This is a genomic window from Synechococcus sp. CCAP 1479/9 (assembly GCF_019038535.1).
Lineage (GTDB): Bacteria > Cyanobacteriota > Cyanobacteriia > PCC-6307 > Cyanobiaceae > Cyanobium.
The window spans coordinates 53,350-101,025 of sequence record NZ_JAFKRK010000041.1 but is presented as its reverse complement, the minus strand read 5'-3'; the positions used below and the strand labels follow the sequence as shown (position 1 = coordinate 101,025).

The following is a 47,676-nucleotide window of genomic DNA, read 5'->3' as shown; positions in this document are numbered from 1 at the left end:
ACATCGACTACGCCATCAGCGCTCTCGTCTGAGCTCTCGCGGCCATCGTTGTTTCCGGGTCCCCTTCGGGGGGCCCTTTTTTCTGGCCGGATCCCGCCGGCCCCGGGGATGGCAGCATTCCCCGAGCCCCCTCGCACGTGCGCAGAGCCATGGCCGGTGACGGCGAACCGATCAGCGAAGCCGAGGCCCTGGAGCAGCTTCGCCAGACCGACGACCAATCCCGTCAGTACTACGCGGCCTGGTGGCTGGGGCGCATGCGCAGCCGGCACCCGGAGGCCGTTCCCCTGCTGCTCGCCGCCCTCACCCAGCGCCAGCCCCGGGATCCGGGTGCCGGTGTCGAGCACAACGCCGTGGCCCGCAATGCGGCCCGGGCCCTGGGCAAGATCGCCGACGCCCGGGCCGTGCCCGAGCTGCTGGCGGTGCTCGACGATGCCGACGACGGCCTGCGGGAGGCCGCGGCCCGCTCCCTCGGCGAGCTTGGGGCGACGGCAGCGGTGCCCCTGCTGATCCGCCGGCTGGCCAGCGGCCCCGCCGTCGCCGGCGCCTGCCGCAGCGACAGCCCCCGGCTGCAGGAACCCTGCGAAGCGATGCTGGAGGCCCTGGGGGCGATCGGTGAGGCGCAGGCGGAGGTGCTGGACGTGATCCGCCCCTTCACCGCCCACGACCGGCCCCTGGTCCGCAGCGCCGCCTGTCGCGCCCTGCTGCAGCTCACCGGGGAGACGGTCTGGGCGGATGAACTGCTCCAGCTGCTGCAGCATCCCCAGCTGCAGGTGCGCCGCGCGGCCCTGATGGATCTGGGGGCGGTGGGATGGCGGCCCGCCCTGGAGCCGATCCGACGCACCTTCGCCGAGAACAGCCTCAAGCTGATCGCCCTGCGGGGGCTGGTCGAGCATGGCCGCGGCTCCGGCAGCGGCAGCGAGGCTGACAGCGATGATGAGGCCCTCCTGATGGCGATGGACGCCCTGCTGTGATGACGGCCGGAAGCGGAGATTCCCAGGGCGCGGCCGATCGGATCCGGGCCTTCGAGCGGGCCGGCAGCGCCGAGGAGCTGGTGGCGGCCACCCGCCGGCTGACCGACTGCGACGACCCCCTGGCCACCGTGCCCCAACTGGTGCAGGTGCTGGGGTTCAACAATCCCGGTGCCGCCGTCGCCGCCGTGGACGGCCTGATCGCGATCGGCCCGGCGGCCGTCGGGCCCCTGCTGGCCAATCTGGATGCCCATAACTACGGCGCCAGGGCCTGGGCCGTCCGGGCCCTGGCGGGCATCGGCGACCCGCGTGGGCTGGACGTGCTCGAGGACGCCCTGGCCACCGACGTCGGGCCCAGCGTGCGCCGGGCCGCCGCCAGTGGCCTGGGGGCCCTGCGGCTGGAGAGCCTCGCCGAGCAGGAGCGGGAAGGGATCCGCCTGCGCTGCCTGGAGGCCCTCGAAGCGGGCCGCAGCGACGGCGAATGGGTCGTGCGCTATGCGGTGGCCGTGGGGTTCGAGGGCCTGGCCCTGCCCCTGTCCCCGCCCCATCCCCACCGCCAGCGGGCCGTGGCGGGCCTCAGCCAGCTCCTGCAGCCGGAGCAGGAGGAGACTCTGGTGGTGCGCCTGCGGGCCGGTGTGGCCCTGAAGCGACTGGACAAAACCGATGACCTCCCCTGATCCGACCGCCGGGACGAGCCGCTCCGAAGACGGCCGCCCCACCGGCATCCTGTTCGTCTGCCTCGGCAACATCTGCCGCTCCCCGGCCGCCGAAGGGGTCTTCCTGCACCTGATCGCCCGCCAGGGGCTGGAGCAGGCCTTCACGGTGGACTCCGCCGGCACCGGTGACTGGCACGTGGGCCGCCCCGCCGACGCCCGCATGCGCAGCGCCGCCGCCCGCCGGGGCATCGTTCTGCCCAGCCGGGCGCGCCAGATCACGACGGACGACCTGGGCCGCTTCGACCACGTGCTGACGATGGACCGGCAGAACCTGGAGGCGGTGCGGGGCCTGGCCGGGCGGGGGGAGGCCGCCGCCCGCATCGGCCCGCTCACCCGTTACTGCCGCCGCTACAGCGTTGAGGAGGTGCCCGATCCCTACTACGGCGGCGAAGAGGGCTTCGATCGGGTGCTGGACCTGCTGGAGGACGCCTGTGGGGGCCTGCTGGAGGCCCTGAAGGCCGATCGGGCGACCAGCTAGGGCTCTGTCCCCTCCAGCGGGGAGGGGCCCCGCCAGGCGTCCTCCGGCACCCGTTCGCGGAACAGGTCAACCAGGCGCTGGATCACGGCGTCGATGGCCAGCCCGTCGGTGACCAGCTCCACCGCGTCGTCCGCCTGGCGCAGGGGAGCTTCGGCACGGGTGGAATCGCGGTGATCCCGCTCGGCGATCTGGGCCTCCAGTTCCGCCAGGGCCGGCACGTCGAAGCCACGCTGGGCCAGATCCGCCGCCCGTCGACGGGCCCGCTCCGCCACTGTGGCCGTGAGGAACACCTTGCATTCGGCCTCCGGGAAGACGGCGGTGCCGATGTCGCGGCCCTCCGCCACCAGGCCGCCCCGCCGGCCCATGGCCTGCTGCTGACGGGTGAGGGCCGCCCGCACACAGGCGTGGGCGGCCACGGTGGAGACCTGGGCGGTGACCTCCGGGCCACGGATCGCCTCGCTCACCTCATGGCCGTTGACCCGCACCCGCTGCTCCCCGGCGGCGTCGCTCTCCAGCCGCAGGTCCAGGTCGTCGAGAAGGGGGGCGATGGCGTCGGCATCGGCCGGGTCCACACCCCGGTGCAGCACCCACCAGGTGAGGGCCCGGTACATGGCGCCCGTGTCGAGATAGACCAGGCCCAGGCGGCGGGCGAAAGCCCTGGTGACCGTGCTCTTGCCCGCCCCGGCGGGGCCATCGATGGCGACGATCGGCGGGCGGTTCATCAGAAAGATGTGATCGATCAGGCGGGTGCTGCCGCAGCGGGCGGCGGCGGCCAGCAGGGCCATCCCGGCGGCGCCGGACACCGGAGACAGGCTAAAGGGATGGACGAGCTGCACGTACTCCACGCCGAATCCCGCCGCCTCCAGCCCCCTGGTCACCGCCTCCGTGAGTGCCGCGGCACTGGCGGTGCCGCCCCGCCAGAGCGTCAGCGCCGCACCCAGGGCGGCGGGCAGGGCCGTCGCCTGTTCACGCTCGGCGGCACTGAGGTAGCGATGGCGGGAACTGCAGGCGAGGCCATCGGCCTCCCGCACGGTGGCGCAGCCCTGGACCGTCACCGGCAGGGCCAGATCGGCGACGACGCGACGCAGGATCGTGAGCTGCTGCCAGTCCTTCTCCCCCAGCAGGAGCCTGTCGGGTCGCACCAGGGCCAGCAGGCGACAGACGACGGTGGCGACCCCCTCGAAATGGCCGGGGCGTCCGGGCCCGCACAGGGACCGGCGCAGGCCGGCCGGGGGGACCACCCCGGTGAGCTCCGCCTCGCCATCGGGGAACAGTTCCGCCACCGAGGGGGCGAAGAGGGCATCGGCGCCGGCCGCCGCCCCCAGGGCCGCATCGGCGGCCAGATCGCGGGGATAGCGGGCGAAATCCTCGGACGGTCCGAACTGGAGTGGGTTGACGAACACGCTCAGCAGCACGGCGGGCCGGCCGGCGGGGACGGCCGCCGAGGCCCGCCGCAACAGCTGCTGATGGCCCTCGTGCAGGCTCCCCATGGTGGGCACGAAGTGGAGCGGCCGCCCGGCCTGGGCGCGGCGCCAGTCGCTCAGGTCGGCCAGGGTCTGAAGCAGTCGCACCGGCACATAAGGAAAAGCCCACCCGCCAGATTGGCGGATGGGCCGGTGGGCAGGGTTCCAGACGGGGCCGGAACAGGGACTCAGGGCAGCACTTCCAGCTTCACATCGGCAATGCCGCTGGCCGTGAGGCCGAGCTCCTGGGCGGCACCGTGGGCCAGATCGATCACCCGGCGCCCATGGAAGGGACCGCGATCATTGATACGCACCACGGCGGAACGACCGTTCCAGAGGTTCGTGACGCGCACCATGGTGCCGAAGGGCAGGGTGCGGTGGGCGGCGGTGAGGGTGCCGGGACGGAGCACCTCGCCACTGGCGGTGCGGTTACCGAAGAAACCGGGGCCGTACCAGCTGGCCTGGCCGGTGGAGACCCGACCGGCGGAAGCGATCAGGTTGCTGGCCGTGGGCACGGTGCGGATCTCTTCGACGAAGCGATCCCAGTTGGAGGGAAACTCGGCGGGGCGAATGGCAACGGAACTCCCTGGAGCCTGCGGGGCAGTAAGGGAGCCGGCCTGGGCCGGGGCGATGCTGCTGGTGAAGAGGAGGGCGGCGGTGCCCAGGAGTTGAGTGACTCGCATGACAGGCGGAATGCACCGGCGGAGCAGGCAGGCGGGGAAGGGACTTCCTCGGTGACTGCATTCGGACGTTGACGACAACCGGAACCTGAAGCGGTGTTGGCTGAGGTGAACGGGACCGAATGGGCCTGGCGAATTCCTTACAGAAAATGACGACCCCGGAAAACTATCCGAAGTCCGCAGGGCCCAAAAGCACCCCTGACGCCCCCTTGGATCGATCAGTTTTCTTCATCTTTGCCACCCTTCCAGGCGTCCACTGGCCTGACTGGCCCATCGGCGCTATCGAAACATCAGCGGATTTGATGACGTCCATAAGCCGCGGCGATGGAAGTGTGGGCCAATCCCGGGATCGTCCATGCGAAGGGGCCATCCAGCGCCCTTCCGGCCCGTCGCGGCCCCGTGCCGATGCAGGATCGGTGCAGCGCTGACCCTTGCCCCATGGACTACCGCTCTGCCGGCGTGGACGTGGCCGCCGGCCGCGCCTTCGTGGAACGCATCCGGGACAGCGTCGAGACAACCCGACGGCCGGAGGTGCTGGGCGGACTGGGGGGCTTCGGCGGGCTCTGCCGACTGCCGGCCGGGATGAAGCGTCCCCTGCTGGTGGCCGGGACCGACGGGGTGGGCACCAAGCTCGAACTGGCCCAGGCCCACGGCGCCCACCACGGGGTGGGCATCGATCTGGTGGCCATGTGCGTCAACGACGTGATCACCAGCGGCGCCGAGCCCCTCTTCTTCCTTGATTACATCGCCACCGGCAAGCTCGGCCCCGAGGCCATGGCCGAGGTGGTGGAGGGCATCGCCGACGGTTGCCGCCAGAGCGGCTGTGCCCTGCTGGGGGGCGAGACCGCGGAGATGCCGGGCTTCTACGGCGCCGGCCGCTACGACCTGGCCGGGTTCTGCGTGGCGGTGGTGGAGGAGGACGAGCGGATCGACGGCGCCCGGGTGACCGCCGGCGACCGGATCGTGGCGGTGGCCAGCAGCGGTGTCCACAGCAATGGCTTCAGCCTGGTGCGGCGCATCCTCGAGGCCGAGGCCGTCGACGCCGGCACAGCACTGCCCGCCACCGGCCAGGGGCTGATCGACGCCCTGCTCACCCCCACCCTTCTCTATGCCGCCCTGGTGAAGGACCTGCGCCGCTCTGGCCTGCCCCTCCACGCCATGGCCCACATCACCGGCGGGGGCCTGCCGGAGAACCTGCCCCGCTGCCTGCCGCCGGGGGTCCACGCCGTGGTCGACCCGGGCAGCTGGGAGCGCCCGCCCCTGTTCCGCTGGCTGCAGGAGAAGGGACAGGTGCCGGAGGCCGACCTCTGGAACACCTTCAATCTCGGGGTCGGCTTCTGTCTGGTGGTGCCGCCCGAGGCCCTGCCCGCCACCCTCGACCTCTGCCGCTCCTCGGGCCACCAGGCCTGGGAGCTGGGCGGCGTCGCGGCGGGCGACCCCGGGGAGACTCCCCTGGCCGGATTGCCGCACTGAGGCGGCTCAGGCCCTGATGCACCGGTTTTCCTAAGGTCGTGGGCGTCTTTGCCGACACGACCAGGCTCCCTCCCGCTCAGAAGAGTTCGTTGCCCGATGTTCGATACGTCCAGACGCATCACGCGCCGCCGCAGTTCCGCCGGCCCGATCCCGCCCCAGCGCCCCCAGCAGCCCCGTCCCCGCCTGCGGGACGCCGGTGCCCCGCTGCAGCGCGAAGGCACGGGCGGCCAGCGCCCCACCTTCCTGACCCTGCGGGACCACGGCAAGGTCTATGTGGCCGACCTGCCGCGGCTCTCCGATGGCCAGCTCACCCATATCAATAAGGAGGCCCAGGACGTTCTCGACAGCCTCAACCGCCGCCTGCAGGAGCTGGAGGCCCAGACCCACCTGAGCGAGGCCGACCAGGACACCCGGATCCGGGCGACCACCAAGCGCGACATCACCCAGCGGTTTCTGAACTCGATCGCCCAGGAGCAGGAACTGCGGCGTTCCAACCCGGCGCTGCGGGCGGCCGCGGGCGAATCCCTGGCCCGCGCCTTCCTTGAACTGGCCCGCCATCGGCTGCCCGGCTCCACCTTCGACTCCCTGCTGCAGGAGGCCCTCAGCGCCTGCGGCCCCGGTGAGGACGGCGCCCTCAGCGGCGAAACGGCCGATCCCCAGGTGGTCCGGCTGCTGCAGCGGGCCGAAGCTCCCCAGCCGCGGCCGGCGGCCCTGCCGGTGGTGCTGAGTCCCGACCCGGCCGACGCCCTCAGCGCCTGAGGTCATCAGCCGCTCTGGAACGGGTTGGCCGGCATGCGCGCCTCGCAGCGCAGCGCCACCCGGTCCAGATCCCGCCGTTCCTCCTCTTCAAGGCACCAGGTGGCGGCGGCGGCCGCCGCTTCGGCCTGATCGGGGCGGCGCATCCCCACCAGGGGCAGGGCGCCGTGGGCCCGGCACCAGTTGATCGCCACGGCCGCCATCGGGGCGTCATGGGAGGTGGCGATCCGCTCCATGGTCTGCAGCAGGGGCTGGATGCGGGGCCGCAGCCGCCGGAACAGCAGGCCCCGCGGGCCCGGGGGCCGCTCCGCCCGGGCCTCCCCCGGGGGCTGGGCCAGCAGCCCCAGGGCCAGGGGGCTGTAGGCCAGCAGCTCGATGCCCAGCTCCCGGCAGACCGGGGCCACCCCCTGGTCTGCGAGCGACTCAGGGGCCAGCAGGGACAGCTGCACCTGCAGGCTGGCCAGACGCAGGCCGCGCCGCTCCAGCTGTTCGTGCACCTGGCGCAGGCGGCGGGGCCCCAGGTTGGAGACCCCCAGGCTGCCCACCCGGCCCGCGGCCACCAGATCCGCCAGTCCCTCCAGCAGCGGCCCCTCCTGCCAGGGGGCATAGCGGGCCGTGCTCCAGTGCAGCTGCACCCTGTCCAGGTGGCCCCTCAGCCGCCGTCGGGACGCCTCGAAGGCCCCTTCGAACCCCCGGCGGCCCAGGCGCCAGGGGAACGGGGCCAGCTTGGTGGCCACGGTCAGCCGCTGGCGGCGGTCCGGCGGCAGGGCCTCGACGAAGTCGCCCAGGAGCGACTCGCTGCGCCCCCCGTAGCGGCCGGTGCCATAGGAATCGGCCGTATCGAAGAAGGTCAGCCCCAGCTCCACCGCGCGGCGGAAGCAGGCGGCCAGCGTCTCGTCCTGGGCGGGGTCGTAACCCCAGAGGAACTGGTTGCCCCAGGCCCAGGTGCCGACCCCGACCCCGGTGACGACCGACGACTCCGGAGCGGGCAGGATGGCGGCAGGGTCGGCCATGGCGATCACGCAGGTCCGGGTCCGTTGCCATGATCGATCCGATCCTCCCCCCGGGGACACGCGATGACCAACCCCGCGGCCCACGTGCCGGCGCCGGTCCCGGCCAGACCCGCCGTGCTGCCCGCCGCCGACCAGCCCGCCGCAGCCGCGAGCGCTGGCCCTGCTGCCGATCCGGTGCTCTGCCACCACTGCGGCCGGACCGCCAGCAACGGCATCAGCTGCCAGGGCATCTGCGTCGCCGACTCGGGCTATTGAGGCGCCGACAGGCCCCTGGGGCCCTGACGGCACTGGGCCTGCTGCTGGCCCTGGGTGTCCACCTGGCGCCCCTGGGGGCCAGGGAACTGCCTGGGGACGACTTCGGCCGCTGGGAAACAACCCTGCGCCGCTGCAGCGTCATCACCCCCTCCGGCAAAGGCCCGGTGCCGCCCCCGGCCAGCTGCCGCCTGCTGCGGCTGGACCAGCAGATGGAGGGTCTGCTCAGTGTCCGGTTCCTGCAGCCCGGTGGCGACAAGTCCTTTCTCGACCGTCAGCTCGTCTTCGCCGGGGTGCTGGCGGAAGGCTCCGCCGCCATGGCCTGCCACCGGAGCCGCTGTGAGCCGCGCTGGCCGGTGCGCCTGCGGGTCAGCGCCGTGGGTCAGGCGGGATTCGGTGACGGGGAGGCGGCGCTCGGGCTGACCAGGGCCGAGCTGGCCAGCGGACAGTGCCTGCTCGACGAGCGCTCCTTTCGCTGCGAGGCCACCGGCCCGGAAGGGCGGCAGTGGCGGGTGGAGGCCGCCCCCTGAGCCGAGCGGGAGCGGCTGGGCGAGAGGGCGAGGGAGACGGAAATGACGATCGGCAACGAAGGCCACAGGCAGGAACGCCTCTCTTCAGATTCTCTTTATGATTGATCCGTCCGGGAGATGGCCATGCCCCCATCCACGTCTCTGCTGGCCCTGGTGGGCGTTGTGGGTTTCGCCATCATCTCGCTGCTCATGGGCGTTCTCCCCTGAGAGGCAACGGCGGGTCGATCGAACGCCGCCGCTAGGGTGCCGACGACCCGCCGGACGGCATGTCGACCAAGGACGCCTTCACCCGCATCTATCAACGTGACACCTGGGGGGGAGGCTCGGGGCAGGGATCCCGGCCGGAGTTCAACGGCGAATACATCGCCACCCTGCAGCGCTTCCTGCGACTCAACGACATCGGCAGCGTCGTTGATTTCGGGTGCGGCGACTGGCAGTTCTCCCGCTTGATCCACTGGGGGGACATCACCTACACGGGCGTCGACATCGTCGATTCGGTGGTGGCGGCCAACCGCGAACGCCATGCCAGCGACACGGTTCACTTCCAGCTGTTCGACGACCTGACCAGCCTCCCCCCTGCCGATCTGATCCTTGTCAAGGATGTGCTGCAGCACCTTCCCAACAATCTGGTGCGGGACTATCTCGACCACTTCAAGAGCAAGTACCGCTGGCTGATCGTCACCAATGATGATCTGCCCCAGTCCAGACTCAATCAGGAGATCGATGCTGGCGCCTGGCGTCCCCTGCGCCTGGATCTCCCTCCCTTCGGCGAACACTGCTCCACCCTGGCCCAGTGGGTCGTGCTGACGGAATCTTCCATGAGTCTGCACAGGAAACGGGCGGATCTGATCCTCGGGGAGGGACCACGCCGGCCGCCCGGCCGGAGGGACGGTCAGACCCCTTGAGGCTCTGATGGATTGGGGATCAGCGGCGCTGGGGATCCGTCGGTTTGATGACGGCGGTGGGGACTGGATGACGGCGGGCCGATCACCAACATCCGTTCACCAATTGCCGACTCTTTTGAGTGCGGTGTAATACTCAATGATGGCATCCTCCAGAATCGCCCTGGGTGTGGAGGGAAGCTGAATTCTTTCGCGATAGGCCTGGATCTTTTCAAGCATCTCCAGACATTCCTCGCTGAGCAGAGCCACGAACGGATCCGGCTCTTCCGGGGAATTGGCTTCCACCGCAGTCCTCATCGGCATGTCCGGTGCAGTCTGCCACCCATGGGAGGTCACCGTGCCGGCCGCCCACACGATGGGGAGCGGCCAGGAGACCCCCGGTTGTTGCAGAGGCGGCACCCAGATTCGAACTGGGGATAAAGGATTTGCAATCCTCTGCCTTACCACTTGGCCATGCCGCCTGCCGGGGAGCAAACTCCCCGCAGCGGATCGTATCAGCCATGGCATGTCCTCCCCCCGTCTGCTGGTTCTGAGCAACGGCCATGGGGAGGATCTGATCGCCCTGCGGCTGATCGAGGCCCTCAGGCGGCAGGCCCCCGGGCTGGAGGTCGCCGTGCTGCCGCTGGTGGGGGTCGGCCAGGCCTACGCCGGCGCCGAGGCGGCCGGGGAGCTGCGGCGGGTGGGCCCACGGCAGCCGCTGCCCAGCGGCGGCTTCAGCAACCAGAGCCTGACGGGGCTGCTGAAGGACCTGGCGGCCGGGCTGCCGCTGCTCAGCTGGCACCAGTGGCGGATCGTGCGGCGCTGGGGCCGGCAGGGTCTGCCGATCCTGGCGGTGGGCGACCTGCTGCCCCTGCTGCTGGCCTGGGCCGGGGGCGGCCCCTACGGCTTCCTCGGCACTCCGAAGAGCGACCACACCTGGGCCTCACCGGCTCCGGCCGGTTGGGGCCGCTCCCCCCTGGCCGATGGCTACCACCGGGCCAAGGGCAGCGAATGGGATCCCTGGGAATGGGCCCTGATGGGCCGGCGCCGCTGCCGGCTGGTGGCGGTGCGGGATCGCCTCACCGCCCGGGGGCTGCGGCGCCACGGGGTGCGGGCCGTCGCCCCGGGCAATCCGATGATGGATGGCTTCGCCCCCGCCCCGCCGCTGCCCCTCTGGCTGCAGGGACGGCGCCGCCTGCTGCTGCTGCCCGGCAGCCGCCTGCCCGAAGCCCTCGGCAACCTGCGCGGCCTGCTGGCGGCCCTGCCGGCGCCCGAGGGGTCCCCAGCGATCAGCGTGCTGCTGGCCACCGGCTCCCGTCCCGACGCCGCCGAACTGGCCGCCCCCCTGACGGCGGCGGGCTTCGTCCCCGGCACACCGCCGGAGGGCTCCGGGGCCACGGCCCTCTGGCGGCGGGGCCCCCTCGAGCTGCTGGTGGGTCCGGGCCGGTTCGCAACCTGGGCGCCAATGGCGGAGCTGGGGCTGGCCACCGCCGGCACCGCCACCGAACAGCTGGTGGGGCTCGGGGTGCCGGCCCTGTCGCTGCCGGGGCCAGGGCCCCAGTTCAAGGCCGGCTTCGCCCGCCGCCAGAGCCGGCTCCTGGGGGGAGCGGTGCAGCCCTGCCACGGCCCAGCCGAGCTGCGCCAGCGGCTGCTCGCCCTGCTGGCCGACGACGGTGAGCGGGCCCGGCTGGGCCGCATCGGCCGGCGCCGCATGGGAGCGGCCGGCGGCAGTGCCCGGCTGGCGGCCCTGATCCGGGAGCGGCTGCTGCCGGGGTAGGGGGATGATGGGGCCGACCGCCCCCTTGTCCTCCGCACCGATGCCCGGCATCCCCGACCGCAGCTTCAACGCCGCCTGCGGTCATCTGGCCACCCAGCTGGGCATCAGCCTGGCGGCGGCCCGCCGGCGGGTGGAGATCCTGGCGGCCAAGGAAGGGTTGCGGGACACGGCCGGCAAGCTGGCCCTGGCAGAACGCCTGCTGGAGGAAACCAGGGCCAGTGGCCTCGACCGGGGTCAGCTGTTCGACGGCCAGCTGCGCTCGGTGGGGGAGGACGACCTGTTCATGATCGAGGACTGAGCGGCCCCACAGGCGGGCCGCCCAGCGGGCCCGGACTCAGTGCTCGAACACCTGGTTGAACCGTTGCCGGTCGAGGGCGGAGAAGACGGGCACGCAGGCGAAGCAGCGGCGGGCCAGCTCCCAGCGCTCCTCGCGGCGCAGCATCACCTCCAGCCGGTCCCGGGCGGCCAGCAACCAGCGCACGTCACCGGCGGCATAGGCCAGCTGGGTGTCGCTGAGCTCCTCCACCCGGCCCCAGTCGGAACTCTGGGCCTGCTTGTCGAGCTCCACCCCCACCAACTCGTTGACCACGTCCTTGAGGCCATGGCGAGGGGCGTAGGTGCGGGCCAGGCGGCTGGCCACCTTGGTGCAGAAGACGGGGTCCACGGCGATGCCGAGGTTCTCCGCCAGCGCCGCCACATCGAAGCGGGCGAAGTGGAACACCTTCTCGATGGCCGGGTTCTCGCACAGGGCCTTCAGCCGCGGCGCCTGCGTCTGGCCCCGGGCCACCCGGATGCAGCAGACGTTGTCGTCGTCGTCGCAGATCTGGACCAGACAGAGGCGGTCGCGCCCATGGATCAGCCCCATGGCCTCGGTGTCGATCGCCAGGGCCCGGGCCTTGCCGAACAGCTCCGCCCAGGCGGCGTCGAGGTCGTGGTCGAAGACGGCGAAACGGGCCGGCGGACCGGGGCTGGCACTGCCGCTGGAGGGGGTCTGGGCCATGGGGGAACAGGGGGGAGGCGGCCATCGTCGCCCACGGCGGCCGCCGACCGGGCCGGCCGGGCCAGAATGCGGGCCCGAAAGGCTGCGCCGCCATGCCCACCCTGGGTTCCACCCTCCTGCTCACCCTGTTGATGGCCATCGGCCTGGTCTTCTTTCTGAGGGCCGCCAGCAAGGACCGCACCACGGTGGTGGACGTGCACTCCCCCCAGCCGCCGGTGCAGGTGCTCGACGGCCTCTCCGACTGGCTCACCGCCCGGGGCTGGCAGACCGAGGCCGGCGATCCCGAGCGCCAGCTGCTGCGCTTCCGCGGCCAGGTGCGCTCCAGCCTGCCCCTCGCCCTGCTGCTCTCGCTGCTGGGCAGCGTCGGGGCCGCCTGCCTGGGCCTGGTGCTGCGCCAGGTGCTGCCCTCCCTCGGCTGGTGGCCCCTGCTGCTGGCCCTGGTGGGGCCCCTGGCCGGAGTGATCTACCGGCGCCGGGCCGCCCGGCCCGAGAGCCTGGAGATGCGCCTGATCAGCGGCGACAGCGACGGCGGCAGCACCCTGCGCCTGCGCGCCCACCGGGACGAACTCATCGCCATTGAGCGGGAACTGGGCCCCGGGCTCCAGCTGGCCAGCGACGGCTCCCTGCTCTCCTCGCCGATCTGAGCCCATGGGTTTCCGACGTCCGACCTGGCTGCTGGGGCCGGCCCTGCTGATCGGCAGCCTCGGCCCCCTGGCTCCGCTGGCCCATGGCGCCGAAGCGGCCGTGCCGGCCAGCCCGATCCAGGCGCCAGTGCTGGCCAGCCTCGATCCGATCACCGGTCCCCGCAGTCGTCTGGGGCGGGACTGGATCGGCACCCGCCCCGTCGATCCGGACACCCCGATCCTGGTGCTGGCCGGCCATGCCGATTCCCAGGGGATGAACGGCGCCGGCACCAGCGGTGCCGCCGTGGCCGCCGGGGCGCCGCCCATGTACCAAGGCATCAGCGACGAGCTCTACTGGAACATGGTCGTCGCGGAGGCGGTGGTGACCCTGGGCCAGCAGCGGGGGCTGCGCATCAGCTCCTACCGCCCCCCCTTCCGCACGATCCCGGACGGCAACCACCCCAGCACCAACTGGAGCGTGGGCCGCCAGCACGCCGCCAGCGGCGGCTATGCCCTGGAGATCCACTTCGATGCCTGGGGCCCCGACGGCATCGGGTCGGGGCTGATCCCGCCCCTGCATCGCCCCTTCGGCTCCCTCGACGAAAGCCTGGCCGTGGCCTTCGGCGGTTTCCCCATGGCCTTCCGCGGCGGCCTCGGGGGGCCGAGGCGCGGCATCGCCCTGCTGGAGGTGGGCAAGCTGGAGGGCCAGCTGGAGCGCTCGCTGCGCAACCCGGCCACCCGTTCCGCCACGGTGATGGCCATCGCCGAGCGGATCGTGACCGCCCTCGAGGTGGGCCTGGGCCGCAGCCCGGCCACCGCCATGCCCCTCAGCCCACCGCCTGGTGGGGTCGGCAGCGCTCCTCCAGGGAAGGGTCTTCAAGCCAGTTCTGCGGACGAGTGAACAGGTCGGTCAGCAGGGCCTCGCGGCTGCCTTCGGCAGCGGTGTAGCCGTACTCCCAGCGCACCAGGGGCGGCAGCGACATCAGGATCGACTCGGTGCGGCCGTTGGTCTGCAGGCCGAAGATCGTGCCCCGGTCGAACACCAGGTTGAACTCCACGTAGCGGCCGCGGCGGTAGAGCTGGAACTGGCGCTCCACCTCTCCCCAGGGCAGCCCATGGCGGCGCTCCACGATCGGCACGTAGCTCGGCAGGAAGGCGTTGCCGCAGGCCGAAGCCAGGGCGAACAGCTGTTCCCAGTTCTGGTGGAGCGGCCCGACGGCCGCGCTGGCCGCCGCCGCCGGGCCCTCGGGGTCACCGCCCTTGTAGAGCACCCCGCCGGGATCCTGATAGTCGTAGAAGATGCCACCCACGCCGCGGGTCTCGCCCCGGTGCTTGAGGAAGAAGTATTCGTCGCACCAGGGCTTGAACACCTTGTAGTAGGCCGGATCCACCCCGTCGCAGGCCCCCTTGAGGGTGCGGTGGAAGTGGCGGGCGTCCTCCAGGAAGGGGTAGTAGGGGGTGAGGTCGGCGCCGCCGCCGAACCACCACACCGGCCCCGCCTCGAAATAGCGGTAGTTGAGGTGCACCGTGGGCACGTAGGGGTTGCGGGGATGCAGCACCATCGAGGTGCCGGTGGCGAACCAGCGGTGACCCTCCGCCTCAGGTCGCTGGGACAGGATCGAGGGGGGCAACCGCTCGCCCTCCACCTCGGAGAAGTTGACGCCGCCCTGTTCGAAGACGCGGCCCTCCTTCATCACCCGGGAGCGGCCGCCGCCGCCCTCGGGTCGCTCCCAGCTCTGCTCCTCGAAATCGGCCCCGCCATCGAGGCTGGCGAGACCCGCACAGATCGAGTCCTGCAGGCCCATCAGCAGGGCCTTGGCGCGGCTGCGGGAATCGGCAGGTGGCATCTCCATGGAACGGCAGCGCGGCGGACGCGGAACATCCGCACACCTTTTCAGCCCGTCGGGGGGTCCCACAAGGGTTCGAGAGCGTCTGTCACGGGCTCGGGAAGGGGCCGCGGGGCTCCCGTAGGGCCACTCCAGGGCCACTCCAGGGCCTCCGCAGCAGCTCCCGGCCGGCCCGACCGGCCCGGGGGGCCGCCCCTAGGATCGCCGTCCAACCCGACCCTGACGCCGCCGAATGGCCAGCGCCGACACCCTCCTCGAGGCCCTGCAGCCACTCCGCGACGCCGGCAGTGGCCGCAGCCTGCTGGAGCTGGGCTGGATCAGTGACCTGCGGCATCAGGGCAGCCGGGCCGTGTTCCGCCTCGCCCTGCCCGGTTTCGCCAACAGCCAGCGGGAGCGCATCGCCGCCGAGGCCCGCAGCGCCCTGCTGGCCGTGGAGGGCATCAACGACGTTCAGATCGAACTGGCCCAGCCCGCCCCCGCCCCCTCCTCGGGCCCGATCGGTGCCGCCGGCCACGGCCCCGGCGGGGCCCAGCTGCCGGAGCGGCAGGGCATCCCCGGCGTGCGCCAGGTGATCGCCGTCAGCAGCGGCAAGGGGGGCGTGGGCAAGAGCACCGTGGCGGTGAACCTGGCCTGTGCCCTGGCCGCCTCCGGCCTGCGGGTGGGCCTGCTCGATGCCGACATCTACGGGCCCAATGCCCCCACCATGCTGGGCGTGGCCGACCGCAGCCCCCAGGTGTCGGGCAGCGGCAACGACCAGGTGCTGGAGCCGATCGAGACCTGCGGCATCGTCATGGTGTCGATGGGCCTGCTGATCCAGGAGAACCAGCCGGTGGTCTGGCGCGGGCCGATGTTGAACGGAATCATCCGCCAGTTCCTTTATCAGGTGAACTGGGGCGAAAGGGACGTGCTGGTGGTGGATCTTCCCCCCGGCACCGGCGACGCCCAGCTCACCCTCGCCCAGGCCGTGCCCATGGCCGGCGCGGTGATCGTCACCACCCCCCAGCTGGTGTCGCTCCAGGATGCCCGCCGCGGCCTGGCGATGTTCCTGCAGATGGGGGTGCCGGTGCTCGGGGTGGTCGAGAACATGACCGCCTTCATCCCCCCCGATCTGCCCGATCGCCGCTACGCCCTGTTCGGCAGCGGTGGCGGCCAGCGGCTGGCCGACGAGGCGGGCGTGCCCCTGCTGGCCCAGCTGCCCATGGAGATGCCCGTGCTCGAGGGCGGGGAGCGGGGCTTGCCGGTGGTGCTGTCGGCACCGGGCTCGGCCAGCGGCCGCGCCTTCACCGAACTGGCCGAACGGCTGAGTGCCGGCTGCGCCCTCAGCCCGGCCCTCGCCTGAAGCCATGGCGGTCCTCAGCCCCCGGCGCGGTGGGTTCGCCGCCAAGGGGCCGAAACGGCGGGGCCCCGGCTTCGACCCCCTCCTCTGGGGCATCCCCATCGCCCTCACCCTGCTGGCGGGGGCCCTGATCGCCAGCACCCAGCGCCAGCAGGCCACCACCGACTGGTACCAGCACTGGATCACCGCAGGGGTGGGGCTGGTCATCGCCCTGCTGCTGGCCCGGGTGCCCCTGGACCGCATCGCTCGGTTCCAGTGGCCGATCTACGTCCTGATGGTGGTGAGCCTGATCGCGGTGCGGGTGATCGGGGTCAGTGCCCTCGGGGCCCAGAGCTGGATCAACATCGGCGGCTTCTACGTCCAGCCCTCGGAGTTCGCCAAGGTGGCGGCGATCCTGCTGCTGGCGGGGGTGCTCTCCAAGTACCCGGTGGAGCGGCCGATCGATCTGCTGCGACCTGTGGGGATGATCAGCGTGCCGTGGCTGCTGGTGTTCGTGCAGCCGGATCTGGGGACGTCGCTGGTCTTCGGTGCGGTGCTGCTGGTGATGCTGTTCTGGTCGGGCATGCCCGCCACCTGGCTGCTGCTGCTGCTCTCGCCCCTGTTCACCGCGATCATGGCCGGCACCCTGCCCTGGCTGCTGCTGGGCTGGATCCCCCTGATGGGCTGGGTGGCCTGGCGCTCCCTGCCCTGGAAAAGGATCGGGCTGTCCCTGGTGCTGGCTGTCCAGGGACTGTTCGCCGTGGGGACCCCCTGGCTGTGGGAGCACGGACTGCGGCCCCACCAGCGGGCCCGGCTCACCCTGTTCCTTGATCCGGCCCAGGATCCCCTCGGCGGCGGTTACCACCTGCTGCAGAGCAAGGTGGGGATCGGCTCCGGCCAGCTGTGGGGCACCGGCCTGATGAACGGCTCCCTCACCAAGCTGCGCTTCATTCCCGAGCAGCACACCGACTTCATTTTCAGCGCCCTGGGGGAGGAAACCGGCTTCATCGGCTCGATGCTGGTGGTGGTGGGCTTCGTGGTGCTGATCTGGCGCCTGCTGCAGATCGCCGGGCGGGCTTCCAGCGACTACGAGTCCCTCGTGGTGGTGGGCATCGGCGCCATGCTGATGTTTCAGGTGGTGGTGAACATCAACATGACCATCGGCCTCGGACCCATCACCGGCATCCCCCTGCCCTTCCTCAGCTACGGCCGTTCGGCCATGCTCGTCAACTGCATCAGCCTCGGGCTCTGCGCCTCCGTGGCCCGGCGCAGCCGCAGCCTGCGGCGATGGTGGTGAGCCTGGGGGACCTGCGCCGCCTGCTGGCGGCCGGGGTCCCGGCCGGGCGGGGGGATGAGGACAGCGTGCGGCGCCAGTGGTGGGCCGCCCTGGCCACGGTGCAGGCGGACCTGCTCGGGGCCTTCCCTCCCCAGCCGGGGGTGTGGCTGGCGGCCCCCCTGCCGGCCCTCTACGAACCCGCCCTGCTGGAGTGGCTGGACGGCTGGGTCTGGACGCCCGCCGAGGTGGGCAACCTGATGCCCCCGGGGTTGCCGCTGCTGCCGGGGATGGCGCCCCTGCCGGCCGCCCACGGCACGCCTCCCAGGGGAACGGCGGGCCGGCCAGGGGGCTTCCAGCGCCTCAGCCTGCGGGAGGAGGACGGCACCGATCCGCTGCTGGTGCTGATCACCCCGGTGCTGCAGGTGGCCCTGGCCCTCGACGGCCCTCCGCAGGAGCGCCGGCTGGTGGTGCGCTTCGACGCCCCGGTCCTCTCGGCCGCCCTGGAACTGCTTGATCGCCGCCTGGCCCACGACGATCCGGCCGCGGGCCTGGGGCTGCGCCGCCGTCTGCAGCTGCTGGGCCCGCTCAACAACGATCCCGATCTGGGCACCCGCTTCTGGCCCCTGCTGGCCCAGCGCCTGGCCGCCATGGCCCCCAGCGTCACCCTGCAGCCGCTCGTGCACGGCGAGAAACGCAGCGAGGGCGGCGACGCCGTCAGCAGCGAACTGGCCCTGCTCGAAGCCCTCACCCACGAGGTGCGCACCCCGCTGGCCACGATCCGCACCCTGATCCGCTCCCTGCTGCGCCGCACCGACCTGCCGTCGGTGGTGCGGCAGCGGCTGGAGCAGATCGACGGCGAGTGCAGCGAACAGATCGACCGCTTCGGCCTCATCTTCCTGGCGGCGGAACTGCAGCGCCAGCCCGGCAGCGGCCAGCCCCTGAGCGACAGCGAACTGGCCCGCACGGACCTCAGCCGGCTGCTGGTCCAGTTGGAGGAGCTCTGGCAACGCCAGCTGGGGCGCCGCGACCTGCGGCTGGTGCTCGAGATCGCCCCCGACCTGCCGCCGGTAATGAGCGATCCCAGCCGGCTGGAGACCATGCTCGGCGGACTGATGGACCGGTTCAGCCGCAGCCTGCCCAGCGGCAGTGAAGTGCGGCTGCGGCTGCTGCCGGCGGGCTCCCGGCTGAAGCTCCAGCTCAGCAGCGACGACCCCGAGAGCCGTGAGGCGGATGGGCTGGCGGCGGCCGTGCCGATGCCGGTGGGCCCGGTGCTGAGCTGGAACCCGGAGACCGGCAGCCTGCAGCTCAGCCGCCAGGCCACCCAGCGGCTCTTCCACCGCCTGGGGGGCCGGCTCACCGAACGGGGCGGCAGCAACCTGACCGTGTTCTTCCCGGCCGCCGAGCGCGGCGGCTGAGGCGGCGACAGCCAGGTTTGTTGACGGGTGTGAAGAGTCCGCCGGGGGTACTCGGAAGCCCAAAACCACGGTGCTAGTTTCCGCCTGAAACGGTCTTCAAGCCATGCCTGAAACGGCCCTCAACGGTCAACTCCCGAAGTACATCGGCAGCACTGGTGGCTTGCTGAACTCCGCCGAAACCGAGGAGAAGTACGCCATCACCTGGAGCAGCAGCAAGGCCCAGGTGTTTGAGCTGCCCACCGGTGGCGCCGCTGAAATGAACGCAGGCGAGAACCTCATGTACTTCGCCCGCAAGGAGCAGTGCCTGGCCCTCGGCACCCAGCTGCGCACCAAGTTCAAGCCCCGGATCGAGGACTACAAGATCTACCGGATCTACCCGGGCGGCGACACCGAATTCCTGCACCCCAAGGACGGCGTCTTCCCCGAGAAGGTCAACGAAGGCCGCGCCATGGTGGGCCACACCCCCCGCAGCATCGGCGCCAACCCCAACCCCGCCAGCCTCAAGTTCAGCGGCAAGGCCACCCACGAAGCCTGAGCCTGGCCGGCCAGCACCTATAACGGCGGGGCCGAGAGCCCCGTTTTTTTTGCCTGCCTGTCGCCGTGATGCCCGGTTCTGATCGCAGCGCCTTCCTCGCCCGGATCGCCGGTGGGGAGGCAGGCGCTGACTTGGCCGTCAATCTCCTGCCCCTCTGGAAGCGCTGGCCCGCCGACCTCGAGACCCCCCTGACCACCTGGCTGAAGGTGGGGGCGGGCGGCAGCCATGGGGTGCTGCTGGAATCGGTGGAGGGGGGCGAGCAGCTGGGCCGCTGGAGCTTCGTCGTCACCGACCCGCTCTGGACCCTCACCTGCCGCGGTGACCGGGGCGAGAGGCGCTGGCGCGATGGCCGCAGCGAACAGCTCCAGGGCAGCCCCTTCAGCCTGTTGCGGGAGGCGCTGGCCCCCCTGCGCCCCGGCCCGGTGGAGGGCCTGCCGGCGGTGGCCCAACTGTTCGGCTTCTGGGGCTACGAGCTGATCCGCTGGATCGAGCCCAGCGTGCCGGTCCACGACGCCCCGGACGGGGCCCCGCCGGACGGCTGCTGGATGCTGGCCGACAGCCTGCTGGTGTTCGACCAGGTGAAGCGCCAGATCACGGCGGTGGCCTACGTGGACCTCTCCGCAGGGGCGGATCCCGGTGAGGCCTACGACCGGGCCGCGGCCCGCATCGCGGCCCTCGAGGCCCGCATGCACGCCCCGTTGCCGGCCCACGTCAAGCCGCTGGCCTGGCACGAGGCGAGCGGTGCCGAGCTGGCCACCCGCAGCAACCGGGACCAGGAGGAGTTTCAGGGTGCGGTGGCGGCCGCGGCCGAGCACATCGCCGCCGGCGACGTGTTCCAGCTGGTGCTGAGCCAGCGGTTCGAAGCACGGGTGGCCCACGACCCCTTCGATCTCTACCGCAGCCTGCGGATGGTCAACCCCTCGCCCTACATGGCGTTCTTCAACTTCGGCGACTGGCACCTGATCGGCTCCAGTCCCGAGGTGATGGTGAAGGCGGAGCCCTGCGCCGAAGGCGTGAAGGCCTCCCTGCGGCCCATCGCCGGCACCCGGCCCCGTGGCGCCGATGACGCCCAGGATGCGGCCCTGGCCGAGGAGCTGCTGGCCGATCCGAAGGAGCGGGCGGAGCACGTGATGCTGGTCGACCTGGGCCGCAACGACCTGGGCCGGGTCTGCCGGGCCGGCACGGTGCAGGTCACCGAACTGATGGTGATCGAGAAGTACTCCCACGTGATGCACATCGTCAGCGAGGTGGAGGGGCTGCTGACCGAGGATCACGACATCTGGGACCTGCTGATGGCGTCTTTCCCGGCGGGCACCGTGAGCGGAGCCCCCAAAATCCGCGCCATGCAGCTCATCCATGCCCTCGAACCGGATGCCCGCGGGCCCTATTCGGGCGTCTACGGGGCGGTGGATCTGGCCGGGGCCCTCAACACGGCGATCACGATCCGCACCATGGTGGTGCTCCCCCACCCCGAGGGCGGCTGGCGGGTGCAGGTGCAGGCCGGCGCCGGGATCGTGGCCGACTCCCGCCCGGAAGCGGAGTACCAGGAGACCCGCAACAAGGCGCGCGGCATGCTCAAGGCCCTGGCCTGCCTGGAGCCGGCCGTGGCCGACGGGGCCGACGCGACGCCATGAGCGCTCCCCTGCTGCTGAAGGGCTTCGAAGTCGAGATGTACACCGGCCGGGCCGACGGCACGGTGGTGGGCTGCTCCGCCGAAGCGGCCGCCGCACTGGCGGGGTTCATGACCGAGCCGGATCACCGCAACCTCGAGTACGTCACCCCGCCGGAGGCCTCCTACACCGCCCAGCTGGAGCTGCTGCTGGAGCCGCGCCGCCGCCTGCGCCACTGGCTCCAGCCCCGCCGGCTCACCCTGCTGCCGGGCAGCACCCTGAGCCTGGGGGACAGCCGCCGCTTCGAGCGCTCCGACCCCGACAACCCTTACCACGCCTACATCGAGGCCACCTACGGCACCCGGGTGGTGACCGCCAGCGTCCACATCAACCTGGGCCTGACGGACATGGACGCCCTGTTCGCGGGCCTGCGCCTGCTGCGCTGCGAAGCCTCCCTGCTGCTCGCCCTCAGCGCCAGCTCCCCCTTCCTCGACGGAGAGGTCACCGGGGCCCACTCCCAGCGCTGGCTGCAGTTTCCGATCACGCCCCCCCTGGTGCCCCTGTTCCGGGACCACGGCCACTACATCGACTGGATGGAGGAGCAGCTGGCCGCCGGGTCGATGCGCAACGTGCGTCACCTCTGGACGTCGGTGCGGCCCAACGGCGACGACCGGCCCCATGGCCTCAACCGCCTGGAGATCCGCATCTGCGACCTGATCGACGATCCGCTGCTGCTGCTGGCGGTCACTGCCTTCACCGAACTGCGCCTGCAGCAGCTGCTGCAGGATCCCTTGGGCCAGGACCCCCTGGCCGCCAGCCGGTTCGGGGCCGCTGAACTGGAGGCCATCGCCGACGCCAACGAACGGGCGGCGGCCCGCACCAGCCTCCAGGCCCGGCTGGTGCACTGGCGCACCGGGGAAACACTGGAGGCCCGCGCCTGGATCGCCGACGAGCTGGAGGCGATGGCGCCGCTGGCGGCCGAGCTGGGGCTGACGCGCTGGTTGGCGCCGCTCCACGACCTCCTCGCCGGCGGCAACCAGGCGATGCGATGGCTGGAGCGCCATGGGCGCGGCGAAAGCATCGGTGCGATCATCGGCAGCGAGGCCGTGGCGCTTGCGTCGCGGGAGAAGGCGCTGGACGCATGGCTGGCGACAGAAGCAGCCGAGGTTCCTGGAGGATCATGAACAGCACCCCCGCGCCCACCGCCCCCATGCGGCTCCACCTGACCGAGCCTTCGGTCGTTCCCGCCGAGGCCTCACCCGGGGTGATCCGACTGCTCACCGAGCGGCTGGAGCTGGTGGAGGATCTCTGGCAGACGGTGCTGCGCAGCGAATGCCCCCCAGAGCAGGTGGAACGCCTGCTGCGGCTGAAGGAACTGAGTGGTCCGGTGGCGCCGGGCCTCGACCCGGAGGCCAGCTCCGCCGTCGACACCGACGGCATCGTGGCGCTGATCAAGGCCATGGACCTGGCTGAGGGGATCGCCGCGGCCCGGGCCTTCTCCCTCTACTTCCAGCTGGTCAACATCCTCGAGCAGCACATTGAGGAGGACAGCTACCTCGAAAGCATCAAGCGGGCCCCCGCCCCCGCCAGCAACGATCCCTTCCTGCCGCCCCTGGCCAGCCAGAGCGACCCGGCCACCTTCCGCCAGCTGTTCGAGCGCCTGCGGGCCCTGAACGTGCCACCGGGCCAGCTTGAAGGCCTGCTGCGGGAACTGGACATCCGGCTGGTGTTCACCGCCCACCCCACCGAGATCGTGCGCCACACCGTGCGCCACAAGCAGCGGCGGGTGGCGGCCCTGATCCAGAAGCTGCAGGAGAACGGCCAGGGCAACCCGGACGACAACGACCGGCTGCGCCAGCAGCTGGAGGAGGAGATCCGGCTGTGGTGGCGCACCGATGAGCTGCACCAGTTCAAGCCGTCGGTGATCGATGAGGTCGACTACGCCCTCCACTACTTCCAGCAGGTGCTCTTCGACGCCCTGCCCCAGCTGCGCCAGCGCATCCGCGCCGCCCTGGCGGCCAGCTACCCCGACGTGCAGCCCCCCCGGGACGCCTTCTGCACGTTCGGCTCCTGGGTGGGCTCCGACCGGGACGGCAACCCCTCGGTCACCCCCGATGTCACCTGGCGCACGGCCTGCTTCCAGCGGCAGCTGATGCTGGCCCGCTACATCCAGGCGGTGTCGGTCCTGCGCGACCAGCTCAGCATTTCGATGCAGTGGAGCCAGGTGAGCGCCGCCCTGCTGGAATCCCTCGAGATGGACCGGCTGCGGTTCCCGGAGATCTACGAGGAGCGCGCCGCCCGCTACCGGCTCGAGCCCTACCGGCTGAAGCTCAGTTACACCCTCGAACGCCTGCGGCTCACCCAGCAGCGCAACCAGCAGCTGGCCGAGGCGGGCTGGGAATCCCCCTGCGACGGCTCCTCCGGCCACGAGGCGGGGCTGAGCAGCCTGATGGAGCCGGCCCCGCCCCAGGAACTGCATTACGCCTCGGTGGAGGAATTCCGCACCGACCTGGAGCTGATCAAGGAGAGCCTGGATGCCACCGGCCTGAGCTGCGAAGCGCTGCAGGATCTGCTCAGCCAGGTGCACATCTTCGCCTTCTCCCTGGCCAGCCTCGACATCCGCCAGGAGAGCACCCGCCACAGCGACGCCATCGACGAGCTCAGCCGCTACCTGCTGCTGCCGGTGCCCTACGGGGAAATGGACGAGGAGCAGCGGGTGGAATGGCTGCTGAGCGAACTCAAGACCCGCCGGCCCCTGCTGCCGCCGGCGGCCCGCTGGAGCGCCCCCACCGCCGAGACCTTCGCCGTGTTCCGGATGCTGCAGCGGCTGCAGCAGGAGTTCGGCCAGCGCATCTGCCGCACCTACGTGATCTCCATGAGTCACACGGTGTCGGACCTGTTGGAGGTGGTGCTCCTGGCCAAGGAGGCGGGGCTGGTGGATCCGATGGCCCAGAAATCGGCCCTGCTGGTGATCCCCCTGTTCGAGACGGTCGAAGACCTGCAGGGGGCCCCGGCCGTGATGGGGCGGCTGTTCGCCGATCCCTTCTACCGCCAGTTGCTGATCAGCAACAGCGACGGCGAGCAGCCCCTCCAGGAGGTGATGCTGGGCTACTCGGACAGCAACAAGGATTCCGGCTTCCTCTCCAGCAACTGGGAGATCCACCGGGCCCAGATCGCCCTGCAGTCGCTGGCCGACGCCCACGACGTCGCCCTGCGCATCTTCCATGGTCGCGGCGGCTCGGTGGGCCGGGGCGGCGGCCCCGCCTACCAGGCGATCCTGGCCCAGCCCAGCGGCACCCTGAAGGGACGCATCAAAATCACCGAGCAGGGGGAGGTGCTGGCCTCCAAGTACTCCCTGCCGGAACTGGCCCTGTACAACCTGGAAACGGTCACCACCGCCGTGCTCCAGAACAGCATGGTCAGCACCCCGGTGGACGACACCCCCACCTGGAACGTGCTGATGGAGCGGCTCGCGGCCCGCTCCCGCGACCACTACCGGGCCCTGGTGCACGACAACCCCGACCTGGTGGCCTTCTTCCAGCAGGTCACACCGATCGAGGAGATCAGCAAGCTGCAGATCTCCAGCCGGCCGGCCCGGCGCAAGAGCGGCGCCAAGGATCTCTCCAGCCTGCGGGCCATCCCGTGGGTGTTCGGCTGGACCCAGAGCCGCTTCCTGCTGCCCAGCTGGTACGGGGTTGGCACGGCCCTGCAGGCCGAGCTCGATGCCGACGGCGAGCAGATGGAGCTGCTGCAGCTGCTCTACCAGCGCTGGCCGTTCTTCCGGATGCTGATCTCCAAGGTGGAGATGACCCTCTCCAAGGTCGACCTGGAGCTGGCGGGCCATTACGTCACCTCCCTGGGGCGTCCCCAGAACAAGGAGGTGTTCGCGCAGATCTTCGAGGCGATCGCCAGTGAGTTCGCCCTCACCCACTCCCTGGTGCTGCGCATCAGCAACCACAGCCGGCTCCTCGACGGCGACCCGGCCCTGCAGCTCTCGGTCGATCTGCGCAACCGCACGATCATCCCCCTGGGCTACCTGCAGGTGGCCCTGCTGCGCCGGCTGCGGGAGCAGAAACGGCAGCCGCCGATGAGCGAGGGGCCCGGCGACGGGCCTGGGGGCGGCGGCGACGGCCGCACCTACAGCCGCAGCGAGCTGCTGCGCGGCGCCCTGCTCACCATCAACGGCATCGCCGCCGGCATGCGCAACACGGGCTGATTCCCTGGACTCTCTGTTGATCCCCTTTCGCAGCCAGCCCCCGACTCCCCGCCTGCGGGAGGGCTACGCCCTGCTGCAGCAGCACGACCCCGATCCGGCCAGCCTCAACCGCCTGCTGGTGGCCTGCGGGGATGTCTCCCGCAGCCCGGACCGATGGGAGCGGGTACTGGCCCGCAGCACCTGGCATCTGGTGGTGCTCAACCCCGGCGGCCAGCTGGTGGGCTTCGTGCGCGCCACCAGTGACCAGGCCCTCAATGCCAACCTCTGGGACCTGGTGGCCGATCCGGGCGACCCCTGCCGGGATGAGGTGATCGCGGCCCTGGTTCAGGCCGCCCTGGCCCGCCTGCGGCGGGAACTGAGCGGTTGCAGCATCTCCCTGTCCGCCCCGCCCGAAGCGGTGACGGCCCTCACCCGGGCCGGGTTTGTGGTCGACCCCGGAGGGATCCGGGCCATGGGTCTCGACCTGCGGAGCGGACGAGAGGAGGGACTGGGCTGACGAGCATGGAGGGACTCGAACCCCCGACATTCAGAACCGGAATCTGACGCTCTATCCAACTGAGCTACATGCCCTGCCACGGCGCTTCCGGCCCCCTGGGGAACCTTGGCCTCCGATGGCGGTACCTTAGCGGCTGACCGCCCCAGAACCATCCGGCTGCACCGCCTGGACCTCCGGCACTTCCGCAACATCGACGGCCTGCAGCTGACACTGGAGGCACCCCGGCTGCTCGTCATCGGCAGCAACGGCCAGGGCAAGTCGAATCTGCTGGAGGGGGTGGAACTGCTCACCAGCCTGCGCTCGCACCGCTGCAGCGTCGACCGGGATCTGATCGGCCACGGTCACCCCTTCAGCCGGCTGGGCGCCCTCACCGATGAAGCCGACAGCCTGCAGCTGGAGCTGCGGCGCAGCGGCGGACGCCAGGCGTTCCGCAACGGCAAGCGGCTGGAGCGGCAGCTCGACCTGATCGGCCCCCTGCGCTGCGTCGGCTTCAGCGCCCTCGACCTGGACCTGGTGCGGGGCGAGCCGGCCCTGCGGCGCCAGTGGCTGGACCGGGTGGTTCTGCAGCTGGAGCCGGTCTACGGCGCCCTGTTGAGCCGCTACGGGCGGCTGCTGCGGCAGCGCAGCCAGCTGCTGCGCCGCGGCCTGGGCGCCGGCCAACAGCCGGAGCTGCTGGAGGCCTTCGATGCCCAGATGGCCCTGGTCGGGGCGCGCCTGCACCGCCGCCGCCAGCGGGCCCTGCGGCGCCTTGAGCCACTGGCGGCGGCCTGGCAGCAGCGCATCGGCGGGGCCGGCGAACCGCTCCAGCTCGACTACATCAGCGGCACCGTGCTGGCCGAGGCCAGCGACGAGGAGGGCCCCTGGCGCCAGGCCCTGGAGGAGCAGCTGCGCCAGCAGCGGCCCCAGGAGGAGCGGCTGGGCCAGTGCCAGGTGGGTCCCCACCGGGACGAGGTGGCCCTGCTGATCGGCGGCCAGGCCGCACGGCGTTACGGCTCCGCCGGCCAGCAGCGCACCCTGGTGCTGGCCCTGAAGCTGGGGGAGCTGGAACTGGTGGGCCAGGTGGTGGGTCAGCCGCCGCTGCTGCTGCTCGACGACGTGCTGGCCGAACTCGACCCGGGGCGCCAGCAGCTGCTGCTGGAGGCAGTGGGGGACGGCCACCAGTGCCTGGTCAGCGCCACCCACCTGGAGGCCTTCAGCACGGGCTGGCGGGCCCGCAGCCAGGTGGTGGAACTGCGCAGCGGGGCGCTGGTGGCCTGAGGCCCGAACTCCCTGCTGCCGCAGGCAGCCTGGCGAACCTCAGTTCCGCGCTCCGGCGCGTATGGTGAGGCCTGTTTGACCGGATTCGATGAACCAGACCCTTTCCAGCCTGCATCCCAACCCGGGATGGAAGCCCGCCTCCCCCACCCACGCCATTGCAAGCCCCGTCTCCGCCCCTGGCGACACCACCGACGCGGTAGGGAAACACTGCATCCTCGAGCTCTACGACTGCGATTGCGCAAGGCTCGATGACGAAGCTTTCCTCAGGGACACCATCACGACAGCAGCCAGACGCGCTGGTGCCACCCTGCTCAACCTGATCACCCACCGCTTCGAACCCCAGGGCGTCACGGGCCTGGCGTTGCTGGCGGAGTCCCACATCTCCATTCACACATGGCCCGAATCGGGCTATGCGGCCGTGGACGTGTTCACCTGCGGTGACCACACCATGCCGGAACGGGCCTGCCAGGTCCTGTGGGAGGAGCTGGGCGCCGGCCGCCACAAGCTCACCAGCTTCCGGCGCGAGACTCCCGAGGCCCTGATCGACAGCCAGAGGGAACCCCACCTCGCCAGCGCCTGAGCGCCGGTGAATCCAGCACCAACTGCCGGGGACACCCTCCCCGGCAGATTTTTTGCGTCCATCACTGCTCCGGCGCCAGGGCACGGTTGAGCTTGCCGCTGATCAGCCCCTCCAGGTCGAGGGCCACGGCGGTGAACCCCATGTCCCTGAACGCCCCCACCAGCTCGGGGCGAAGCTCTCCATGGGCCAGACGCTCCAGCGCCGCCGGCAACCCGGCCGCGGGGATCTCGATGCGGGCCGTCTCACCCTGGCTGCGCACCCGCAGCTCGGGGAAACCGTGCCGTCGCAACCAGTCCTCGGCGGCGGCCACCCGGGCCAGCCGGGGGGCGTCGATCGGCTCGCCGTAGGGGAAACGGGAGGCGAGACAGGGCTGGGCCGGTTTGTCCCACCAGGGCAGCCCCAAGGCACGGGAGAGCTGGCGCACCCCCGCCTTGTCGATGCCGGCCTCGGCCAGGGGGGAGCACACACCGAACTCCCGGGCGGCCCGGATTCCGGGCCGATGGTCGCCCAGGTCGTCGAGGTTGACGCCATCGAGCACCTGGGCCCCCTCAGCGGCGGCGGCGATCGGGGCCAGCAGCCGGTGCAGCTCCCGCTTGCAGGCATAGCAGCGGTCCTGGGGGTTGCTGGCGTAGGCGGGGTCGGCCAGTTCCGCGGTGGCCACCTCCCGGTGGCGCAGGCCCAGCCAGCGGGCCTGGTCGCTGGCCTCCCGGCGCAGGTGGGGGGCCAGGGCCGGCGAGACGCCGGTGATCGCCAGGGCCCGCTCCCCCAGGCGGTCGCCGGCCAGGGCGGCCACCAGGGCGCTGTCGACACCGCCGGAGTAGGCCACCACCACCTGGGCGAAGCTGTCGAGCTGGCGGCAGAGGTCCTCCAGGCCCCGCTCCAGCGGGGCCGGCAGGGCTTCGAGCAGGTTGAGGCGGCCGGGTGCGGGCATGGGGTAGATCCTGGCAAGGCTGGGTAGCATCCAGACCAGATCCGCCCGCCGATGCTCCCCACCGCCCGCCGATGACCCCCGCCGCCCGCAGCACCCAGACCCCACAGCGCGGCACCGGACGGGGCATCGGCATCCGCACCGCCGCAGACAGCGACGAGCGGGCCCACGGGCAGTTGCACGTCTACGACGGGGAGGGCAAGGGCAAGAGCCAGGCGGCCCTGGGGGTGGTGCTGCGCACCATCGGGCTGGGCATCTGCGAGCAGAAGCGCACCCGGGTGCTGCTGCTGCGGTTTCTCAAGGGCCCCGGCCGCGCCTACGACGAAGACAGCGCCATCGAGGCCCTGCAGCAGGGCTTCCCCCACCTGATCGACCAGGTGCGCACCGGCCGGGGTGACTACTTCAGCGCCGCGGAGGCCACCCGTTTCGACCATCAGGAAGCCCAGCGGGGCTGGGACATCGCCAAGGGGGCGATCGCCAGCAACCTCTATTCGGTGGTGGTGCTCGACGAGCTCAACCCCGTGCTCGACCTGGGCCTGCTCGACACCGAGGAGGTGGTGCGGACCCTGGCCACCAAGCCGGCGGGGATGGAAATGATCTGCACCGGCCGGGGGGCACCGCGCCAGCTGGTGCAGCTGGCCGATCTGCACTCGGAGATGCGGGCCCACAGCGGACCCCAGCAGGGTCTGGAGGGCCTGGAGATCTACACCGGCGAAGGCAAGGGGAAATCCACCAGCGCCCTGGGCAAGGGGCTGCAGGCCATCGGCCGGGGCATCAGCCAGGACAAGAGCCATCGGGTGCTGATCCTCCAGTGGCTCAAGGGCGGGGCGGGCTACACCGAGGACGCGGCCATCGCCGCCCTGCGGGAGAGCTACCCCCATCTGGTGGATCACCTGCGCTCGGGACGCGACGCCATCGTCTGGCGCGGCCAGCAGCAGCCGATCGACTACGTGGAAGCGGAGCGGGCCTGGGAGATCGCCCGGGCCGCCATCGCCAGCGGTCTCTACAAGACCGTGATCCTCGACGAGCTCAACCCCACCGTGGATCTGGAGCTGCTGCCGGTGGAGCCGATCGTCCAGACCCTGCTGCGCAAGCCCACCGAAACCGAGGTGATCATCACGGGCCGCTGCAAGAGCCGGCCGGCCTACTTCGACCTGGCCAGCGTCCATTCGGAGATGGTGTGCCACAAGCACTACGCCGAGCGGGGCGTCGACCTCAAGCGCGGCGTCGACTACTGAAGCTGCCGCTCAGGGCTGCCCGGGCCCATCGACCCGGTCGAGGCCCAGTTCGTCCTCCTCGAGCATCTCCACCTCCTCCGAGGCGATGAAGCGACCCAGCAGCAGGCCCACCAGCAGGGCCACGTACAGGGTGCTGGCGACGCTGAGCAGGATGACGAAGCGCTCCCCCACCGCATTGGCCGGCAGCACGTCGCCATAGCCGACGCCGGCGATGGTGACGAAGCTGAAGTAGGTGAGCCGGTCGAGCATCAGCTGGTTACTGGCGGCCGCCCCGAGGCTGAAGCTGCCGGGCACGAGCACCTGGGTGGCCGTGGCGAGCACCCCACCGGTGAGGCCCAGATGCAGATAGCCCGCGGCGGCGCCGGCCATCACCTGCACGTTCACCCGCGGCACCCGGGCCAGCAGACGCACCAACCGGATGGAGGTGGCCAGGAAGAAGAGGCTCAGCAGCACCATCTCCACGCCGCGGAACAGGCCGCCGTGCCAGGTCCCGGTGAGCACCGGCAACCAGAGTCCGGCGCCCCCCACCACCCCGACCCCCCGGAAGATCTCCTGGCGCAGCCTGGCGTAGCTCACCCCGGAGATCACCGGCAGGGTGAGGATCGACTGCAGGATCAACAGATTGAAGACCAGGGCCAGAAGGACCTGGCCCGGCCAGCCCCGCGTGGCCGTGAGCGGCATCACGAGGATCGGCAGCAGGGCCGAGAGAAGGAGCGGCAGGAAGCGCTTCTCCAGGGCGATCAGGCGCCGGGCTTCGGCGCGACGGCGCTCCAGCCACCGCTGCCTGGCGGGGGAGAGGGGATCAGTAGCGCGGAACGTCAGGATCCACCTCCTGGCTCCAGGCGTCGATCCCGCCCTGCACGTTCACCCCTTCGATGCCGTGGCGCCCCAGGGCGATCAGGGCCTTGGCGGAACGGCCGCCCAGCTTGCAGTGGACATACAGCCGCTTGCCGTTCGCCAGGCGCCGCACCTCCTCGATCGCCTCGCCGCTCTCGATGCGATCGAGGGGCACCAGCACCGCGCCGGGGATCACCGCGATCTCCGCCTCGGGGGGATTGCGGACATCAAGCAGCAGCAGGTCGTCCTGGGGGCCATCGAGCAGCGTCTTGAGTTCGCTCACGCTGATGGTGGCCACGCTGCCCGCCTCCTCCTGGCCGGGGGCCGAGCCGCCCACGCCGCAGAACTCCTGGTAGTCGATCAGCTTGTCGATCACGGGACGCTCCGGGTTGGGGCGCAGCTTCAGCTCCCGGAAGCTCATCTTGAGGGCATCGAAGAGCAGCAGGCGGCCGCTGAGGCTGGTGCCGATGCCGGTGATCAGCTTGACCGTTTCGGTGGCCTGGATCACGCCGATGATTCCGGGCAGCACCCCCACCACACCCCCTTCGGCACAGGAGGGCACCATGCCCGGCGGCGGCGGCTCGGGGAACAGGTCCCGGTAGTTGGGGCCTCCCTGGTCGTTGAACACCGTGGCCTGGCCCTCGAAGCGGAAGATGGAGCCGTAGACGTTCGGCTTGCCCAGCAGCACGCAGGCGTCGTTGACCAGGTAGCGGGTGGGGAAGTTGTCGGTGCCGTCGCAGACGATGTCGTAGCCGGCGATGATCTCGAGGGCGTTCTCACTGGTGAGCGCCGTTTCGTAGAGATCCACCTGGCAGTGGGGGTTGATCTCATGGATCCGGGCTTTGGCGGATTCGATCTTGGGCTTGCCCACCCAGCTGGTGCCGTGGATCACCTGGCGCTGGAGGTTGCTGTGGTCCACCACGTCGAAGTCGACGATGCCCAGGCGGCCGACGCCGGCGGCGGCCAGATAGAGGAGCAGGGGCGAGCCGAGGCCGCCGGTGCCGACGCACAGCACCGAGGCCGCCTTGAGCCGCTTCTGCCCCTCCATGCCGATCTCGGGCAGGATCAGGTGGCGGGAGAAGCGCACCACCTCATCGGGGCTGAGCTGGACGGCGCTGGTGTCGGGAGGAAGCATGGCGGTGGAGATCCACGACGCACTAACCGTCCATTCTCCACGCCAACCGCCGGGGGCTGCCCTGCTCCGGCAACCACCAGCAGGCCAGGGACCAGGGCCCGTCCCCAGCCGCCGCCGACGCGGCGGGGCCATCGGCCTGCCCCAGGATCAGCATCAGGGTGGGGGCGAAGGCGAGGGAGCGATCCAGCGCCGAGGGCACCGGGACCGAGAGCGGGTGGCTGTGGGCCGACCCCAGCACCGTGAGTCCCCGGGCCCGGGCCCATTTCTGCGCCTGCAGCTGCTCGCGGGGATCGAGGGCGAAGCGGCGGCGGCGCTCCGGCGGCGGCTCCCAGACGTTGAGACAGGGCCAGGCCTGCTCGACGCGCCACGGGTCGCAGCGACCCAGCAGCAGGGCACACCCCTCCTCGGGGGCGGCCGCCAGCAGGACGGCCTCCAGCACCGTCAGCGCCTGCCGACCGAGGCACAGCTCCTCTGGCGTCTGTGGGGTCACACCGGTACGTTATGCATCATTCCGTCAGGAGACCTCTCCTTCCATGATCGACAGCACGACCGAAGTGAAGGAGACCATGCAGGACGACAGCAGCACCAGCAGTGCCGCCGAGGTGGATTTCAGCGAGCGCTACAGCGAAGTGATCGGCAAGGTCAACGAAACCCTCGACAAGGTGGACTGGAGTCAGGTGGGCCGGATCGGCAAGGCCTCCGGCGTGCTGCTGGCCGTGATCGTGGCCCAGATCCTGATCAAGGGTGTGCTCGACACCATCAACCTGCTTCCGATCGTCCCGGGCCTGCTGGAACTGCTCGGCCTGGTGGTGGTCGGCAGCTGGAGCTGGAAGAACCTCACCACCGGTGAGAAGCGTTCTGCCGTGATGGCGAAAGTCCAGTCACTGCGCAAGGAATACCTCAGCTGAGCTCAGGGATCGTCAGCAACACCGGGGGCGTCGCGACGTCCCCGTGTCCTTTCTCAGCCCCACCCCTCGCCCCGCTCCAGCAAGGAGTCGAGGCAGGCCTCGCTTTGTCCCACGTAGCTGCCGCCGAACAGGTTGGCGTGGTTGAGCAGGTGGTACAGGTTGTAGAGCTCGCGTCGCGGGCGGTGGCCTGAGGGCAGGGGCCAGGTTTCCTGGTACCCCTCGAAGAACGCCTCGGGGAAGCCCCCGAACAGGCGCGCCATGGCGAGGTCCACCTCCCGGTCGCCCCGGTGGACCGCCGGATCGAAGATCACCCCGCGGCCCTCGCTGGTGACGGCGGCATTGCCGCTCCAGAGATCACCGTGCACCAGGCAGGGCTCCGGACAGTGGGCCCCCAGCCACTGGCCGGCGCGCTCCAGCAGCGCGGCGGCCCGCCGCAGGGGGTGGCCGCTGCTGGCCAGGTGGGCCAGCTGGGGGGCCAGCCGCCGTTCCACGAAGAACCGGCCCCAGTCCGACTCCCAGCCGTTGCGCTGCGGGAAGGAGCCGATGACGTTGTCCCGGGGCCAGCCGAAGGCCGCCCCGACCCGATCCTCCGCCACGCAGCTGCGGGTCAGGCTGCGGCGGTGCAGAGCCGCCAGCGCTGCACCCAGGCGGCGCCACTGCGGCTCATGGGCTGCGGAACGGCCGCGCGCCAGGTCGAGCCAGGGGAGCACCAGCACGGCCGAAGGTCCGGATACCCCGCAGGCCAGGGGGACGGGCACCCCCGGGCCCTCTTCACCCGCCGCCGCCGCGAGGGCCCGCAGACCCTCGGCCTCGGCCTCCAGGATCGGCAGGGCGGAGGCCCCGTTCGCCTTGGCGAACAGCCGGCGGCCATCGACAAGATCCAGTCGCCAGGCGCTGTGGATGCAGCCACCACCCACCGCTGTCCAGCCGACCGGCTCAACACCGAGCTGTTCGGCCAGCCAGGGGATAAGGGTGGCGGGGTGGGCCATGGAAGCGTGGAAATGGATGGTTTTTGCCGTTCCCAAAGGGAGCTGATGCGCCCCACACGGCCGAAGCTTCAATCCCAACACATCCATCCGGTCCCGTCCAGCAAGTCATGTGAAACTCGCTTGACCAAACTGAAGAATCCATACGATATTCAGATCACAGTAGAGACAGGAAAGACAACGATGACCCCGACCACTAGCGCCCGGAACTCCCGCGAATCATCCCGCGAGCTGCAGGTTGAATTTGCAATCGTTCTTCATTGGGTTGGTGTCGCCATCCTGGCGTACTTCCTGGTCGAACTGGCCTTTCAGGCCTGGCCCATAGCCCTCCTCCAGCCGGCCTGGCTGGACGTCATGATTGGATTTCTTGTCAGCCGAGGCATCACACCACTGACGGGAGTTCTTCTGGTGGCAGCCGCTGCCGTTCTGAATCCCCAGTCCAAACCTCTGGCCAACCGTGCCGAACTGCTGCGGCGCCTGGCCAGCTGGGTGGCCTTGGGATATCTGCTTCTGATCCCGGTACAGATCTATTCCGGTGCAAAACTGCTGCAAACACGAAATCAGGAATCAACCCAGCTACTCAGCCAAGCATCCAGGGCCGCCGAGGCGATCAGGAAAGCCAACACACCTGCGGAGCTACGCAGGGCCTACGAGCAGGTGCCGGGGAACAAGGCGCCGCTTCCCGAGTCGTTTCCCCAACCCTTTCCAGTGATCAGGGAGCGCCTGGCGGATGCCATCAGTGCCAACACCAAACGCGCCGAATATGAGTTCGGCAACAACATGTCCAGCGTGTGGCAACGCTCTCTGGGCCTGGCTTTTGGGAACACGCTGAGGATGCTGATCTTTTTCCTGGGCTTTGCAGCCATCGGTCGCCGTTCCCCCTATCACGCCACTCTGTTGCAGAGTCTTCTGGTCCGCCGCCAAGGAAAGATGGGGAAAGGTCACCTGCACGGGCGCCATCATTTTGATGGTGTCATTGACAAGGAATGGATCGAGGTTGAAAACGATCCCACCCATAGCCGGTAGCAACATGCCTGCCTCAGGTGCGAATCGGCATCGGCAGGCCTGATCGTTTCGACGGCGATGGGGCCATCAAGGTGCCGGCTGGGAGAATCCACCACCAGAGCAGAACAACGGCCGATCAACGTCGTGCTTCTGAACGTGGGCTGGCCATCGGATAGCGGAGATATCCTGCCGACCCATCCTCCAGACAACTTTCCTCATCGAATCAGCCAAGAAAAAAATCCCTGGCCAGGGCCAGGGATGGAGAAGGACAGGCCTGGGCTCAACCAGGACGATCCAATCCCGTTCAGACCGCTGTCGAGGACGCCTTGATCCGGGACCGCAGCCGACGGCTCAAGCCGAAGGCCATACCAGCGCCAAGAATGGGAAGCGGTCCGGGCACCGAGTCAGGAGGAACATTCCCGGGCCTCTGGCTGAAGAAGTTGTTCGCCGTCGAAACCGCGGAGTTGCCCGTTGCAAAGAAGATATCTTGAATGTTCAGCGAGGTGACTCCCGCAGCAAACAGATAGTCCACAGGGGCGGGATTCCCATTACTGGAAGCCAAGGAAGTGGATCCACCATTCCAGCTCACATTCTTCGTCACCGTACAGCCTCCAAGGGCTGGGAAGATACAGCCGGAGTCGAGTCCAACCGCAGCGAATTCGAACCTGGGATTAGTGACGGAGATGGTGTAGGAGATTGACCCGGACTGCGTCGGGGGATCGATGACACTGCCGAAGTCATAGGCCAGACCGAAGTTATTGAATCGGATCTCAGTGTCAGCACCCACACCACTGCACACGATGTTGGTAACTGTCTTGTCGCCGATTGTCAGGCTACCGGGCAATGCACAGGTGGTCGTTTGCACGGCCTCTGCCGAACCAGCGGACAGACCAGTGACAGCGGCCGCAACAACCGCAGCGCCGAAAAGAGACTTCGACAGGATCAATCGCTGATCATGACGTCCAAATGCACGCAAGGCGATGGGCAGAATCTTCATGGCTGTATACGGAACGAGGACCAATGTGGCATTCAACCACTATTCACCGTATCACGGTCTGACATAGGCCAAATCACCACCAGCCCTTGGGGCAAGGAAGGATTCAGACGAGACAGCGTTGATGCATCAAAATGCGTGCTAGGCGCATGGGCTCCAGAGCAAAGCCCTTGCTGCACAGTGGTTCTCAGCGGATTCGATGGTCGTGACGGCAAGGACAATCACCTCAGAAAGAGTGGATTTGACCTCCTCTGAGCCCATGGCGATTACAGGGCCGTCAAGAAATGCATAAGTGCCAACATTGGATCGCCGCTCTTGTGATGTAGATCCGCGCCACAACTGCATCGGCGGCCTGCTCTTGATCGATCCGGCCAGCGTCCAGCTCCGATCTGCCAGCATCCCGTTTGAGCCATCGGTGCCGTGTTGCCTCCCAGCAGAAGAGACCAGGTGGACGTGGTGGTGGTGGGCGCCGGCATCGCCGGCCTGACGGCGGCGGCGCTGCTGGCGAAACAGGGGCTGCAGGTGGAGCTGCTCGAAGCCCACCACCAGAGTGGCGGCTGCGCCGGCACCTTCCGGCGCGGTCCCTACGTGTTCGACGTGGGGGCCACCCAGGTGGCGGGGCTGGAGCAGGGCGACGGCACCCCCGCCGGCATCCATGCCCGCCTGTTCCGCCATCTGGGCGTGGCGCCTCCGGCGGCCGTGCCCCTGGATCCGGGCTGCGTGGTGGACCTGGCCGATGGCCGTGAGCCAGTGGCCATCTGGCGCGATCCGCAGCGCTGGCGGCAGGAACGGTTGCGCCAGTTCCCCGGCAGTGAACGCTTCTGGGCCCTCTGCGACGCCCTGCACCAGGCCAACTGGGCCTTCGCGTCGCGGGATCCGGTGCTGCCGCCGCGTTCCTGGTGGGATCTGGGCCAGCTGCTGGGGGCCCTGGGGGCCGGTAACCTGGCCAGCGGCGTGCTCACCACCGCCACCATCGCCGACCTGCTGCGGCTGACCGGCTGCGCCGCCGACAGGCGGCTGCGGCGCTTCCTGGATCTGCAGCTGAGGCTCTATTCCCAGGAACCGGCGGATCGCACCGCCGCCCTCTACGGGGCCACGGTGCTGGCGATGGTGCAGGAACCGCTCGGGCTCTGGCACCTGGAGGGGTCGATGCAGGCCCTCAGCGAAGCCCTGGAAAGCGCCCTCGCCCGGCACGGTGGCCGGCTGCGGCTGCGGCACCGGGTGGAGCGGCTGCAGCCGCCGGAGCAGCCCGGTGGCGACTGGCGGATCACGGGCCAGCGGGGCGGGGCGCCACCCGAGGACGGGCGTGGGCGGGGGAAAGCCTTTCACCTGAGCGCCCCGGATGTGGTGGTCAGCCTGCCCCCCCAGACCCTGCCGGCCCTGCTGGGGAAGGCCCTGCCCGGCGGCTACCAGAGGCGGCTCGCGGCCCTGGGCGAACCCAGCGGCGCCCTGGTGTTCTACGGAGCCGTCGAGCGGGACAGGCTGCCGCCGGGGTGCCCGAGCCACCTGCAGCTGGAGGCCCCTGACCCCGGCTCCCTGTTCGTCTCGGTGAGCCAGGAGGGCGACGGCCGGGCCCCCGCCGGACGGGCCACGGTGATCGCCAGCGTGTTCACCCCGGCCCGCCCCTGGTTCGGTGGGGACGAGGCCACCTATCAGTCCCACAAGCAGCGGGCGAAGGCCGCCATCCAGCAGGGCCTGGAGCGGCTGCTGGGGGTGGGACCGGCCGACTGGCTGCACGGGGAGCTGGCCACTCCCCGGGGCTTTGCCGGCTGGACCGGCCGGCCCTGGGGTTATGTGGGCGGCCTGGGCCAGCACCCCAGCCGCTTCGGGCCCTTCGGCCTGGCCAGCCGCAGCCCCCTGGCGGGTCTGTGGTTGTGCGGCGATGCCATCCACCCCGGCGAGGGGACCGCCGGGGTGAGCCTTTCGGCCCTGATGGCCTGCCGCCAGCTGCTGGCCGGGCGGGGGGTGGACCTACGGCCCTGACCCCCCGAAGCGTCAGCTCAGTTGACGCTGACGCGCACCACCCGGCCACCGAGTCGCTGCACCCGCTGCAGGGCCTCGTTCATGCGGCTGTAGGGCACCCGCATCACGTAGGCACCGCTGCGCACCACGGCGTTGTTCACCAGCCCGGTGGCGGTGATGGTGGCCACCCGGCCACTGGGGGAGCTGGTGCCGCGCACCCCAGCCGACACCACCAGGGCCTCCTCCCGATGGCCGCGGGCGTGATCGGTGGGCTGGCCGTTGCGGGAGATCGGACCATCGACGCTGGCACCGCCCTGGGCCAGGTTGGCCTGGAAGAAGGATTCACCGCTGAAGCGGGGACGGAGGACCGTCACCGTCACGGCCCGGTCCTGGTGCAGGGCCCGACCCAGCTTGAAGCGGGTGCCGGCGCTGTCTCCCTTCACCGACGCCGCTGCCCCACCGGCCAGCTGCATCAGCCAGGAGAACTGCTGCCCCTGGTGGCCGGCGGAGTAGTCCCAGCCGTGCAGATAGGGGACCACATCTGCACCGAAACGATCCTGGTACTCGGGGCTGTCGATGTAGGAATCGATCTCGGCGTCGTAGCCCTGTTCCTGCAGGATCGTGAAGTGGTGCAGCATCTCGGCCTTGTTGTGGGGAGCCCGTCCGAGGAGATGCTTGTGGTTGAGCTCGATGAAGCGGTAAGGATTGCAGGACTCGAAGAAACGGGAGCGATACAGACCACTCCTGGCGAGGGTGCGCACGAATTCCTGCACGGTGAGATAACCGTTGCGGAAGAGAGATTCAGCACCGACCAGGCGCTCGTTCTGCATCACATACTGCTGGCCCAGCACCTGCTGATACACCAGACGGATGATGCCATCGCGATCCTGCTGGGAGGCTTTTGACCAGTTCTCCTTGTTGCGGTCATCCGCGAAACGCTCGATACCAAGGGAAGGGGCTTGGACCAGGGCCATGGTGGAAACAACGCAAAGGGCAGGGGGAGGAGCATCGCCGTGGGCGCCCACCTGGCGGATTCAGGCAGGTACCGGTGCGGGAGACCAACGGAAAGGGATTCCCCGGAAGGCCTTGCCCGCCGGCGATGTCAAGCAGAGATTCTCAGCCGATTCCTGGGAAAACAAACACAATCGTTACAGCGCTCAGTGCCTGGGAAAGGATCCATACATTCCTTCACCACGAAGGTTTGCACCTTCGCTGCGAATGATTGCGAAAGAAAAAGATCGTGAAAGAGGCAGAACCTCTTCAGGAAGCGATCCGCCCGGTATCGATGCGCGGGCGCGGGCGCTGCCGTTGGGGCCGGCCATCATCACCCTGACGGCTGGGGCTGGAGCGGGAAATCACCGGCAGCTGGAGGGAGGGGGCGGGGCTCGCCGCGTCCTGGCAGAGGCTGGCCCAGACGGTTTCCAGGGCGGCCAGCTCGTCGGCTGGAGACCAGCCTTCAGCGGAAGAGCGCACCTCGCCGGAGGAGCGGGACTGGCGCCTGGGCTGAGGGAGCTCAATCGTCACCATTCTTCCCACGACCTGTTCACCCTTGTACAACATCCAGCCGCAACGTCCAGAGGGGAGGCAACACAAGCTGACGAAAGAAATTATGAAGACAAGACCACGGGAGCGGCGGCGATATCCGCCCCGGACCGTCAGCCGACCAGCGGCCTACTCGTCGCTGGGCAGCAGCACCAGGGTGTGCAGCCGATCGGTGCCGAGGTCATGGGTGAGGATCCACACCTGCAGCCCCTGTCCGAGATCGAAGACGCTGCGCAGGGACCCCTGCTGCCGGTAGGCGGCGATGGTGTTGTCGCGGGCATCACGGTCATCCACCACGCCCCAGTCGCCCCGGCGGTGACGGGCCACCAGCCGCTGCAGGGTCTCGGCATCCACCCACTCACGCACCTCCGGACTCACGTCCACCGGGCCGATGGCGAGGCGGGCAGCCATGACAGGTCGCGTCTCAGGAATCGACCCTAGGGCGGATGGGGGGAGGCCTCAGCGCAGGTGGTCGAGCTCGCCGCGGCCGTGGAGATCGGCCAGGGCGTCGTAGCCGCCGATGGGCTGGCCATCGATGAACACCTGGGGCATGGAGGTCAGGCCGCTGCGCTCGGCGACCGCCGCCCGCGCCGCGTCGTCATCGGCGAGCTGCACCCGATGGGGGATGCCGAGGGTGCGCAGCATGCGCAGGGCCCGGGCCGAGTAGGGGCAGCCGCTGCGCACGGCAATCTCCACCCGGGGCTGGGCCGGGGAGGCGGGGGCGGTGGGCCGGACCGCTGCGGTCGCCTCGGCGGCTTGCGCCGGATCCTGGGGTGCTCCGGGCTGGGGCAGGAAGCCCACCAGCAGGTCGGCGCCCCGGAGCACGAGGCTGCCGTGCTCGAGGTGACCGCCCCACACCTGGCAGTCGCCGTCGGAGAGGCTCAGGTGCAGGTGCACCCCCTGGGGCGCCACGGTGCCCTGCAGGGTGATGATCTCCAGGTGGCCCTGCAGCACGGTGGGCTCCTCCAGGCCAGGGCACTGGAACGCCGCCTGGGAGAGGTCGCCGACGACGCCGAGCACGAAGCCGGAGGCGCCGGCTTCGATCGCCAGCTGCTCGAGGCTGGCGCGCAGATCACTGCCCGGGCCGAGATGCAGCGGCAGGGGATGCATGGCGGGATCGGGCGTGGCAGGGGGTCAAGGTAAGTCCTGGGCTTCCGGTGCTTTGGGCGCCAGGCGGCAGCGCAGCAGGGCCAGCGCCTCATCGGGCAAGCCCAGAAACCGGTCGAGCCAGGGGTCACCGCTGGGGGCGATGGTGGCCACCCCCACCAGCAGGGCCCGGCCGGCGCCGTCGAGGGGCTGGCCGCTGGCCCGGTGGCGGCGGCCCTGCACCGGGCCGGTGCTGAGGGTGGTGGCGACGATCAGGTCGGGGGCGCGGTAGAGGGCACCGATGGCGAAGCGGAAGCGGGCGTCGAACTGCAGTTCCATCGCCCCGGTGGCGCCGTCGAGGCGACCTTCGAGCCGCTCGGGCTGGATCGTGATCCCCAGGCCGGGGGGCAACGGCAGCCCCAGGAAGCGGGTGGTGCGCCAGTCGAGGGGCGGGATCCTCAGGCCGGCGGGATCGAAGCAGAGGCTGCCGGTGCCAGGGCCGACGCCGATACCGGCGGGATCCGCCGCGGTGAGCTCGCCCAGCCCGCCGCCGCCACGGGCGTCGTAGCGGAAGCGGGGATAGGCGCCGATCGCCAGGCCGCAGCCGGCAAGGGTCTGGAGCGTCAGCTCAGCCATTCAGCTGGAGCTCCGCCTGGGTGGGGTAGGGGATCTCGATCCCTTCGGCGGCGAACAGGGCCAGCAGGGCCCGGTTGAGGCGGGCCACCTCATCCTTGAACGCCGGATAGGTGGGCTGGGCGGAGCGGTAGTCGTAGGTGAAGTCGTAGCTGAAGTCGTTGATGGCCATCAGGCGGCAGGCCCGGAAGGCGGCCAGGGGCTCGGCCTCAAACAGCGACGCGATCAGTTCCGGGATGCGCTGCAGCTGCTCCGGGCTGGTGTCGTAGGCCACGCCGATCACCATGCGGGAGCGGATCACCTGATCGAGGATCTGCCGCAACCGCAGCAGGACCGCTTCCCGCAGGGTGAGGTAGTCGGTCCAGTTGGGGGCGTGAATCTGCCCGCAGCAGCGCAGCACCAGCTCCCCATCGGCGGTCGCCTGGTCAAGGAACACCTGGGCGGCGGACAATCCCGGCAGATCGGTGAGGTACAGGCGGGCGTAATGCACCAGATCATCCAGCTGGTCGGGGGTGAGCTCGGCCGGCAGGGGCAGGTGCAGCTCGAAGACGTGCAGGACCGCATCCTGCGCCTGATCCGACCGCAGGGAGTAGTTGACGATCGTCTCCTCATCGACGACCGAATTGGGAATGGTGATGCGGCTCTCGTGGGTCTGCAGCTCCAGGGAACGCAGGCCGATCTTGGTGACGTAGCCCAGATTGCTGCCGATGCGGCAGAACTCCCCCACCCTCAGGGGACGGTCGGTCTGGATCGACAGGCCGGCGAACAGGTTGCCCAGCAGCTTGGAGGCCCCGAGGCCGATGGCCAGGCCGGGCACCGCAGAAAAGGCCAGCACGGTGGAGCCCGGCAGACCGAGCAGGATCAGCAGCCGGTACATCAGGGAGACGCCGATGACGGCGCCCATCACCCGGCAGACGGGCATCACCAGATTGCTGACGCGGCTCAGCTGCAGGGCGTTGCGCCGCCCGCGCAGGATCGTGACCCATTCGGCCAGGCTGCGGCCCAGGGCCTCCATCAGGAAGAAACTGAACAACCCCGCCCAGCAGAAGTAGAGCGTGTAGAGCAGGTACATCAACACCTGCAGGGGCAGGCCGGTGACGTTGACGTAGTGATCGAGCAGCAGTTCCACCACACGGGCCATGGGCAGGGCCACCGCCGCCAGCAACACCCGTTGCCAGGCGATGTTGTCGACCTGCCAGATCTGCATCGGTGTGCGGGGTTGGCTGGCGGCCCGTTCCGTCATCCGGTAGGTGGCCAGCAGGGCCAGCACCAGACGGAACTGAACGAAGGCGAAGGCCACCAGCGCCAGCAGACCCAACACGATCTGGAACAGGGTCTGGTCCCAGAGATGGGACTCCAGCACCGTTTGGCGGAAGCTCCGGGGAATGCTCAGATACCACTTCGGTGGCAGGAGATGGCCCGGCCTGAGGCTGAAGGCGTCATAGATCGCTGGCGTCAGCAGGCTCGTGGGCCCCGCAGATGGCGCTCGCTGATCCTTGATCTCCTCGTAGAGGCTGGGGATCTGGGCCACCGTGAAGGCGGAGAACCGGTAGCCGCGATCACGGCCCCCTTCCGTTTCCTCATCCGTCAGGGTGATGGAGGTGCCCGGGATGGTCCAGCTGGCGCTGGGGTTCACCCGTCCATCATTCAGGGCCTTCATGCCGGCCGCATCAGGAATCTCGAAAGGCTTGCGGCTGTGGGTGAAGACGTAATCGAGAATCACCTTGAGCTTGAGGGCATATTCATCGGCGAAATCCGCCCGGATGCTCTGGGGAATCTCTGACACATCCAGGGCCTTCACCGCCTCCTCGAAGTAGCTGTTGATCAGCGCCAGTTCGTGACGCAAGGCGCTGGACAGCAAGAGCCCGGGTGTCGCCTCAGCCTTGGCCTCGATCCGGGCGATGTCCCGGTTCACCTGGGCCATCACCACGTAGAAGTTGAGCAGGGTGGCCCGCGGGCTGTCCCCCACCACCTGGTTGAGGGGCGCATCGGTCCATTGCTGCTTCAGCTCCAGCAGCTGGCCATGGAACGGTTGGCTCTCCAGGGGTACGTAGGTGGCCCGGAGCTGGGCGGCAGCTGGGGCCCCCGGGCCAGCGGATAACGCCGCCGTCGCAAGGCCCGTCAGCGGCAGCAGGCAGGCGATCAGGAACGCCAGCAGCAGGCGGACCGGACGGGGCAGACGGATCGGACGGGGCATCCGGAAGCCGCGGCACATGTCCCGCATGATGACGGCTCAGCCCGCCGGCAACACCTGCCGGTAACCGTTCGCCTCGCACACCCGCAGGGGGGTGTCGAACAGGGCGCTGAGGGGGGCGTCCTGCAGCAGGGCGTCGGTGGGGCCATCGCCCACCACCCGGCCTTCGCGCAGCAGCACGCAACGGCGGATCTCAGGCAGGATCGCCTCGATCTGGTGGGTCACCAGCAACAGGGTGGTGCCGGCACGGGCCAGGTCGCGCAGGATCGCCAGCAACTGGTGTTTCGCCTTCAGATCAAGCCCGTTGGTGGGTTCATCCAGCACCAGCACCTCGGGTCCGTGCACCAGGGCCCGGGCCAGCAGCAGGCGACGCCGCTGCCCCTCGGAGAGCTGGCCGTAGGGGCGCCCAGCCAGATCGGCCAGCCCCAGCTGCTCCATCAGTTCGGCCACGCGCCGCCGCTGGGCTTCGGTGGCCACCTGGCTGCGGCCGATGCCCACCGAACCGAAGAAGCCGGAGAGCACCACATCGTCGGCGGGAACCCGACCGACGTAAGCGGCGTGCAGATCCTGGGACACCAGGCCGATGCGGCCCCGCAGCTGCCAGAGATTGACCGTTTCGCTGCCGAAGATCCGCAGGCAGGAGCCGGGCTTCACCACGGGGTAGAGCTCCCGGCTGAGCAGCTTGACCAGCGAACTCTTGCCGGAGCCGTTGGGGCCCAGCACCACGGTGGGCTCGCCGCCGTAGAGCCGCAGAGAGAGGTCTTCGAAGACGCGGCGGGGCCCCAGCCAGGCCTCGACGGCCTCCAGCTCCAGGTAGGCCGATGGGGGGGTGCTCATCGGGCGGTGCTCATGCCGGAGCGATCATGCCGGGGCCGCGGGCTGGGCCTCCATGGCGCCGTCGGCCGGGGGCCGTCCCCAGCCGAGCTTGCGTTCCAGCTTGCGGATCATCTTGCCGGCCAGATCCAGGCCGGTGGCCGTCTCGATCCCCTCGAGTCCCGGGCTGGAGTTCACCTCCAGCAGCAGGGGGCCGCGGTGGGAGCGCAGGATGTCGACGCCGGCCACATCCAGCCCCAGGGCCTTGCAGGCCTTGACGGCCATCTGCTTCTCCGCCGCTTCCAGCTGCACCGTCCGGGCCGTTCCCCCCTGGTGCAGGTTGGCCCGGAACTCCCCCTCGGCAGCCCGGCGTTCGATGGCGGCCACCACCTTGCCGCCGACCACAAAGCAGCGCAGATCCGTGCCGCCGGCCTCCTTGATGAACTCCTGCACCAGCAGATTGGCGTCGAGGCTCTGGAGGGCGTTGATGACGCTCTCGGCCGCCTTCTGGGTTTCGGCCAGCACCACGCCCTTGCCCTGGGCCCCCTCCAGCAGCTTCACGATCAGGGGGGCGCCGCCCACCATGCGGATCAGATCCACTGTGTCGAGCGGGGAATCGGCGAAGCCCGTGACGGGGGTGTTGAGCCCGGCGCGGACGAATTCCTGGGACGCAAAGAGCTTGTCGCGGGAGGCGGTGATCGCCTGGGCGCTGTTGAGCGACGGCACCCCCATCGACTCGAACTGCCGCGTCACGGCGCAGCCGTAGAAGGTGACGCTGGGACGGATGCGGGGGATGACCGCATCCACCGCGCCGAGCACGTCACCGCCGCGGTAGTGGACCTCCGGGTTGCGGGGATCCAGGCGGATGTAGCACTGGCGGATGTTGAGGAACTGCATATGGTGGCCCCGTTCCTCGCCGGCCTCGATCAGGCGCCGGTTGCTGTAGAGCTCGGGGTCGCTGGCCAGCAGCACGATCCGCAGGCCGGCATCGCGCGGGCGGACATGGGCATAGAGGGCCCGGCTCTCCTCGGCGCTGAGGCTGCGCAGGTGGTGGCTGCCCTCCGGGTCCACCAGGATCCGGCCCACCATCGCCTGGCGACCGAGCAGCATCCGATACCCCATGGCATCCCGGTTGGCGAGCGTCAGCTCCACCTCCCAGCTCTGCTCGCCGAGCACCAGCCGCTCCCGGATGACGTAGCGGTTCTCTGAGACGCCGCTGGTGTTGCGCACCTCCCGCCGAGCCACCACGGGGGCCTCGTGGCGCACCACCACGACCCGATCACCCTGCAGGGGATGCACCTCGAAGCTCACCCAGGGACGCCCGTCTCGCTCGAAGGCAACGATGTTGGTGGCGTGGAGGGCGGAGGTGGCGGCACCGGAATCCACCCGGGCCTTGATCGCCGGCAGCCCGGCGTCCGGGAAGCTGCACCACTCCTCACTGCCCACGATGATCTTGCCGTCGACGCTGTCCATGGCTCCGGGGCGGGTGGGGTGGGACGGGCCCACGAACCGCCATGCTCGCCGGAGCGCCCGCCCTTGTCGACGGGCGACGGGGATGGCGGCGGCGCTCAGCGCCGGTGGTGGGAATCGGGCGAGAGCCGGCGGAGCAGCAGATCGCACTTCTCCCGCTTGCCGAGGGTGGAGCCGTAATTGCCGAACAGGATGGCCAGCGCCGGCATCGTCCTGGAGCCGGTGGCACAGGCATGGCGGTGCTGGAACACGAAACGCAGCCAGTGCTTGGCCACCGGCGACACCGGGTCGAGGTGGTGCTTGGCCACCATGTGGTCGACGCTTCTCCGCACCCAGTCGCTGGACCAGCGGAGCTCGAAGAAGGGCCTGTCGGACGGAAGCAGGTTCGCGGGGGAGGGGGGGATGTAGCTCACCCGGCTGGCCGGCTCGAACACCATCGAGCCACCGCTTTCCGCCACGGCGATCGAGAAGTCCGTCTCCTCGGCCATGCTCAGCAGCCCCTCGTCGAGGGGCCCGTTCTGCGCGAAGAAGTCCGTGCGGACCAGAACGCAGTGGAACTCGTTGAGCTCGGTGGGGCCGGCCACCAGGGGCTGGTTCACCTTGGCCAACGGCAGATGGTTCCAGGGGCGCCGTTCGGTGAGCCAGCGGCGCCCCTGCCCGGTGGACCTCCACAGGAGTTGGCCACCGGCGTGGTGGACGACGCTGAAGGCCTCGTCCTCGAAGGTCAGGGGGCAGACGGCGGTGCAACCGTGGCGCTCGGCGCAGGCCACCAGGGCCCCGAGCCAGCCAGGGGTGACGATCACATCGTTGTCGATGAAGACCAGGTACCTGGTCGTGACGTGGGGCAGGGCCAGGTTGCGGGCGGCATTGGGGGAAAGGTGCTGCTCGCTGCGAATCAGGCGGAAGTTCCCTTGCGCCGCGCGACGCTGCAGTGCCCCGGCCAGGTCGGCCGGTGACTTCCCGTCGATGTAGATCAGCCCGTACGGACGGTCGGTGTTCCGTTCGATGGAATCGAGCGATAGCAGCGCCTCGCTGAACCGTTCACGGGGAACGACAACCACCGTGACGTCGCCAGGGCCCATGGTCTGATGACCTTCGACGTCATTCCTACAGGACATCCCCGGCTTCTGTCGGTGGCATCAGCCCCAGTTCCAGACGATCCAGCAGGCTGGGGGCTCTGTGCGGGCGATGGTCATGGCGGATGCTCCCTATCTGGTGGCGCTGGCCCTGCTGGAGCAGGAAGGGACGCGGGCCCTGCCCCTGAACGGCAAGTCCCTGGCCGTGGCGGCGGCTGAAGCGGCGGAACCCGGCGACGACGGCCGCACGCTCGTGCTGGAGCTGCTGCTGCGCCTCTGGCAGCGCAGCGAGGAGGGCGCCCTGCGGCGGGCCGCCGGAGAGAGCAGCCTGCTGCTGGTGGAGCTGCCGCTGGAGGCCCTGCAGGACCAGTTGCCCCGGCTCAGGGCCCGCTGGGTCGGCGGCGGAGCCACGGCCGATTTCCATGGGGAACTGGCCGCCCTGGCGATCCGGGGCTGGCGGGTGGCGATCGCCCGCTATGAGCCGGTGCGCTTCACCGCCTGGCCCTGAGGCGCGCTCTCCGGTGACGCCGGGGCCGGCGGGACGGCCGGTGAAGGAGTGGCTGAACCGCAGAGCTCGTCCACGTGGCGGAAATAGGCGGCGGGATCCCGGCGGGCCATCACCCGGGCCTCGGCCTCGCGCTGCCAGCGCGCCCCGTCGTAGAGCCGGGCCAGGTCGCGCTGGTCGCGGCGGCTCAGGCCCCGGCGCAGGTCCTCCTCGCCCAGGAATGGGGCGCCCCGCAGGCAGCGGGACTGGACCCCGTGCCACCCCTCGTGCAGCAGGGTGTCGGCGAGGTTGCCGCGGGGGCAGACCACGATGCGGCGGCTCTCGCGCAGGTAGAGCCCGTACAGCCCTCGCTCGGCGCAGCGGGGGTGGCTGCCGATCACGCTGAAGCCGCGCTGCTCGAAGGCCTCCACCAGCCGCTGGTACGTCCAGCTGTTCGCCTGGGCAGCCCAGGGAGCCAGCAGCGCCATGGCCAGCGGCCAGAGGGTGTGGGGTCCCGGCTTCCGCCGTGTCATCCAAGCGTGAGCAGGTGGGCGTGCCTGTGGAACGTATCTCGGCGGGCCATCAGGATGGGGTGCGCTGCGACAGCCCGCTACGGCCATGACCTCCCCCCCCGCCCCAGCGGCCGACGACCGGCTGGCCGCGCTGCAGCAGGAATTCGAGCACGAAGCCAGCTTCAGCCAGGTGTTCGTGGTGCTCACCGTGGGGGCCACCCTGATCGCCACCCTCGGCCTGCTGGCCAACAGCCCCGGGGTGGTGATCGGCGCCATGGTGGTGGCCCCCTGGATCATGCCGCTGCAGGCGATGGCCTTCGAGATCCTGCGGGGGCGGCTGCCGATGTTCCTGCGGGCCCTGCGCACCCTGCTGCTGGGGGTGGTGATCTGCGTGCTGCTGGCGATGGCCGTGAGCCACCTGGTGGCCTTCCCGAGCTTCGGCAGCGAGGTGATGAACCGCACCAGCCCCAACCTGCTGGATCTGGGGGTGGCCCTGGTGGCCGGGGCGGTGGCGATGTACGCCAAGCTGCGCAAGGACGCCATCTCGGCCCTGGCCGGCCTGGCCATCGCCGTGGCCCTGGTGCCGCCCATGTGCGTGGTGGGGATCCTGCTGGCCTCCTCCGACTGGATGCAGGCCTACGGCGCGCTGCTGCTGTTCGCCACCAACCTGCTCGGGATCATGGTGGGGGCGATGGCGTCCCTCGGGACCCTCGAGA

49 protein-coding genes and 2 tRNA genes (1 of these 51 only partly in view) are annotated in these 47,676 nt (G+C 70.2%); 28 read left to right on the top strand and 23 right to left on the bottom strand.

Annotated features, from left to right (window positions below; translation table 11 throughout):
• The first annotated feature begins 149 nt into the window (after positions 1-149).
• From KUG38_RS15250 to KUG38_RS15240, 3 genes are read left to right on the top strand one after another with little or no spacing between them, the layout of a single operon-like run.
• On the top strand, positions 150-971 hold the full coding sequence (locus KUG38_RS15250) for a HEAT repeat domain-containing protein (protein WP_216923105.1): 822 nt from the start codon (positions 150-152) through the stop codon (positions 969-971).
• Positions 971-1,645 carry a C-phycocyanin alpha-cysteine-84 phycocyanobilin lyase subunit CpcF gene (cpcF, locus tag KUG38_RS15245; RefSeq protein WP_216923103.1) on the top strand — a complete coding sequence of 225 codons (675 nt, stop codon included), beginning with the start codon at positions 971-973 and terminating at the stop codon, positions 1,643-1,645. Before KUG38_RS15250 ends, cpcF begins: the two co-directional genes overlap by 1 nt.
• Positions 1,632-2,162, top strand: a complete 531-nt coding sequence (locus KUG38_RS15240; protein WP_216923101.1) for a low molecular weight protein-tyrosine-phosphatase — start codon at positions 1,632-1,634, stop codon at positions 2,160-2,162. The genes cpcF and KUG38_RS15240 overlap by 14 nt, the downstream gene beginning before the upstream one ends.
• Here KUG38_RS15240 and KUG38_RS15235 read toward each other — a convergent pair.
• A complete protein-coding gene (locus tag KUG38_RS15235; RefSeq protein ID WP_216923099.1) occupies positions 2,159-3,733 on the bottom strand; it encodes a bifunctional pantoate--beta-alanine ligase/(d)CMP kinase in 1,575 nt (524 codons plus the stop codon). The genes KUG38_RS15240 and KUG38_RS15235 overlap by 4 nt on opposite strands.
• Positions 3,734-3,813: 80 nt before the next feature.
• Entirely contained in the window at positions 3,814-4,308 is a 495-nt protein-coding gene (locus KUG38_RS15230; RefSeq protein ID WP_216923096.1) for a septal ring lytic transglycosylase RlpA family protein, read from the bottom strand.
• A gap of 435 nt (positions 4,309-4,743) precedes the next feature.
• Here KUG38_RS15230 and purM point away from each other — a divergent pair, with 435 nt between their 5' ends.
• Both purM and KUG38_RS15220 read left to right on the top strand, forming a co-directional pair.
• Positions 4,744-5,778: a phosphoribosylformylglycinamidine cyclo-ligase gene (purM, locus tag KUG38_RS15225; protein ID WP_216923094.1), complete on the top strand. Its 1,035-nt coding sequence runs from the start codon at positions 4,744-4,746 to the stop codon at positions 5,776-5,778.
• A 96-nt stretch (positions 5,779-5,874) separates the two neighbouring features.
• On the top strand, positions 5,875-6,537 hold the full coding sequence (locus tag KUG38_RS15220) for a DUF8655 family protein (protein ID WP_094585031.1): 663 nt from the start codon (positions 5,875-5,877) through the stop codon (positions 6,535-6,537).
• A 5-nt stretch (positions 6,538-6,542) separates the two neighbouring features.
• Here KUG38_RS15220 and KUG38_RS15215 read toward each other — a convergent pair whose 3' ends face one another.
• Positions 6,543-7,547, bottom strand: coding sequence for an aldo/keto reductase (locus tag KUG38_RS15215; protein WP_216923092.1), 1,005 nt, complete (start codon positions 7,545-7,547; stop codon positions 6,543-6,545).
• A gap of 63 nt (positions 7,548-7,610) precedes the next feature.
• Between KUG38_RS15215 and KUG38_RS15210 the strand changes: the two genes are divergently transcribed.
• From KUG38_RS15210 to KUG38_RS15200, 3 genes are all read left to right on the top strand, one after another.
• Positions 7,611-7,802, top strand: coding sequence for a DUF8639 family protein (locus tag KUG38_RS15210; RefSeq protein WP_216923128.1), 192 nt, complete (start codon positions 7,611-7,613; stop codon positions 7,800-7,802).
• A complete protein-coding gene (locus KUG38_RS15205) occupies positions 7,799-8,329 on the top strand; it encodes a hypothetical protein (protein WP_216923090.1) in 531 nt (176 codons plus the stop codon). Before KUG38_RS15210 ends, KUG38_RS15205 begins: the two co-directional genes overlap by 4 nt.
• 266 nt (positions 8,330-8,595) lie before the next feature.
• Positions 8,596-9,234, top strand: a complete 639-nt coding sequence (locus KUG38_RS15200; protein WP_216923087.1) for a class I SAM-dependent methyltransferase — start codon at positions 8,596-8,598, stop codon at positions 9,232-9,234.
• 96 nt (positions 9,235-9,330) lie between these two features.
• On the opposite strand, the gene KUG38_RS15195 is transcribed toward KUG38_RS15200, so the two are convergent.
• Together KUG38_RS15195 and KUG38_RS15190 are read right to left on the bottom strand one after the other, a co-directional pair.
• Positions 9,331-9,516: a hypothetical protein gene (locus tag KUG38_RS15195; protein ID WP_216923085.1), complete on the bottom strand. Its 186-nt coding sequence runs from the start codon at positions 9,514-9,516 to the stop codon at positions 9,331-9,333.
• Between the two features lie 105 nt (positions 9,517-9,621).
• Positions 9,622-9,692 (bottom strand) — tRNA-Cys (locus tag KUG38_RS15190).
• A gap of 44 nt (positions 9,693-9,736) precedes the next feature.
• Here KUG38_RS15190 and KUG38_RS15185 point away from each other — a divergent pair.
• The gene (locus tag KUG38_RS15185; RefSeq protein WP_216923083.1) at positions 9,737-10,987 is read left to right on the top strand and encodes a lipid-A-disaccharide synthase-related protein; all 1,251 of its coding nucleotides are present in this window, start codon (positions 9,737-9,739) and stop codon (positions 10,985-10,987) included.
• Between the two features lie 40 nt (positions 10,988-11,027).
• Positions 11,028-11,285: a DUF8658 family protein gene (locus KUG38_RS15180; RefSeq protein WP_094585026.1), complete on the top strand. Its 258-nt coding sequence runs from the start codon at positions 11,028-11,030 to the stop codon at positions 11,283-11,285.
• Between the two features lie 36 nt (positions 11,286-11,321).
• On the opposite strand, the gene KUG38_RS15175 is transcribed toward KUG38_RS15180, so the two are convergent.
• Positions 11,322-11,987 (bottom strand): ribonuclease D, encoded by a 666-nt coding sequence (locus KUG38_RS15175; protein WP_216916535.1) that lies wholly within the window; start codon positions 11,985-11,987, stop codon positions 11,322-11,324.
• A 92-nt stretch (positions 11,988-12,079) separates the two neighbouring features.
• Between KUG38_RS15175 and KUG38_RS15170 the strand changes: the two genes are divergently transcribed.
• Together KUG38_RS15170 and KUG38_RS15165 are read left to right on the top strand one after the other, a co-directional pair.
• Positions 12,080-12,631: a cofactor assembly of complex C subunit B gene (locus KUG38_RS15170; protein WP_159820185.1), complete on the top strand. Its 552-nt coding sequence runs from the start codon at positions 12,080-12,082 to the stop codon at positions 12,629-12,631.
• Between the two features lie 4 nt (positions 12,632-12,635).
• Positions 12,636-13,511 carry a dehydrogenase gene (locus KUG38_RS15165; RefSeq protein ID WP_216923081.1) on the top strand — a complete coding sequence of 292 codons (876 nt, stop codon included), beginning with the start codon at positions 12,636-12,638 and terminating at the stop codon, positions 13,509-13,511.
• On the opposite strand, the gene hemF is transcribed toward KUG38_RS15165, so the two are convergent.
• Positions 13,438-14,463 (bottom strand): oxygen-dependent coproporphyrinogen oxidase, encoded by a 1,026-nt coding sequence (hemF, locus tag KUG38_RS15160; protein WP_216923079.1) that lies wholly within the window; start codon positions 14,461-14,463, stop codon positions 13,438-13,440. The two genes, KUG38_RS15165 and hemF, sit on opposite strands and share 74 nt — an antisense overlap.
• Before the next feature lie 226 nt (positions 14,464-14,689).
• Here hemF and KUG38_RS15155 point away from each other — a divergent pair, with 226 nt between their 5' ends.
• The 8 genes from KUG38_RS15155 to KUG38_RS15120 all read left to right on the top strand — a co-directional run bounded on the left by KUG38_RS15155 (position 14,690) and on the right by KUG38_RS15120 (position 25,320).
• The gene (locus KUG38_RS15155) at positions 14,690-15,796 is read left to right on the top strand and encodes an Mrp/NBP35 family ATP-binding protein (RefSeq protein ID WP_216923077.1); all 1,107 of its coding nucleotides are present in this window, start codon (positions 14,690-14,692) and stop codon (positions 15,794-15,796) included.
• Between the two features lie 4 nt (positions 15,797-15,800).
• Positions 15,801-17,069, top strand: a complete 1,269-nt coding sequence (gene rodA, locus KUG38_RS15150; protein WP_216923076.1) for a rod shape-determining protein RodA — start codon at positions 15,801-15,803, stop codon at positions 17,067-17,069.
• Positions 17,060-18,463: a sensor histidine kinase gene (locus KUG38_RS15145; RefSeq protein ID WP_216923074.1), complete on the top strand. Its 1,404-nt coding sequence runs from the start codon at positions 17,060-17,062 to the stop codon at positions 18,461-18,463. The genes rodA and KUG38_RS15145 overlap by 10 nt, the downstream gene beginning before the upstream one ends.
• Before the next feature lie 103 nt (positions 18,464-18,566).
• Positions 18,567-18,998: a photosystem I reaction center subunit II PsaD gene (locus KUG38_RS15140; RefSeq protein ID WP_094585018.1), complete on the top strand. Its 432-nt coding sequence runs from the start codon at positions 18,567-18,569 to the stop codon at positions 18,996-18,998.
• 68 nt (positions 18,999-19,066) lie between these two features.
• Positions 19,067-20,632, top strand: a complete 1,566-nt coding sequence (locus KUG38_RS15135) for an anthranilate synthase component I family protein (RefSeq protein WP_216923073.1) — start codon at positions 19,067-19,069, stop codon at positions 20,630-20,632.
• Positions 20,629-21,792, top strand: coding sequence for a glutamate--cysteine ligase (gene gshA / locus KUG38_RS15130; RefSeq protein ID WP_216923071.1), 1,164 nt, complete (start codon positions 20,629-20,631; stop codon positions 21,790-21,792). Before KUG38_RS15135 ends, gshA begins: the two co-directional genes overlap by 4 nt.
• Before the next feature lie 26 nt (positions 21,793-21,818).
• Entirely contained in the window at positions 21,819-24,824 is a 3,006-nt protein-coding gene (gene ppc / locus KUG38_RS15125) for a phosphoenolpyruvate carboxylase (RefSeq protein ID WP_216923121.1), read from the top strand.
• A gap of 16 nt (positions 24,825-24,840) precedes the next feature.
• A complete protein-coding gene (locus tag KUG38_RS15120; RefSeq protein WP_216923069.1) occupies positions 24,841-25,320 on the top strand; it encodes an N-acetyltransferase in 480 nt (159 codons plus the stop codon).
• Here KUG38_RS15120 and KUG38_RS15115 read toward each other — a convergent pair.
• Positions 25,321-25,394 (bottom strand) — tRNA-Arg (locus KUG38_RS15115).
• A 91-nt stretch (positions 25,395-25,485) separates the two neighbouring features.
• Here KUG38_RS15115 and recF point away from each other — a divergent pair.
• Positions 25,486-26,577: a DNA replication/repair protein RecF gene (gene recF / locus KUG38_RS15110; RefSeq protein WP_216916559.1), complete on the top strand. Its 1,092-nt coding sequence runs from the start codon at positions 25,486-25,488 to the stop codon at positions 26,575-26,577.
• Positions 26,578-26,665: 88 nt separating this feature from the next.
• Complete coding sequence (gene speD / locus KUG38_RS15105; RefSeq protein WP_216923067.1) at positions 26,666-27,157, top strand: adenosylmethionine decarboxylase; 492 nt, start codon at positions 26,666-26,668, stop codon at positions 27,155-27,157.
• Between the two features lie 61 nt (positions 27,158-27,218).
• Here the strand turns inward: speD and larE are convergent, their stop codons facing one another.
• Positions 27,219-28,088, bottom strand: a complete 870-nt coding sequence (gene larE, locus KUG38_RS15100; RefSeq protein WP_216923065.1) for an ATP-dependent sacrificial sulfur transferase LarE — start codon at positions 28,086-28,088, stop codon at positions 27,219-27,221.
• A 71-nt stretch (positions 28,089-28,159) separates the two neighbouring features.
• Here larE and KUG38_RS15095 point away from each other — a divergent pair, with 71 nt between their 5' ends.
• Positions 28,160-29,323, top strand: a complete 1,164-nt coding sequence (locus tag KUG38_RS15095) for a cob(I)yrinic acid a,c-diamide adenosyltransferase (protein WP_216923062.1) — start codon at positions 28,160-28,162, stop codon at positions 29,321-29,323.
• Between the two features lie 9 nt (positions 29,324-29,332).
• On the opposite strand, the gene KUG38_RS15090 is transcribed toward KUG38_RS15095, so the two are convergent.
• From KUG38_RS15090 to KUG38_RS15080, 3 genes are all read right to left on the bottom strand, one after another.
• Entirely contained in the window at positions 29,333-30,004 is a 672-nt protein-coding gene (locus KUG38_RS15090) for an ion channel (RefSeq protein WP_216923060.1), read from the bottom strand.
• Between the two features lie 121 nt (positions 30,005-30,125).
• Positions 30,126-31,295: a molybdopterin-synthase adenylyltransferase MoeB gene (gene moeB, locus KUG38_RS15085; RefSeq protein WP_216923058.1), complete on the bottom strand. Its 1,170-nt coding sequence runs from the start codon at positions 31,293-31,295 to the stop codon at positions 30,126-30,128.
• A gap of 22 nt (positions 31,296-31,317) precedes the next feature.
• Entirely contained in the window at positions 31,318-31,785 is a 468-nt protein-coding gene (locus KUG38_RS15080; protein ID WP_353617838.1) for a M67 family metallopeptidase, read from the bottom strand.
• A gap of 43 nt (positions 31,786-31,828) precedes the next feature.
• Between KUG38_RS15080 and KUG38_RS15075 the strand changes: the two genes are divergently transcribed.
• Entirely contained in the window at positions 31,829-32,203 is a 375-nt protein-coding gene (locus tag KUG38_RS15075) for a CAAD domain-containing protein (protein ID WP_216923056.1), read from the top strand.
• 53 nt (positions 32,204-32,256) lie between these two features.
• On the opposite strand, the gene KUG38_RS15070 is transcribed toward KUG38_RS15075, so the two are convergent.
• The gene (locus tag KUG38_RS15070; protein ID WP_216923054.1) at positions 32,257-33,192 is read right to left on the bottom strand and encodes a fructosamine kinase family protein; all 936 of its coding nucleotides are present in this window, start codon (positions 33,190-33,192) and stop codon (positions 32,257-32,259) included.
• Between the two features lie 120 nt (positions 33,193-33,312).
• Here KUG38_RS15070 and KUG38_RS15065 point away from each other — a divergent pair, with 120 nt between their 5' ends.
• Positions 33,313-34,215 carry a hypothetical protein gene (locus KUG38_RS15065; RefSeq protein WP_216923052.1) on the top strand — a complete coding sequence of 301 codons (903 nt, stop codon included), beginning with the start codon at positions 33,313-33,315 and terminating at the stop codon, positions 34,213-34,215.
• A 283-nt stretch (positions 34,216-34,498) separates the two neighbouring features.
• Here the strand turns inward: KUG38_RS15065 and KUG38_RS15060 are convergent, their stop codons facing one another.
• Positions 34,499-35,191: a hypothetical protein gene (locus KUG38_RS15060; RefSeq protein ID WP_216923050.1), complete on the bottom strand. Its 693-nt coding sequence runs from the start codon at positions 35,189-35,191 to the stop codon at positions 34,499-34,501.
• 420 nt (positions 35,192-35,611) lie between these two features.
• On the opposite strand from KUG38_RS15060, the gene crtD reads away from it, so the two are divergent.
• The gene (crtD, locus tag KUG38_RS15055; protein WP_286196103.1) at positions 35,612-37,171 is read left to right on the top strand and encodes a C-3',4' desaturase CrtD; all 1,560 of its coding nucleotides are present in this window, start codon (positions 35,612-35,614) and stop codon (positions 37,169-37,171) included.
• 17 nt (positions 37,172-37,188) lie between these two features.
• Here crtD and KUG38_RS15050 read toward each other — a convergent pair whose 3' ends face one another.
• The 8 genes from KUG38_RS15050 to KUG38_RS15015 all read right to left on the bottom strand — a co-directional run bounded on the left by KUG38_RS15050 (position 37,189) and on the right by KUG38_RS15015 (position 45,970).
• Positions 37,189-38,124, bottom strand: coding sequence for a phycobilisome rod-core linker polypeptide (locus KUG38_RS15050; protein ID WP_216923048.1), 936 nt, complete (start codon positions 38,122-38,124; stop codon positions 37,189-37,191).
• A gap of 697 nt (positions 38,125-38,821) precedes the next feature.
• On the bottom strand, positions 38,822-39,103 hold the full coding sequence (locus KUG38_RS15045; RefSeq protein WP_216923046.1) for a hypothetical protein: 282 nt from the start codon (positions 39,101-39,103) through the stop codon (positions 38,822-38,824).
• Positions 39,104-39,151: 48 nt separating this feature from the next.
• Positions 39,152-39,802, bottom strand: coding sequence for a PCC domain-containing protein (locus KUG38_RS15040; RefSeq protein WP_216923044.1), 651 nt, complete (start codon positions 39,800-39,802; stop codon positions 39,152-39,154).
• A 24-nt stretch (positions 39,803-39,826) separates the two neighbouring features.
• Complete coding sequence (locus KUG38_RS15035) at positions 39,827-40,414, bottom strand: hypothetical protein (protein WP_216923042.1); 588 nt, start codon at positions 40,412-40,414, stop codon at positions 39,827-39,829.
• The gene (locus tag KUG38_RS15030; RefSeq protein WP_216923040.1) at positions 40,407-42,608 is read right to left on the bottom strand and encodes a mechanosensitive ion channel family protein; all 2,202 of its coding nucleotides are present in this window, start codon (positions 42,606-42,608) and stop codon (positions 40,407-40,409) included. The genes KUG38_RS15035 and KUG38_RS15030 overlap by 8 nt, the downstream gene beginning before the upstream one ends.
• Before the next feature lie 36 nt (positions 42,609-42,644).
• A complete protein-coding gene (locus tag KUG38_RS15025; RefSeq protein ID WP_216923038.1) occupies positions 42,645-43,442 on the bottom strand; it encodes an ABC transporter ATP-binding protein in 798 nt (265 codons plus the stop codon).
• 24 nt (positions 43,443-43,466) lie between these two features.
• Positions 43,467-44,891, bottom strand: a complete 1,425-nt coding sequence (gene rimK, locus KUG38_RS15020) for a 30S ribosomal protein S6--L-glutamate ligase (RefSeq protein ID WP_216923037.1) — start codon at positions 44,889-44,891, stop codon at positions 43,467-43,469.
• A 95-nt stretch (positions 44,892-44,986) separates the two neighbouring features.
• On the bottom strand, positions 44,987-45,970 hold the full coding sequence (locus tag KUG38_RS15015) for a glycosyltransferase (protein ID WP_216923035.1): 984 nt from the start codon (positions 45,968-45,970) through the stop codon (positions 44,987-44,989).
• 112 nt (positions 45,971-46,082) lie between these two features.
• On the opposite strand from KUG38_RS15015, the gene KUG38_RS15010 reads away from it, so the two are divergent.
• Positions 46,083-46,472, top strand: a complete 390-nt coding sequence (locus KUG38_RS15010; protein WP_286196095.1) for a DUF8680 family protein — start codon at positions 46,083-46,085, stop codon at positions 46,470-46,472.
• On the opposite strand, the gene KUG38_RS15005 is transcribed toward KUG38_RS15010, so the two are convergent.
• Complete coding sequence (locus tag KUG38_RS15005) at positions 46,439-46,981, bottom strand: hypothetical protein (protein WP_216923031.1); 543 nt, start codon at positions 46,979-46,981, stop codon at positions 46,439-46,441. The two genes, KUG38_RS15010 and KUG38_RS15005, sit on opposite strands and share 34 nt — an antisense overlap.
• Positions 46,982-47,066: 85 nt before the next feature.
• Here KUG38_RS15005 and KUG38_RS15000 point away from each other — a divergent pair, with 85 nt between their 5' ends.
• On the top strand, positions 47,067-47,676 hold the 5' portion of the coding sequence (locus tag KUG38_RS15000) for a DUF389 domain-containing protein (RefSeq protein ID WP_216923029.1). 518 nt of this gene lie beyond the right edge of the window; 610 of the gene's 1,128 nt are visible here — the first part of the coding sequence; the start codon lies at positions 47,067-47,069; the stop codon falls past the right edge of the window.

Excerpts from the sequence above, each read along its gene's own strand:
- KUG38_RS15250 (WP_216923105.1), top strand. The coding sequence starts at position 150 with ATGGCCGGTGACGGCGAACCGATCAGCGAAGCCGAGGCCCTGGAGCAG.
- cpcF (WP_216923103.1), top strand. The coding sequence starts at position 971 with ATGACGGCCGGAAGCGGAGATTCCCAGGGCGCGGCCGATCGGATCCGG.
- KUG38_RS15240 (WP_216923101.1), top strand. The coding sequence starts at position 1,632 with ATGACCTCCCCTGATCCGACCGCCGGGACGAGCCGCTCCGAAGACGGC.
- KUG38_RS15230 (WP_216923096.1), bottom strand. The coding sequence starts at position 4,308 with ATGCGAGTCACTCAACTCCTGGGCACCGCCGCCCTCCTCTTCACCAGC.
- purM (WP_216923094.1), top strand. The coding sequence starts at position 4,744 with ATGGACTACCGCTCTGCCGGCGTGGACGTGGCCGCCGGCCGCGCCTTC.
- KUG38_RS15220 (WP_094585031.1), top strand. The coding sequence starts at position 5,875 with ATGTTCGATACGTCCAGACGCATCACGCGCCGCCGCAGTTCCGCCGGC.
- KUG38_RS15215 (WP_216923092.1), bottom strand. The coding sequence starts at position 7,547 with ATGGCCGACCCTGCCGCCATCCTGCCCGCTCCGGAGTCGTCGGTCGTC.
- KUG38_RS15210 (WP_216923128.1), top strand. The coding sequence starts at position 7,611 with ATGACCAACCCCGCGGCCCACGTGCCGGCGCCGGTCCCGGCCAGACCC.
- KUG38_RS15200 (WP_216923087.1), top strand. The coding sequence starts at position 8,596 with ATGTCGACCAAGGACGCCTTCACCCGCATCTATCAACGTGACACCTGG.
- KUG38_RS15185 (WP_216923083.1), top strand. The coding sequence starts at position 9,737 with ATGTCCTCCCCCCGTCTGCTGGTTCTGAGCAACGGCCATGGGGAGGAT.
- KUG38_RS15180 (WP_094585026.1), top strand. The coding sequence starts at position 11,028 with ATGCCCGGCATCCCCGACCGCAGCTTCAACGCCGCCTGCGGTCATCTG.
- KUG38_RS15175 (WP_216916535.1), bottom strand. The coding sequence starts at position 11,987 with ATGGCCCAGACCCCCTCCAGCGGCAGTGCCAGCCCCGGTCCGCCGGCC.
- KUG38_RS15170 (WP_159820185.1), top strand. The coding sequence starts at position 12,080 with ATGCCCACCCTGGGTTCCACCCTCCTGCTCACCCTGTTGATGGCCATC.
- KUG38_RS15165 (WP_216923081.1), top strand. The coding sequence starts at position 12,636 with ATGGGTTTCCGACGTCCGACCTGGCTGCTGGGGCCGGCCCTGCTGATC.
- hemF (WP_216923079.1), bottom strand. The coding sequence starts at position 14,463 with ATGGAGATGCCACCTGCCGATTCCCGCAGCCGCGCCAAGGCCCTGCTG.
- KUG38_RS15155 (WP_216923077.1), top strand. The coding sequence starts at position 14,690 with ATGGCCAGCGCCGACACCCTCCTCGAGGCCCTGCAGCCACTCCGCGAC.
- rodA (WP_216923076.1), top strand. The coding sequence starts at position 15,801 with ATGGCGGTCCTCAGCCCCCGGCGCGGTGGGTTCGCCGCCAAGGGGCCG.
- KUG38_RS15145 (WP_216923074.1), top strand. The coding sequence starts at position 17,060 with ATGGTGGTGAGCCTGGGGGACCTGCGCCGCCTGCTGGCGGCCGGGGTC.
- KUG38_RS15140 (WP_094585018.1), top strand. The coding sequence starts at position 18,567 with ATGCCTGAAACGGCCCTCAACGGTCAACTCCCGAAGTACATCGGCAGC.
- KUG38_RS15135 (WP_216923073.1), top strand. The coding sequence starts at position 19,067 with ATGCCCGGTTCTGATCGCAGCGCCTTCCTCGCCCGGATCGCCGGTGGG.
- gshA (WP_216923071.1), top strand. The coding sequence starts at position 20,629 with ATGAGCGCTCCCCTGCTGCTGAAGGGCTTCGAAGTCGAGATGTACACC.
- ppc (WP_216923121.1), top strand. The coding sequence starts at position 21,819 with ATGCGGCTCCACCTGACCGAGCCTTCGGTCGTTCCCGCCGAGGCCTCA.
- speD (WP_216923067.1), top strand. The coding sequence starts at position 26,666 with ATGAACCAGACCCTTTCCAGCCTGCATCCCAACCCGGGATGGAAGCCC.
- larE (WP_216923065.1), bottom strand. The coding sequence starts at position 28,088 with ATGCCCGCACCCGGCCGCCTCAACCTGCTCGAAGCCCTGCCGGCCCCG.
- KUG38_RS15095 (WP_216923062.1), top strand. The coding sequence starts at position 28,160 with ATGACCCCCGCCGCCCGCAGCACCCAGACCCCACAGCGCGGCACCGGA.
- KUG38_RS15090 (WP_216923060.1), bottom strand. The coding sequence starts at position 30,004 with ATGCCGCTCACGGCCACGCGGGGCTGGCCGGGCCAGGTCCTTCTGGCC.
- moeB (WP_216923058.1), bottom strand. The coding sequence starts at position 31,295 with ATGCTTCCTCCCGACACCAGCGCCGTCCAGCTCAGCCCCGATGAGGTG.
- KUG38_RS15075 (WP_216923056.1), top strand. The coding sequence starts at position 31,829 with ATGATCGACAGCACGACCGAAGTGAAGGAGACCATGCAGGACGACAGC.
- KUG38_RS15070 (WP_216923054.1), bottom strand. The coding sequence starts at position 33,192 with ATGGCCCACCCCGCCACCCTTATCCCCTGGCTGGCCGAACAGCTCGGT.
- KUG38_RS15060 (WP_216923050.1), bottom strand. The coding sequence starts at position 35,191 with ATGAAGATTCTGCCCATCGCCTTGCGTGCATTTGGACGTCATGATCAG.
- KUG38_RS15050 (WP_216923048.1), bottom strand. The coding sequence starts at position 38,124 with ATGGCCCTGGTCCAAGCCCCTTCCCTTGGTATCGAGCGTTTCGCGGAT.
- KUG38_RS15045 (WP_216923046.1), bottom strand. The coding sequence starts at position 39,103 with ATGGCTGCCCGCCTCGCCATCGGCCCGGTGGACGTGAGTCCGGAGGTG.
- KUG38_RS15040 (WP_216923044.1), bottom strand. The coding sequence starts at position 39,802 with ATGCATCCCCTGCCGCTGCATCTCGGCCCGGGCAGTGATCTGCGCGCC.
- KUG38_RS15035 (WP_216923042.1), bottom strand. The coding sequence starts at position 40,414 with ATGGCTGAGCTGACGCTCCAGACCCTTGCCGGCTGCGGCCTGGCGATC.
- KUG38_RS15030 (WP_216923040.1), bottom strand. The coding sequence starts at position 42,608 with ATGCCCCGTCCGATCCGTCTGCCCCGTCCGGTCCGCCTGCTGCTGGCG.
- KUG38_RS15025 (WP_216923038.1), bottom strand. The coding sequence starts at position 43,442 with ATGAGCACCCCCCCATCGGCCTACCTGGAGCTGGAGGCCGTCGAGGCC.
- rimK (WP_216923037.1), bottom strand. The coding sequence starts at position 44,891 with ATGGACAGCGTCGACGGCAAGATCATCGTGGGCAGTGAGGAGTGGTGC.
- KUG38_RS15015 (WP_216923035.1), bottom strand. The coding sequence starts at position 45,970 with ATGGGCCCTGGCGACGTCACGGTGGTTGTCGTTCCCCGTGAACGGTTC.
- KUG38_RS15010 (WP_286196095.1), top strand. The coding sequence starts at position 46,083 with ATGGCGGATGCTCCCTATCTGGTGGCGCTGGCCCTGCTGGAGCAGGAA.
- KUG38_RS15005 (WP_216923031.1), bottom strand. The coding sequence starts at position 46,981 with ATGACACGGCGGAAGCCGGGACCCCACACCCTCTGGCCGCTGGCCATG.